General features: G+C 71.3%; 52 protein-coding genes and 1 pseudogene (1 of these 53 only partly in view). 26 read left to right on the top strand and 27 right to left on the bottom strand.

All coding sequences use genetic code 11. The annotated features are described in order from the left end of the window. A protein-coding gene (locus tag VA596_RS28085; protein WP_323331180.1) for an alpha/beta fold hydrolase crosses the window boundary here: on the bottom strand, positions 1-2842 show its 5' portion. Its footprint begins 26 nt before the window's first position; only the first 2842 of its 2868 coding nucleotides appear in the window; the start codon lies at positions 2840-2842; its stop codon lies beyond the left edge, outside the window. A gap of 304 nt (positions 2843-3146) precedes the next feature. Here VA596_RS28085 and VA596_RS28080 point away from each other — a divergent pair, with 304 nt between their 5' ends. The 4 genes from VA596_RS28080 to VA596_RS28065 are packed head-to-tail and all read left to right on the top strand — an operon-like array spanning position 3147 to position 7141. Further along, entirely contained in the window at positions 3147-4109 is a 963-nt protein-coding gene (locus tag VA596_RS28080) for a TerC family protein (RefSeq protein ID WP_323331179.1), read from the top strand. 52 nt (positions 4110-4161) lie between these two features. After that, positions 4162-6117 (top strand): S9 family peptidase, encoded by a 1956-nt coding sequence (locus tag VA596_RS28075; protein ID WP_323331178.1) that lies wholly within the window; start codon positions 4162-4164, stop codon positions 6115-6117. Between the two features lie 48 nt (positions 6118-6165). Next, a complete protein-coding gene (locus tag VA596_RS28070; RefSeq protein WP_323331177.1) occupies positions 6166-6498 on the top strand; it encodes a YciI family protein in 333 nt (110 codons plus the stop codon). After that, complete coding sequence (locus VA596_RS28065) at positions 6491-7141, top strand: HAD family hydrolase (protein ID WP_323331176.1); 651 nt, start codon at positions 6491-6493, stop codon at positions 7139-7141. The genes VA596_RS28070 and VA596_RS28065 overlap by 8 nt, the downstream gene beginning before the upstream one ends. Here VA596_RS28065 and VA596_RS28060 read toward each other — a convergent pair. From VA596_RS28060 to VA596_RS28045, 4 genes are all read right to left on the bottom strand, one after another. Next, the gene (locus tag VA596_RS28060) at positions 7123-7779 is read right to left on the bottom strand and encodes an RES family NAD+ phosphorylase (protein WP_323331175.1); all 657 of its coding nucleotides are present in this window, start codon (positions 7777-7779) and stop codon (positions 7123-7125) included. The genes VA596_RS28065 and VA596_RS28060 overlap by 19 nt on opposite strands. A 51-nt stretch (positions 7780-7830) precedes the next feature. Further along, positions 7831-8412, bottom strand: a complete 582-nt coding sequence (locus VA596_RS28055; RefSeq protein ID WP_323331174.1) for a MerR family transcriptional regulator — start codon at positions 8410-8412, stop codon at positions 7831-7833. Between the two features lie 826 nt (positions 8413-9238). Continuing rightward, positions 9239-10216, bottom strand: coding sequence for a LacI family DNA-binding transcriptional regulator (locus tag VA596_RS28050; protein ID WP_323331173.1), 978 nt, complete (start codon positions 10214-10216; stop codon positions 9239-9241). Between the two features lie 107 nt (positions 10217-10323). Next, positions 10324-11037: a helix-turn-helix domain-containing protein gene (locus VA596_RS28045; RefSeq protein ID WP_323331172.1), complete on the bottom strand. Its 714-nt coding sequence runs from the start codon at positions 11035-11037 to the stop codon at positions 10324-10326. Positions 11038-11046: 9 nt separating this feature from the next. On the opposite strand from VA596_RS28045, the gene VA596_RS28040 reads away from it, so the two are divergent. After that, on the top strand, positions 11047-11469 hold the full coding sequence (locus VA596_RS28040; protein WP_323331171.1) for an NUDIX hydrolase: 423 nt from the start codon (positions 11047-11049) through the stop codon (positions 11467-11469). Between the two features lie 681 nt (positions 11470-12150). Here VA596_RS28040 and VA596_RS28035 read toward each other — a convergent pair. Next, positions 12151-12570, bottom strand: coding sequence for a YybH family protein (locus tag VA596_RS28035; protein ID WP_323331170.1), 420 nt, complete (start codon positions 12568-12570; stop codon positions 12151-12153). 192 nt (positions 12571-12762) lie between these two features. Between VA596_RS28035 and VA596_RS28030 the strand changes: the two genes are divergently transcribed. Together VA596_RS28030 and VA596_RS28025 are read left to right on the top strand one after the other, a co-directional pair. Then, positions 12763-13248: an MmpS family transport accessory protein gene (locus tag VA596_RS28030; RefSeq protein WP_323331169.1), complete on the top strand. Its 486-nt coding sequence runs from the start codon at positions 12763-12765 to the stop codon at positions 13246-13248. A 28-nt stretch (positions 13249-13276) separates the two neighbouring features. After that, positions 13277-14020 carry an ABC transporter permease gene (locus VA596_RS28025; RefSeq protein ID WP_323331624.1) on the top strand — a complete coding sequence of 248 codons (744 nt, stop codon included), beginning with the start codon at positions 13277-13279 and terminating at the stop codon, positions 14018-14020. On the opposite strand, the gene VA596_RS28020 is transcribed toward VA596_RS28025, so the two are convergent. Next, positions 14004-14693, bottom strand: coding sequence for a histidine phosphatase family protein (locus VA596_RS28020; protein ID WP_323331168.1), 690 nt, complete (start codon positions 14691-14693; stop codon positions 14004-14006). The genes VA596_RS28025 and VA596_RS28020 overlap by 17 nt on opposite strands. Before the next feature lie 10 nt (positions 14694-14703). After that, the gene (locus VA596_RS28015) at positions 14704-16587 is read right to left on the bottom strand and encodes a Na+/H+ antiporter (protein ID WP_323331167.1); all 1884 of its coding nucleotides are present in this window, start codon (positions 16585-16587) and stop codon (positions 14704-14706) included. 140 nt (positions 16588-16727) lie between these two features. Here VA596_RS28015 and VA596_RS28010 point away from each other — a divergent pair, with 140 nt between their 5' ends. Further along, entirely contained in the window at positions 16728-18305 is a 1578-nt protein-coding gene (locus tag VA596_RS28010) for a beta-N-acetylhexosaminidase (protein WP_323331166.1), read from the top strand. A 9-nt stretch (positions 18306-18314) separates the two neighbouring features. Then, positions 18315-19706: a carboxylesterase/lipase family protein gene (locus VA596_RS28005; RefSeq protein WP_323331165.1), complete on the top strand. Its 1392-nt coding sequence runs from the start codon at positions 18315-18317 to the stop codon at positions 19704-19706. A gap of 61 nt (positions 19707-19767) precedes the next feature. Here VA596_RS28005 and VA596_RS28000 read toward each other — a convergent pair whose 3' ends face one another. The 5 genes from VA596_RS28000 to rnhA all read right to left on the bottom strand — a co-directional run bounded on the left by VA596_RS28000 (position 19768) and on the right by rnhA (position 25494). Beyond that, on the bottom strand, positions 19768-22848 hold the full coding sequence (locus tag VA596_RS28000; RefSeq protein ID WP_323331164.1) for a glycosyl hydrolase 2 galactose-binding domain-containing protein: 3081 nt from the start codon (positions 22846-22848) through the stop codon (positions 19768-19770). Positions 22849-22971: 123 nt separating this feature from the next. Beyond that, positions 22972-24204: a hypothetical protein gene (locus VA596_RS27995; RefSeq protein ID WP_323331163.1), complete on the bottom strand. Its 1233-nt coding sequence runs from the start codon at positions 24202-24204 to the stop codon at positions 22972-22974. 12 nt (positions 24205-24216) lie between these two features. After that, positions 24217-24411, bottom strand: coding sequence for a hypothetical protein (locus tag VA596_RS27990; RefSeq protein WP_323331162.1), 195 nt, complete (start codon positions 24409-24411; stop codon positions 24217-24219). Between the two features lie 171 nt (positions 24412-24582). Beyond that, positions 24583-24963, bottom strand: a complete 381-nt coding sequence (locus VA596_RS27985) for a YchJ family protein (RefSeq protein ID WP_323331161.1) — start codon at positions 24961-24963, stop codon at positions 24583-24585. A gap of 51 nt (positions 24964-25014) precedes the next feature. Then, entirely contained in the window at positions 25015-25494 is a 480-nt protein-coding gene (gene rnhA / locus VA596_RS27980; protein ID WP_323331160.1) for a ribonuclease HI, read from the bottom strand. Between the two features lie 77 nt (positions 25495-25571). On the opposite strand from rnhA, the gene VA596_RS27975 reads away from it, so the two are divergent. From VA596_RS27975 to VA596_RS27955, 5 genes are all read left to right on the top strand, one after another. After that, positions 25572-26279, top strand: a complete 708-nt coding sequence (locus VA596_RS27975) for a Crp/Fnr family transcriptional regulator (protein WP_323331159.1) — start codon at positions 25572-25574, stop codon at positions 26277-26279. Between the two features lie 112 nt (positions 26280-26391). Beyond that, positions 26392-26538, top strand: coding sequence for a hypothetical protein (locus VA596_RS27970; RefSeq protein WP_323331158.1), 147 nt, complete (start codon positions 26392-26394; stop codon positions 26536-26538). Between the two features lie 222 nt (positions 26539-26760). Next, positions 26761-27738, top strand: coding sequence for a hypothetical protein (locus VA596_RS27965; protein ID WP_323331157.1), 978 nt, complete (start codon positions 26761-26763; stop codon positions 27736-27738). 7 nt (positions 27739-27745) lie between these two features. Further along, positions 27746-28372, top strand: a complete 627-nt coding sequence (locus tag VA596_RS27960; RefSeq protein ID WP_323331156.1) for a hypothetical protein — start codon at positions 27746-27748, stop codon at positions 28370-28372. A 22-nt stretch (positions 28373-28394) separates the two neighbouring features. Beyond that, positions 28395-29174 carry a DUF1684 domain-containing protein gene (locus tag VA596_RS27955; protein WP_323331155.1) on the top strand — a complete coding sequence of 260 codons (780 nt, stop codon included), beginning with the start codon at positions 28395-28397 and terminating at the stop codon, positions 29172-29174. A gap of 30 nt (positions 29175-29204) precedes the next feature. Here VA596_RS27955 and VA596_RS27950 read toward each other — a convergent pair whose 3' ends face one another. Together VA596_RS27950 and VA596_RS27945 are read right to left on the bottom strand one after the other, a co-directional pair. Beyond that, complete coding sequence (locus tag VA596_RS27950) at positions 29205-29696, bottom strand: AMIN-like domain-containing (lipo)protein (RefSeq protein ID WP_323331154.1); 492 nt, start codon at positions 29694-29696, stop codon at positions 29205-29207. A gap of 174 nt (positions 29697-29870) precedes the next feature. Then, positions 29871-30548, bottom strand: coding sequence for an MBL fold metallo-hydrolase (locus tag VA596_RS27945; protein WP_323331153.1), 678 nt, complete (start codon positions 30546-30548; stop codon positions 29871-29873). Between the two features lie 107 nt (positions 30549-30655). On the opposite strand from VA596_RS27945, the gene VA596_RS27940 reads away from it, so the two are divergent. Continuing rightward, positions 30656-31903, top strand: coding sequence for an acyltransferase family protein (locus VA596_RS27940; RefSeq protein WP_323331152.1), 1248 nt, complete (start codon positions 30656-30658; stop codon positions 31901-31903). A gap of 74 nt (positions 31904-31977) precedes the next feature. Continuing rightward, complete coding sequence (gene uvrA, locus VA596_RS27935) at positions 31978-34839, top strand: excinuclease ABC subunit UvrA (protein WP_323331151.1); 2862 nt, start codon at positions 31978-31980, stop codon at positions 34837-34839. Positions 34840-34852: 13 nt separating this feature from the next. On the opposite strand, the gene VA596_RS27930 is transcribed toward uvrA, so the two are convergent. Then, positions 34853-35440, bottom strand: a complete 588-nt coding sequence (locus tag VA596_RS27930) for a fibronectin type III domain-containing protein (RefSeq protein WP_323331150.1) — start codon at positions 35438-35440, stop codon at positions 34853-34855. Between the two features lie 222 nt (positions 35441-35662). Here VA596_RS27930 and VA596_RS27925 point away from each other — a divergent pair, with 222 nt between their 5' ends. The 4 genes from VA596_RS27925 (at position 35663) to VA596_RS27910 (ending at position 38026) form a co-directional block, all read left to right on the top strand. After that, the gene (locus VA596_RS27925) at positions 35663-36157 is read left to right on the top strand and encodes a COG4315 family predicted lipoprotein (protein WP_323331149.1); all 495 of its coding nucleotides are present in this window, start codon (positions 35663-35665) and stop codon (positions 36155-36157) included. Between the two features lie 144 nt (positions 36158-36301). Further along, positions 36302-36856 carry a sigma-70 family RNA polymerase sigma factor gene (locus VA596_RS27920; protein ID WP_323331623.1) on the top strand — a complete coding sequence of 185 codons (555 nt, stop codon included), beginning with the start codon at positions 36302-36304 and terminating at the stop codon, positions 36854-36856. After that, positions 36853-37578: an anti-sigma factor family protein gene (locus VA596_RS27915; protein ID WP_323331148.1), complete on the top strand. Its 726-nt coding sequence runs from the start codon at positions 36853-36855 to the stop codon at positions 37576-37578. Before VA596_RS27920 ends, VA596_RS27915 begins: the two co-directional genes overlap by 4 nt. A 4-nt stretch (positions 37579-37582) precedes the next feature. Further along, positions 37583-38026: an SRPBCC family protein gene (locus tag VA596_RS27910; protein ID WP_323331147.1), complete on the top strand. Its 444-nt coding sequence runs from the start codon at positions 37583-37585 to the stop codon at positions 38024-38026. 185 nt (positions 38027-38211) lie between these two features. Here the strand turns inward: VA596_RS27910 and VA596_RS27905 are convergent, their stop codons facing one another. Next, positions 38212-39630, bottom strand: coding sequence for a DHA2 family efflux MFS transporter permease subunit (locus tag VA596_RS27905; RefSeq protein WP_323331146.1), 1419 nt, complete (start codon positions 39628-39630; stop codon positions 38212-38214). A gap of 105 nt (positions 39631-39735) precedes the next feature. Here VA596_RS27905 and VA596_RS27900 point away from each other — a divergent pair, with 105 nt between their 5' ends. Continuing rightward, positions 39736-40137, top strand: coding sequence for a winged helix-turn-helix transcriptional regulator (locus tag VA596_RS27900; RefSeq protein ID WP_323331145.1), 402 nt, complete (start codon positions 39736-39738; stop codon positions 40135-40137). Positions 40138-40257: 120 nt separating this feature from the next. Here VA596_RS27900 and VA596_RS27895 read toward each other — a convergent pair whose 3' ends face one another. Further along, on the bottom strand, positions 40258-41625 hold the full coding sequence (locus VA596_RS27895) for a cation:dicarboxylate symporter family transporter (protein ID WP_323331144.1): 1368 nt from the start codon (positions 41623-41625) through the stop codon (positions 40258-40260). Positions 41626-41716: 91 nt separating this feature from the next. Here VA596_RS27895 and VA596_RS27890 point away from each other — a divergent pair, with 91 nt between their 5' ends. Both VA596_RS27890 and VA596_RS27885 read left to right on the top strand, forming a co-directional pair. Then, positions 41717-43354, top strand: coding sequence for a sensor histidine kinase (locus tag VA596_RS27890; protein WP_458364019.1), 1638 nt, complete (start codon positions 41717-41719; stop codon positions 43352-43354). Further along, entirely contained in the window at positions 43351-44019 is a 669-nt protein-coding gene (locus VA596_RS27885; RefSeq protein WP_323331142.1) for a response regulator, read from the top strand. Before VA596_RS27890 ends, VA596_RS27885 begins: the two co-directional genes overlap by 4 nt. A gap of 4 nt (positions 44020-44023) precedes the next feature. Here the strand turns inward: VA596_RS27885 and VA596_RS27880 are convergent, their stop codons facing one another. Further along, positions 44024-44518 carry a hypothetical protein gene (locus VA596_RS27880; RefSeq protein WP_323331141.1) on the bottom strand — a complete coding sequence of 165 codons (495 nt, stop codon included), beginning with the start codon at positions 44516-44518 and terminating at the stop codon, positions 44024-44026. Between the two features lie 147 nt (positions 44519-44665). Between VA596_RS27880 and VA596_RS27875 the strand changes: the two genes are divergently transcribed. From VA596_RS27875 to VA596_RS27865, 3 genes and pseudogenes are all read left to right on the top strand, one after another. Then, positions 44666-46414, top strand: a complete 1749-nt coding sequence (locus VA596_RS27875; protein ID WP_323331140.1) for a M64 family metallopeptidase — start codon at positions 44666-44668, stop codon at positions 46412-46414. Positions 46415-46599: 185 nt separating this feature from the next. Further along, a complete protein-coding gene (locus VA596_RS27870) occupies positions 46600-46845 on the top strand; it encodes a hypothetical protein (RefSeq protein WP_323331139.1) in 246 nt (81 codons plus the stop codon). 95 nt (positions 46846-46940) lie between these two features. Next, positions 46941-47060 (top strand): annotated as a pseudogene (locus VA596_RS27865) (IS5/IS1182 family transposase); the annotation flags it as partial. A gap of 17 nt (positions 47061-47077) precedes the next feature. On the opposite strand, the gene VA596_RS27860 reads toward VA596_RS27865, so the two are convergent. From VA596_RS27860 to VA596_RS27825, 8 genes are all read right to left on the bottom strand, one after another. Then, on the bottom strand, positions 47078-48445 hold the full coding sequence (locus VA596_RS27860; RefSeq protein ID WP_323331138.1) for a beta-N-acetylhexosaminidase: 1368 nt from the start codon (positions 48443-48445) through the stop codon (positions 47078-47080). 1 nt (position 48446) lies between these two features. After that, positions 48447-49301, bottom strand: coding sequence for a carbohydrate ABC transporter permease (locus VA596_RS27855; RefSeq protein ID WP_323331137.1), 855 nt, complete (start codon positions 49299-49301; stop codon positions 48447-48449). Further along, on the bottom strand, positions 49292-50239 hold the full coding sequence (locus VA596_RS27850) for a carbohydrate ABC transporter permease (protein ID WP_323331136.1): 948 nt from the start codon (positions 50237-50239) through the stop codon (positions 49292-49294). Before VA596_RS27850 ends, VA596_RS27855 begins: the two co-directional genes overlap by 10 nt. Next, positions 50239-51528 carry an extracellular solute-binding protein gene (locus VA596_RS27845; protein WP_323331135.1) on the bottom strand — a complete coding sequence of 430 codons (1290 nt, stop codon included), beginning with the start codon at positions 51526-51528 and terminating at the stop codon, positions 50239-50241. The genes VA596_RS27850 and VA596_RS27845 overlap by 1 nt, the downstream gene beginning before the upstream one ends. 72 nt (positions 51529-51600) lie before the next feature. Next, entirely contained in the window at positions 51601-52740 is a 1140-nt protein-coding gene (locus VA596_RS27840; RefSeq protein WP_458364018.1) for a lactonase family protein, read from the bottom strand. A 43-nt stretch (positions 52741-52783) separates the two neighbouring features. Continuing rightward, positions 52784-54172, bottom strand: a complete 1389-nt coding sequence (locus tag VA596_RS27835) for a GntP family permease (protein ID WP_323331133.1) — start codon at positions 54170-54172, stop codon at positions 52784-52786. Further along, a complete protein-coding gene (locus VA596_RS27830) occupies positions 54169-55764 on the bottom strand; it encodes an N-acyl-D-amino-acid deacylase family protein (protein ID WP_323331132.1) in 1596 nt (531 codons plus the stop codon). The genes VA596_RS27835 and VA596_RS27830 overlap by 4 nt, the downstream gene beginning before the upstream one ends. Then, entirely contained in the window at positions 55764-57071 is a 1308-nt protein-coding gene (locus VA596_RS27825; RefSeq protein WP_323331131.1) for an amino acid deaminase, read from the bottom strand. Before VA596_RS27825 ends, VA596_RS27830 begins: the two co-directional genes overlap by 1 nt. Positions 57072-57120: the final 49 nt, after the last annotated feature.

Below are 57120 nucleotides of genomic sequence, written 5' to 3'. Positions count from 1 at the left end.
GGAACGCGTCTTCCAGCCGGCGCCGCGGCCCGGCCTGCTCCACGGCGACCCCGGCGCGGACCAGCGCCGCGACGGCTTCGGCGCGCGGCAGCCCGTCGAGGTCGGCGTGCACCAGGTCGCCTTCGACGTCGACCGTGCCGACCCCGGCGATCGCCTTCAGCGCCGCGGCGGCCGCCGCCGTGTCGTCGACCCGGAACGTCGCCTCGCCGCCGGCCGCGGCCAGCTCGCCGACCTCGCCCGCGGCGACCAGCGCGCCGCGGTGCATGACCACGACGTGCGTGCAGGTCTGCTCGACCTCGGCCAGCAGGTGGCTCGACACGACCACGGTGCGCCCGGTCGCGGCGTAGCGCTGCAGCACCTCGCGCATCTGGTGGATCTGGGGCGGGTCGAGCCCGTTGGTCGGCTCGTCGAGCACCATGAGCTCCGGCAGGCCGAGCATCGCCTGGGCGATCGCCAGCCGCTGCCGCATGCCCTGGCTGTAGGTCCGCACCCGGCGGTCGACCGCGCTGCCGAGCCCGGCGATCTCCAGCGCCTCGCCGAAGTGCGCCTTCTCCGCGGGACGCCCGGTGCTCGCCCAGTACAGCTGCAGGTTCTCGCGGCCGGACAGGTGCGGCAGGAAACCGGACCCCTCGACGAACGAGCCGATGCGCGAGAGCACCGGCGCGCCCGGCGCGATCTTGTGCCCGAACACGCGGATGCTGCCCGCGGTCGGCGTGATCAGGCCCATCAGCATCCGCAGCGTGGTGGTCTTGCCCGCGCCGTTCGGCCCGAGCAGGCCCAGCACCTGACCCGGCTCGACGCGGAACGACAGGTCGTTCACGGCGACGAACCCGCCCGGGTACTTCTTGCGCAGCCCCTCGATGACCAGCGGGGTGCCGGCCAGGTCCGGGTCGATGTCGGCGGCCCGGCGGCGGCGCAGCGCCGCGAAGAGCACGGCGGCGAGCGCGATCGCGAGGGTGACGGCGATGCCGACGATCTGCCCGACCGGCGCCGGCGTGCCGACCGACGTCCCGGGCACGACCGGCAACGCCAGCGCGGTGCCACCGCCGGCGAGCGCGATCCGGAACACCGCGGGGGCGGCGGGCGAGGCGAACGCCTGGTCGGTGGTGCCGACGACGAGCCGCAGCGAGTGCCCGCCCTCGATCGGCCGGACGATGCCCGGCAGCGTCACGGTGACCTCGACCGGGTTGCCGTTGGCGGGCAGCCCGCTCACCCGGAACGGGGCGATCGCGTTGGCCGGCAGCACGCGCGAGCCGTCCTGGCCGACGTCGTAGAGCTTCGCGAACAGCACCGCTTCCGGCTGCGGGTGGGCCGGGTCGGCGGCGACCTGCAGCCGCACGGTCGAGGCGCCACTGACGACGACCTGGCCGTCCACCGGCGCGGTGGTGAACTGCGCGGCCTGGCCGGGCGGGTCGTTGCTGAACAGCGCGCCGAGCCGCGACGTGCTGCTCGCGATGCCGTTGAGCCCGGGGATCCCGCTCACCGCCGAGGGGTTCGCCCCGGCCGGGCGCACCACGGGCTGGACCGGGCCGGTCATCGGCAGCAGCCGCCGCTCGGCGGCCGGGCCGGTGAGGCCGGGGTAGGAGGTGGCGTTGACCGTGCGCACCGACGGCGTTCCGTTGGCGCGCAACGTGCCCTGGACGTCGTAGCTGAAGCCGGTGCCGGGGTCGCCGCCGTTGACGGCGTCCCAGAGGAAGTCGCCGATCTTCGCGCGCAGCTGCGGCCCGGGCTTCCCGCCGTCGTGGCCGCCGGTGTACCAGATCGTCTTGACCTTGCCGCCCGCCGCGGTGATCTGCCGGGCGGTCGCGTCGGACTGGTCGAGGCCGAACAGCGTGTCGCTCTCGCCCTGCACCAGCAGCGTCGGCACGGTGATCTTGCTCGTCACGGACACCGGCGACACGCGGCGCAGGAGGTCGAGGCTCGCCTGGCTCGACGCCCCGGTGGTGCCCAGTTCGGTGTAGGCCTGGCAGACGGCGGCGGTGAACCGGCCGCACGGGTCGGCCGAGCCGGCGCGCGGTCCGCCGGCGCCCGAGGGCACGGACGGGACGGCGGCCGCGGCGGCGGTTCCGGCGGCGCCGGTGGATCCGGTGTCGGTCTCCTGCCCGGCCTCCGGAGCCTCGGCCGAGGGCGATCCGCTCGCCGCGGGCCCGGAACCGGCCGAGAAGAAGATGCCGGCCCAGCTCTTCTTGAACACGCCGTCGGTCGCGAACGCCCCGGCTGCCGGGGTGCCCGCCGAGGGCGCCTTGGGTGCGGCCGCGTTCGGGACCAGGGCCTGCGCGAGGTCGTTGTAGGTGATCACCGGGGCGACGGCGTCGACGCGCTTGTCCGTGCCGGCCAGCAGCAGCGACAGCGCGCCGCCGTAGGACGCGCCGGTCACGGCGACCTTCGGGTCACCGCCCGGGTCGGTGCTCACCTGGTGCAGCGCGACCAGCCGGTCGATCAGGCGGCTCGCGTCGGCGACTTCACCGTCCGGATCGTTCAGCCCGATCTTGCCGGTGCTCTTGCCGAACCCGCGCGCGGACCACGTCATCACGACGAAGCCCTTCCTCGCGAGTTCGCGGGCGTCGTCGGCGACGCTGGTCTTGTCCCCGCCGAAGCCGTGCGCGAGCAGCACCGCGGGCGCGGGCACGGTGGCGGGCAGGAAGGTGGTCGTGTCGATCTTGACCTGCTCGGCCGAGCCGGGCGCGGCGGGCATGTCGATCAGCGCGTCCTGGGTGGGCACCGCGGGCGGGGCCGTGTCGCGCGTCGCCCAGAGGACGGTCGCGGCGGCGAGCACCACCACGACGGCGCCGAGCGCGGTGAGGCGGCCGCGGCGGGTGCGCGGGAGCGGGAGTCGGGGCACGAGGTGACCGTATGTGAAGTTTCCTGAGAGTGCTCTCCGCAGCTCACGTCGATCACACGCTTCGGACCGCCTGGTGGACCGAAGTGACCGGAATTACAGGCCCAACCCGGTGACGTGGGCGATTCCGGCTGGCGCTCGGACGGGGAGAACCGGCAAACTGGACGCGCTGTGAGGGGAGTATTCCTTCGCGGCGGTGTCGTCAGCACGGTGGCCTTGCGCCCCCGGCACCGTCGGCCGGTGTTCGCACCGGCGGAAGAGACCTCCGGTTAGTTGCTCATGCGCGCTATCCGGAGGTTGAAGTTCCATGACTGTCCCCCTGTGGCTGTGGATCGCCACGATCGGTGGCCTGCTCGCGCTCATCGCGCTCGACCTGGTCATCGTCGATCACAAGCCGCACGCGGTCACCACGGGGGAAGCCGCTCGCTGGGTGATCTTCTACGTTTCGTGCGCGGTGCTCTTCGGCGCCGGCGTGTGGTTCTTCGCCGGGCACGACCCGGGTGTCGAGTTCTTCACCGGGTACATCACGGAGTACTCGCTGAGCGTCGACAACCTGTTCATCTTCATGATCATCATGGCGTCGTTCAAGGTGCCCGCCATCCACCAGCACCGCGTGCTCCTGGTCGGCATCCTCCTCGCGCTCGCCATGCGCAGCGTGTTCATCGCGGTCGGCGCGGCCTTGATCGAGCAGTTCGTCTGGGTGTTCTTCCTGTTCGGCGCGGTGCTGGTCTGGACGGCCATCAGCATGTTGCGCGGCAAGGGTGAGGACGAGGAGTACCACGAGAACGCCGTCACCCGGCAGGTCCGCAAGATCGCCCCGGTGACCGACGACTACCACGACCACAAGTACACCGTGAAGATCAACGGCAAGCGGATGATCACGCCGATGCTGCTGGTGATCGTGGCCATCGGCTCCGCGGACCTGCTCTTCGCCGTCGACTCGATCCCGGCGATCTTCGGCATCACGCAGGAGGCGTTCCTGGTCTTCACCGCCAACGCGTTCGCGCTGATGGGGCTGCGGCAGCTGTACTTCCTGCTCGGCGGCCTGGTGACGAAGCTGGTCTACCTCACCTACGGCCTCGCGGTGATCCTCGCCTTCATCGGCGCGAAGCTGTTCCTGCACGCGCTGCACGAGTACCACGTGGTGCCGGACTGGCTGGACATCAACAACTGGATCTCCCTCGCCGTCATCGTCGTGGTCCTCACCATCACCACGGTGGCCAGCCTGGCGAAGGCGCGGCGGGACGAGCGCAAGCAGGTGGCCGCGTGACGCCCTACGAAAGTCGTTCGCACAGCTAAGGGATTCGGGTACCGTCAGGGAGGTGCTCCCTGCCGACATCGAAGCCCTCGTCGTCCCCGGCCGTCCCGCCCTGCGCGGAGACCTGCTGCTGACGGCCGTGCAGCACCCCGACCTGAAGACCAACGCCGCCCACAGCGCGCTGAGGCGGGTGTCGCTCGACGGCACCGAATCCGCGTGGACGCACGGCCCGCGCGACTCGGCGCCGTCGATCTCCCCGGACGGGCGCTGGGTGGCGTTCCTCCGCACGGGGGACGGCCAGGACGCGGACGGCCGCCCGCAGCTGCACCTGATGCCGGCCGACGGCGGTGACGCGCAACGCCTGACGTCGCTGCACCTCGGGGCCGGCGAGCCGGTGTGGGCGCCGGACTCCCGGCGCATCGCGTTCGTCGCGCGGGTGCCCGAAGCCGGCCGGTACGGCACGGCGGACGCCGACGACGAGACCCCCGAGCCGGCGGCCGAGGCCCCGCGCCGGATCACGCGCATGGACTACCGGATCGACGACGTCGGCTTCCTCCGCGACCGCATGCAGCGCCTCTTCGCCGTGGACGCCGTCACGGCCTTCGAAGAGGGCGAGCCCCTCGAACCGGAACCCCTGACGTCGGGCGAATTCGACCCGGCCCACCCGGTGTGGACGCCGGACGGCACCCGGATCGTCTTCACCGCGCCGCCGGAGTGGGGCGCCGCCGAAAGCGACGCGCGCGACATCTGCTCGATCGCCGCCGAGGGCGGCGACCCCGAGGTCGTCGTGCACTGCCCGGGCTACTCGGAGCGCCCGGCCTTCGCCGCCGACGGCACGCTGTTCTACTACGGACAGTCCTTTGAGGACCACCGCGAGGCCGCGGCCACCGGGCTTTACGCCGCCACGCCGGAGTTCGGCGTCGGCCCGGTGAAGGCCCGCCGCCTCACCGACATCGAAACCGTCGACTGCGACGGGTCGGCAGGCCCGCCGGTGCCGCGCGAGGCCGACGTGCTCGTCGCCGTCCGCAACCGCGGCGCGGTGGAGCTGCGCGCGGTCGCCTTCGCCGCCGCCGACGCGCCGCTGGCGGACCTGACCGTGGTCTACGCGGACCGTTCCGCGCTCCGGTCGTTCACCGTGGACGGCCCGGTGATCGCCGCGGTCGTCGCCACCCTGGAGACCTCGGGTGAGGTCGTGCTGCTCGCCCCGGCCGCCCCGCGCGTGCTGACCGACTACTCGAAGCCGTTGCGGGACAAGGGACTCCGCCCGGTCCTCGAGCTGGAGACCACCGCCCCGGACGGCTACCCGGTGCACGGCTGGCTGGTGCTGCCCGAAGGCGAGGGCCCGCACCCGGTGCTGCGCGTGGTGCACGGCGGCCCGTTCACCCAGCAGGACTGGGCGGTGTTCGACGAGGCGCAGGTGTACGCGTCCGCGGGGTACGCCGTGGTGCTCGGCAACCCGCGCGGCTCGGCGGGTTACGGCCAGCAGCACGGGCACGCGATCACGCACGCCTTCGGCACGGTCGACGTCGACGACGTCCTGGCCCTGCTCGACAAGGCGCTGGAGCGCCCGGACATGGACGCCTCACGCGTCGGGATCATGGGCGGCTCGTACGGCGGGTTCATGACGAGCTGGCTGGCCGCGCACCACGGCGAGCGCTTCCGCGCCGCGTGGAGCGAGCGCGCGGTCAACGCGTGGGACTCGATGGTCGGCAGCTCCGACATCGGCTACACGTTCGTCGACTCCTACATCGGCGCCGACCCCGAGGTGCAGCGCGACCGCAGCCCGCTGAGCTACGCGGACAGGATCCGCATCCCGTTCGCCGTGGTGCACTCGGAGCAGGACTGGCGCTGCCCGCTGGAGCAGGCGCAGCGGATGTTCGTCGCCCTGCGGCGCGCCGGCGCCGACGCGGAGTTCGTGCTGTTCCCCGGGGAAGGCCACGAACTGTCCCGCTCCGGCCGGCCGCGCCACCGCGTCCAGCGGTTCGACGCGATCCTGGAGTGGTGGGGCCGTCACCTGTAACCGCACCGGTATTGTCCCGGGCCCGGCGGCCTGCGAATCTCGGTACCCATGACGGTGCCCGAGGTGGACTTCGAACTGGAGACCTGGCGGATGGTGCTGTTCCGCAAAGGACCTCGCGCCGACGAGATCTCCGGCGAGATGGCGCTCGAACTGCGGGCGCGTCACCTAGCGGCGGCCCGCGCCCAGCAGGAGGCCGGGACGCTGCGGCTCGCGGGTGCGATCCCGGCGCCGTCGGCCGCGCTGCCGGTGACCGGGGTGGCCTTCTTCCGGACGTCGGAGGAGGAGACGCGCGCGATCCTCGACGCCGACCCGGCCGAGCAGGCCGGGCTGATCGCCTCGGAGATCGTCGGGTTCGTCTGCCCGCGGGGCACGCTTGGCTGAGCGCGGCCTGGTCTGCTTCGACGTCGACGGCACGCTCGTGCCCGGCACGTCCTCGTCGGTCTGGGTGGCCACGCGGCTCGGCGGCGGGGACGCGCTGGTCGCCGCCGAGGTCGCGTACGCCGAAGGCCGGATCACGAACGAGGAAACGGCGACGATCGACGCCCGTGGCTGGGCCGGCCGCACCGAGGCGGAGATCCGGGCGCACCTCGAGACGCTGCCGCTGGTCGACGGGATCGCCGAGACGGTGGCGTGGTGCCGCGAGCAGGACCTGCGCCCGATCCTCACGACCCTCGCGTGGACGCCGGTCGGCCGGCTGCTCGCCGGGCGGTTCGGGTTCGCCGCGTACTGCGGGACGGTGGCCGAGGTCGAGGACGGCCGGTACACCGGCCGCGTCGCCCGGCACCTCGACGAGCACGGCAAACGGGACTTCGCGCTGGGTGTCGCGGCCGGGCTGGGCGTCTCCCCGGAGCGCTGCGCCGCGATCGGGGACAGCCGCTCGGACCTGGAGCTGTTCGCCGCCGTCGGGCTGAGCGTCGCCTTCAACGGGGACGCCGGCGCCCGGGCGGCCGCGACCCACGTCGTTGACGGCGGTGATCTGCGGGCGGTCGTCCCGCTGCTCGAGGCTCAGTTCAGCAGCGTGTAGTTCAGCTCTTCGCAGACGCGGCCGAGCGGGACGTCCAGGCCGGGGTGGTCGAGCGGCAGCAGGACGTCCGGGGCGATCGGCAGGGCGGCGCCCGCGGGCGGGTCCCACAGGCAGATCGCCGGGTCGCCGGAGTCCATGGACGAGCGGTACCAGAGGCCGTCGAGGTCGCTGAAGGCCGCGCGGATCGCGCGGGCCCAGGCCTGCGTCAGCTTCTTCGGGCCGCTGGAGATCTCCTGGGACGCGCCGACCCGCGTCGGCCACAGGCCGGTCAGGTCGAGCAGGCGCAGCGTGCGGGTCGGGCGGACCACGACCAGCCGGGGACCGCGGGTGCGGCGGTCGACCGTCGAGCTGGTCTGGAACACCTCGGCGATCGAGGTGCGCACGGTGAGGCCGAAGTAGAGGACCCCGTTCGCGGGATCGGTGACCGGCGCACCGCCGCGGCCGGGCGACTGCTGGTCGAACCGGCCGTGCGGGAGCGGGCCGGTGTAGCGGAACGAGTTCCACTGCTGGGGGTGGTTGCCGTGCGCGGTGAAGATCCGCACCAGCCTGGTCGCGGGCTGGACCGTCACCACGTCGCTGGCGCGGTTCAGCTGCCGGACCAGGACGGATCGGGCGGGCGGCAGCGGTAGCCGGGCCATGGGTCGGGGGTGGTCCGTCCTTGTCGGTGATCTTGCTCGGGGAGGTCCAGCCTAGAACGGCGAGCCGAGCGTGGCGATGAGGCGCGCGACGTGCTCCGGGTCACCGCCCGAGAGGAGCCACTGGCGCGGGGTCGCCGGGTGGTCGTTGATCACCAGATCGGGTTGGGGCGTGCTCATAAACGCGGCGACGACGAGCGCGGGCTGGTCTTCGGGGAGGGCTTTGAGAACGACCTCCAGGCCGGGCAGCACGCCCGAGCCGGCGAACTGCCACGCCGGGAGCCGCCAGCCGCCGTCCTTCCAGCCGGTCAGCCGGCCTTCCTTGAGGCGGTGCCGGATCCGGCTGTCGTCGACCCCGAGCGCCTTCGCGGCTTCGTTGACGCTGAGAGCGCCTTCGGCGAGCACGGCGTGGGCGGCGACGGTGCGCGCCCGGAAGTCCGGTTCCTCTTCCCGCCGAGGCGAAAGATCCAGGCCGACCTCGGTGAGCGCGGCGCGCTGATCGGCCGAGAAGTAGTGCGAGGGATCGGGATTCGGCGGGGACAGTCTGCGCGCCGCGTCTTCGACGAGCGTGAGGAACTCGTTCGCGTCGACCTTCAGGCCCGCCTTGGCGAGGATGTTCTCCAGCGCTACAGACATGCCGCTCAGGTTAACCCGAAACAGCGCGGCTGTGCGGGTTCGTGCGGGTTCGTGCCCTATCTGTGGGCGAATTCACCAGAGATCGACACTTTACGCACATCACTCAACACGTTGAGTAGGCAACTTCCGGAAAGTGTGCCCGCATCGGACGACGTTGTCCAGGCTTGACACCCCACGGTCCGGCCCTTACGTTCCGTGTGAGTAAACGATTTCCACTCCGTGCTCACAGGATCCGGCGGTTTGCCGTCGGCCATGGGGGACACAGGGGGTGGGGCGTGCCTGGGGGGCCTGGCACGAGCCGGCCCTCCAGGCACGTCTGTCCCTCGGCTTGAGTGCGACTCGATCCTCGGCCCAGCGGCGCTCCAGCCTGGTTGGCGCTCCCGGGAGCGGGATCCGACTTTTAGGCGCGCGAGCTGGCGCCGTGGGCTACGTGTGCCGACTCTCTGAGCACGCGAGTCGACCTTCGTGCCCGGACCCGACTCCGCGGATACGCGAGCCGGCACTGCGGGTTTTTGCGCCGACCCGCCAGGCATGCGAACCGACCGACGAGCAGACCCCGCGGGCATGTGAGCCGAACCCTCTGGTGCGCGAAGTGGCCCTTGTAGGTACGCGAATCTGCCTTGCCGATACGTGAACCGAGCTTCACGTGCGCGAGGTGAGCCACCCGGTGCGCGCGAGCCGATCTGCCGGGTATGCGAGCCGAGGCGTCCGGTGCGTGAATCGGCGGTGTGGGCACGCGAGGCGTCCCCTTGGGTGCGCCGAGCGGCTTCGGGTGCGCTGATGGAGTCGGCGGGTGTGCGGAACTGACCGTCCGTCAAGCGCAAGGTCAGCGGCGGGAACTCTTTCGTTCGATCAAGCGCGCTTCTAGCGTCGTCGTGGTTGCGTCTCGGGTGCTGTCCGCAATGCGGGCCAGCAACAGTTGCGCTGCCACTCGGCCTACCTCGTAGGCCGGCTGGGCGACCACCGTCAGGGGCGGGTCGATCAGTGTTGTCCAGGGGGCGTCGTCGAAGGAGACGATGCCGATGTCGCGGCCCGAGCGCAGGCTGCGCGCCGAGAGGGCCTCCAGGACTCCGATCGCCATCGTGCTGTTCGCGACCAGCAGCGCGTCCGGCGGGGAGGGCTCGTCCAGCAGTTCCAGCGCCGCCAGGCGGGCGCCTTCCGCGCGGTACTCCGCGCGCCGGGACACGACGTTCTCCTCGCCGACGACGTCGGCGTAGCCCGCGAGGCGGTCGTCGGCGGTGCGGACGCCCGCGGGGCCCGTCAGGCAGCCGACGCGGCGGTAGCCGCCCGCCAGCAGGTGCCGCGTCGCTTCGGCTGCCGCGTGCCGCGTGTCGACCAGCACCTGGTCGCCCGCCTCGGCCGGCAGCGGCCGGTCGACCGCCACCAGCGGCGTGCCCTGGCGGCGCAGGCCCTCGACGTTCGTCGACCGGCCGGTGGGGGACAGCACCACCCCGGCGACCCGTTCCTGCAGCGCGACCTCGATGTAGCGCCGCTCCTTGTCCTCGTTCTCGTCGGAGTTGCAGAGCACCACCGAGTACCCGGACCGCTGCGCGAGGTCCTCGACGCCGCGCGCGATCGCCGTGAAGAACGGGTTCTCGACGTCGGAGATGATCAGCGCGAGCACCGCCGTCTCCTGCCGGCGCAGGTTCCGGGCCAGCCCGTTCGGGTGATAGCCGAGCTCGGTGGCGGCCTCCTGGACCCGCGCGGCCAACGTCGGGTCCACAGTGGACTTGCCGTTGAGTGCGCGCGACACGGTCGCCGTGGAGACGCCGGCCCTCGCCGCGACGTCGCTGATGGTGGCCACACGCCCTCCCGACCGAAGCCCTGGTCACACTTCGAGGGGGAGGATAGCGCTCCCGGTAGTCGTCGACCGTCCGCTCACCTTTCCGGGCCAGGGCCGGTGGCCCGCCGTTACGCCGAACGGACCTCGTCCACAGTGGACCTCCCGGGGAAGTAGGCGCGCGGGGTCAGGCCGGTCAGGGCGCGGACGTCCCGGCTGAGGTGGGCCTGGTCGGCGTAACCCGCGGCGGCGGCCAGCGCGGCCAGCCCCGGTGCGCGCGGGGCCAGCGAGACCGCGCGCTGGAAGCGGCTGACCCGCAGGTAGGTGGCCGGTCCGTAGCCGATCGCCTGGACAAAGCGCCGCCGCAGCCGGCGTTCGGCGACCCCGACCTGACCGGCGGCTTCCGCGACCCGGGTGGCCCCGGCGTCCAGCCGGGCGACCAGCGCCGCCACCGCCGGGTCGGGCGGCGGGGCGTCCGGCAGCCGTGAGGCGACCGCGCGCGCCGGGGAGAGGTCGCCCGAGAGCAGCCGCTCGGTCAGCAGCTCGCCCTCGCGCCCCCACAGCTCGGGCAGGGTGACGCGGCGGTCGCGCAGCTCGTCGGCGGCCACGCCGAGCACCGCCGCCGCACGGCCCGGGGCGAACCGCACGCCGCGCAGCACCTCGCCGGGCCTGGTCACGGACGACCAGGCCGTGGTGTCCGGGCCCGCGACGAACACGCCGGTGTCCCCGACGACCAGGTCCAGGCAGCCGTCCGGCACGATCCGCTTCGGCGCCGAGGCGGCCGACCGCCACACGCAGCGGGCGACGCCCCGCAGCGGCGGGGGTGGTGCCACCTCTTCGTACATACTCCGATCATGCACCCGGGGTCCGACAAATTCGCGCCGACCATCGACTCACTGGCCTGGATCCACGTCCGCGACCGGCGGCTCCTTTCGGTCCGCACCACCGGCAAGGCGAAGTTCTACCTGCCCGGTGGCAAGCGCGAGCCGGGCGAAGGCGACGTCGCGGGGTTGTGCCGGGAGATCCGCGAAGAGCTCGGGGTGACGCTCGACCCGCTCAGCTTCCGGTTCTTCGCCGCGCTGGAGGAACGGGCCGACGGTTTCGCCGACGGCCGCCTGGTCCGCATGACCTGCTACACGGCCGACCACGAGGGGGAGCCGGCGCCGTCGGGGGAGATCGCGGAGGCGGCCTTTCTGAGCTCGGCCGAGGCGTCGATGTGCCCGCCGGCTGGGCAGCGGGTGCTGCGGATGCTGGCTGAGGCGGGATTGGTGGACTGAGGTCGGTTGCGCCCGCTCGCTGACGCGGCGATCGGGGTTCTGCTGTGGACGCCGGTCGGGTGGACATGTTTCGGCTCGAGGTCGGATGTTCGCCGATGCGGTGGTCAGGGCCATGCGGCGACGGTGCTGGCCGATTTCGGTGGGCTGACCTCGGCTGCACTTCGGATGCTGGTCGGCGCCGGGGTCACGGCTCTGCGGCGACGGCCCGATGCTGGATTGGTGGATGACCACTGCTCGAGATCGGTTGCGCTGCGTGGTTCGCCGCCGCGGTGACTGTGCGGATACCGCGGTGCTGTGCGGACCGGTGCTGGGTTGGTGGGCTGACTGCGGGTCGAGGTTGGTTGTGCTGCGGATGTTCGCTGACGCGATGAGCGGGCTCTGCGGCGACGGTGCCGGCCGTTGCTGGGTTGGTGGGCTGACCTCGACTCGAGGTCGGTTGCGCGGCGGACGTTCGCCTACGTGGGGCGGGTGGATTACCTCGGGGTGAGGTCGGTCGTGCTGCGGATGTTGGCCGCCGCCGCGGTGGTCAGGGCGGTCCCGCGCTGGCGGGTTGACTACGGCTTCGGGTCGGTTGCACCGCTCGCGGAGCCGGTGCGGTGGTCAGAGTGGTGCCGCGCTGGTGGGATGACCACAGCTTCGGGTCGGTTGCGCCGCGGGGGCGTTGTACTGCCGGGCGGTTGGTCATGGCTCCAGGTCCACCACCCCGCGGCCCGTGGTGATGTCGAACGGCACCGATGCCTGGTCGTGGATGATCAGCCAGTTGTTGTCCGACCGTTGGAAGCAGAACGTGGCCCGGACCCACATTCCGCTGGTCGCCGTTCCGTCGCCGAGGGTGCCGCTCAGACGGCCGAAGCAGTGGCCGAACGCCAGGTCCTCGCCTGCTGTGATGGTCAGGTCGCGGACCTCGTAGCTCACCTCCGCGAACAGCGTGAACGCTCTCGCCCAGTTCTTCAGCTTCGCGTCGACTCCCACGTGCTGCAGTGGGGGCTCGACGTCGAACGAGACGACGTCCGCCGCGTAGATGCGCCTCAGCGCGTCCAGGTCCTTTGCCCTGATCCCCTCGACGAGCTTGTCGATCTGCTGCCGGATCGCCGTGGTCATGACTGTCTCCTTCGGTCTGGGAACCCCTTCATGAGAACGACGACGCAGCACCTGCGAATGTGAGATCCGCGGGCGCACCCGATTGGGTGAAAGTTGGACTTCTTATGGATCGGGGGCTAACGCGGAGTAGGTCACGGCGAGATGTAGTCGACGCACTCGACGGAAGTGCGCTCGGCGAGAGAAGACCTTTCCATGGGTGTTCCCATCGTTACCCCGCCCGCGACGCCTACCGAGCGTGACCGCCAGAGCCGGTGCCGGCCCGCGGGCAACGTCATCGTCGTGCTCGGCGTGATCGCCGCGGCCGTCGCGGTGACCTCGTACGTCGTGCCGCGGTCCACGCGTGGACCGGTCCGGGACGAGCCCGTGGCCGCGCCCGTCGCCCCGGCCGCGGTCAGTACCGTCAGCCACTCCGTCGTCTACGAATTGCTCGGCGCGAACGGCGCTCGTAACGTCACCTACTCGGGCGCGAAGGCGGCGCTGGCCCAGCTGGCCGAGGTCGCCACGCCGTGGTCGGCGGCGTTCACCCGCACCGGCCCGGCTGACCGCACCGAGTTCTACTCGATCGCCGCGCAGAACCCCGGGCCCGGCGAGCTGCGCTGCCGGATCAGTGTCGACGGCGTCGTTCTCGCCGACAAGACCGTGTCCGAGCCGGGCCGCCAGTTCAGCTGCGCCGTTTAACAGCCGTTTGAGAGCCGCGTAAGGCAGGATTCGGGGCGTGATCACCTTCGGGCCCGCCCTGGTGGCCGTCCTGGTCCTGCTGACCGTGGCCGGGGCCGCCATCGTCCGCTGGGGCGAACTCGGCCAAGGCCGCGCCGTCGTGATCGCCGCCGTCCGCGCGGTCGCACAGCTGGCCCTCGTCTCCCTGGTGATCACCGCGATCCTGCGCTCCAACCCGCTGACCGGCCTCTTCGTGCTCTTCATGTTCGGCATCGCCGCGATCACGTCCGCACGCCGCGCCGGCAGCTGGGCAAACCTGCCGTGGACGGCCCTCGCGATCGCGGCCGGCGTCGCCCCCGTGCTGGCCCTGGTGCTGGGCGCCGGCGTGGTCCCACTACGCCCGATCGCGGTCGTGCCGATCGCCGGCATCGTCATCGGCGGCGCCATGACCGCGACCTCGCAAGCCGCCCGCCGCGCCCTGGACGAACTCAAAGCCCGCCACGGCGAATACGAAGCCGCCCTCGCCCTCGGCTTCATGCCCCGCCCGGCCGCGCTGGAGATCTGCCGCCCGTCAGCCGGACACGCCCTCATCCCCGCGCTCGACCAGACCCGCACAGTGGGGCTGGTGACGTTGCCGGGCGCCTACGTCGGTGTCCTGCTCGGCGGAGCAGGCCCGATCCAGGCGGGCACGACCCAGGTGCTCGTCCTGATCGGGCTGCTCGCCGCGGAAGCCGTGTCGATCCTGGTGACCGTGCAGTTCGTCGCGGCCGGGAAGCTCAGCCGAGCGGGTTAGCCAGGTGGGCGGTGTCGTTGAAGCGCCGCACGATCCAGCGGTCGCCGAGCAGCACCAGGTGTGAGATCGAGCCGTTGTCGGCACCGAGGTAGGCGAACCGCTCGACCGACCGGCCGGCCTGGGCGAACACCTCGCCGATCACTCCGCCGTGGGTGAAGACCGCGACGCGCTGGTCGGGGTGGGCGGCGGCGATGCGGGTGAGCGCGTCGCGCAGCCGGGCGCCGAACGCCTCGTCGGACTCCGCGCCCGGGATGACGTCCCAGCGCTGCTCGGCCCACAGCCGGTCGACGATCGGGTGGCCGTCGGTCGTGTACTTGCGGAAGAGGCCGTTCTCCCAGTCGCCCAGGTGGATCTCCCGCAGGTCGCGCTCGACGACGGGGGTGATCCCGAGCTTCTCGGCCAGCGGCGCCGCGGTCTGGACCGTGCGGCGCAGGGTCGTCACGTAGATCGCGTCGATGCGCTCGCCGGCCAGCCGGACGCCGATGCGCTGGGCGTGGTCGCGGCCCTCCGGCGCGAGGTCCGGGTCGGCCTGGCCGTCGACCAGGTCGAACGGTTCGCTGGCCCGGGCCGGCGCGGATTCGCCGTGCCGGACCAGGAAGATCTCGGTCGCGCCCGGGGGCGGGCTGAACCGGTGCTGCCGGTATTCGATCTCCTGCTCGGGCGTGCTCGTCATGGCCCCGACACTAGCCGAGCTGTTTGTCCACGAAGCACCATCGCCAGGTCTCGCCCGGCTCGAAGCTGCGCATCACCGGGTGCCTGCTCTCGTGGAAGTGCCGGGTGGCGTGCCGGCGCGGCGACGAGTCGCAGCACGCGACGTTGCCGCACTTGAGGCACATCCGCAGGTGCACCCAGGTCGTCCCTTCCTCGATGCAGGCCGCGCAGGTGTCCGGCGAGCTGGGGTCCCGCTCGACCCACTCGTGGGCCAGGTGCTTGCACGAACCCGCGGTCGCGGCCGGGGTGCGCAGCTCGCGGCCCTCGACGTCGGGTTCCTCCTCGGCCCGGTCGAGCATGGACTCCTCGATGTCGAGGCGCTCCAGGACCTTCCGCAGGACGTCGTCGTCGGCGCTGCCGGCGGCACGGGCCTTGAGGAACTGGTCGCGTTCGACCTCGAGGAGCTGGATCCGCAGCCGCCGGTAGGCGTCACTGGGCGTCTCGGCCAGCACGCTCTGGCGGCCGAGCTGCTCCCACGCCGAGTCGGACCGGTTCTGCAGCCGGTCGCGGATGCGCTGGATGATCTCGGGCGGGTCGTCGGGCTGCCGGATCTCCTCGAGCTTCAGCAGCGCCGCGGTGGTCATGTCGTGCAGCACGGACGCCTCCTGCAGCGCGTCCTCCGCCGGGTCCGGCCGGGGCAGGCGCAGCCGCCGGATCAGCGGCGGCAGCGTCATGCCCTGCACGGCGAGGGTGCCGGCCACGACGACGAACGCGGCGAGCACCAGCACGGCCCGCTGCGGGGTGTCGGTCGGCAGCACGAACGCGGCGGCGAGCGTCACGACCCCGCGCATCCCGGCCCAGGAGATCACCGCCGAGTAGCGCCACGGCCAGATCTTCGCCTTCTGCCGCTTCGGGATGAGCCGCCGTTCCAGCCGCTTCACGGTGCCGATGCCGAGCATCCACAGCATCCGCGTCAGGATCGTCGCGGCGAGCACGGCGACGCAGATCCAGGTGAGCATGGCCAGCGACAGCTGGGACTGGCCGACCTCGGTGAGGATCCGCCGCAGCTGCAGGCCGATCAGCAGGAAGACCATGTTCTCCAGCAGGAACGCGATGGTCTGCCAGTTCAGCCTGCTGGCCAGCCGCGCCGAGCCGGAGAGGATCTTCGGGGCCTTGTGCCCCAGGATCAGCCCGGCGACGACCACCGCGAGCACCCCGGACCCGTGGATCGCCTCGGCCGGGATGTAGGCGATGAACGGCACCGCGAACGACAGCGCGGTGTCCAGCACCGGCTCGTTCAGCCGGGCGCGGATGAACGCGGCCACGAACCCGACGACCAGCCCGACCACGATCCCGCCGATGGCCGCGCGCAGGAAGTCGGCGCCGACCTGCCAGAGGCTGACCGAGCCGGCCAGCGCGGCGATGGCCGTGCGGAGGGCGACGAGCGCGGCCGCGTCGTTGAACAGGCTCTCGCCCTCCAGCAGCCGGATCAGCTTGCGGGGCATGCCGACGCGGCGCGCGACGACGCTGGCGGCGACCGCGTCCGGCGGGGCGACGATCGCGCCGAGCGCGATCCCGCCGGCCAGCGGCAGGTCGGGGATCACCGCCCAGGCGACCAGCCCGACGCCGAAGGCGGTGAACACGACCAGCCCGACCGACATCAGGCCGATCGCGCCGCGGTTCTTCCGGAAGTCGACCAGGGACGTCTGGATGGCCGCCGAGTACAGCAGCGGCGGGAGCAGGCCGAGCAGCACGACCTCGGGGTCCAGGTGGTACTCGGGGACACCCGGCACGTAGGACGCGCCGACGCCCACGACGATCAGGCACAGGGGCGCCGACCAGTCCAGCCGCCGCGCGAGCGTGCTGACGACGAGGACGGTCACGACCAGGGCCACTATCTCTGCCGCGATGTGCACGGGGTAATCATCACCCGAACCGCCGTGGCGGTGTGCCGCGCGGGTCGGTTCTGGTTCACTCGTCCTCGGCTCGAGGAGCGGACGCCGCCATCTCCTGTGGGCCCTGCCTGATCCGTTTCGTCCGATCATGGAGGGTTTTGATGGCGGTCTCACGGACTCGACGTGTGCTGCGGCTCGGCCTGGTGGCCGCGCTGACGGCTTCGGCGCTGGCGGGAGGCGTTTCGACGGCCTCGGCCGCGCCCGTCCCGTTCAGCAGTGTCGTCCCCGCACCGGCGAGCGCGGTCCCGGCGGGCGGGGTGACGTTCACCCTCGGCTCCGGCGTCGCGATCTCCGCCGACGTCGCCGCGATCGGCGACCAGCTCGCGACGACCTTGCGCCGGTCCACCGGCTACGCGATCCCGGTGCACACCCCGCCCTCGGGCACCGACGGCGTCCGGCTGCTGCTCTCGGGCGCGCCGGATTCGGTGGGTGACCAGGGGTACCAGCTCGACGTCACGGCGTCCGGCGTGGTCGTGCGTGCCCGGCAGGCCGCGGGCCTGTTCGCCGGGGTCCAGACGCTGCTGCAGCTGCTCCCGCCGGCCGCGCAGGGCACCACGGTGACGGCGGGGCCGTGGGTGCTGGCCGGCGGCCGGATCACCGACCAGCCGCGGTTCGGCTACCGCGGCGCGATGCTCGACGTCGCCCGGCACTTCTTCACCGTCGCCCAGGTGGAGCGGTACGTCGACCAGCTGGCCCGCTACAAGGTCAACACGCTGCACCTGCACCTGGCCGACGACCAGGGCTGGCGGATCGTGATCAACGGCTGGGAGCGCCTCGCCACCTACGGCGGCAGCACGCAGGTCGGCGGCGGCCCGGGCGGCTACTACACGCAGGCCGACTACGCGGCGATCGTCGCGTACGCGCAGGCGAGGTACATCACCGTGGTGCCGGAGATCGACCTGCCGGGCCACACGAACGCCGCGCTGGCCTCCTACGCCGAGCTGAACTGCGACGGCAAGGCGCGCCCGCTCTACACCGGCACCGACGTCGGGTTCAGCTCGCTGTGCACGTCGAAGGAGATCACGTACACGTTCCTCGACGCCGTCCTCGGCCAGCTGGCCGCGCTGACGCCGGGCCAGTACCTGCACATCGGCGGCGACGAGGCGCAGTCGACCAAACCGGCCGACTACAAGGCGTTCATGAACCGCGTCCAGCAGATCGCCACCGCGCACGGGAAGAGCGCGCTGGTCTGGCACGAGGTCGTCAACGCGACTCCCGCGGCCGGTACCGTCGCCCAGTTCTGGGACACCACGACGAGCAACAGCGCGGTCGCGGCGGCCGCCAAGAACGGCACGAAGCTCGTGCTGTCGCCGGCCAACCACGCCTACCTCGACATGAAGTACACGTCGAGCTCGCCGATCGGGCAGGACTGGGCCGGGCTCGTCGAGGTCAAGAAGGCCTACGACTGGAACCCGGGCGCCTACCTGTCCGGCGTCGCCGAGTCGGCGGTGAACGGCGTCGAAGCTCCACTGTGGACGGAGACGGTGACGACCAGCGCGGACATCGAGTACCTGGCCTTCCCGCGGCTGGCGGCGATCGCCGAGCTCGGCTGGTCGCCGCAGAGCACCCACGACTGGACGGCGTTCTCGAAGCGGCTCGCCACCCAGGGGCCGCTCTGGAAGCTGCTGGGGATCAAGTACTACAAGTCGCCGCAGGTGACCTGGCCGGCGGGCGCCTAGGCTGGACCCGTGACAACGGCAGAGATCACGGGTGGCGCGGTGCGCGGGTCCGCTGAGGACGGGGTCAGGACGTTCCTCGGGGTGCCGTACGCCGCGCCGCCGGTGGGGGAGCTGCGGTTCCGCGCGCCGCGGCCCGTGGCGCCGTGGACCGGGGTGCGGGATGCGACGAAGTGGGCGCCCCGCGCGCCGCAGCCCCAGCTGACCGGCCGCGGCTTCACCGGCGACGAGGACTGTCTGTACGTCAACGTCTACGCGCCGGACACGCCCGGCCCGTACCCGGTGCTGGTGTGGATCCACGGCGGCGGTGGCGTGATGGGCGCGCCGCACCAGTTCGACGGGTCGGCGTACGCCCGGCGCGGGGTGGTCGTCGTGACCGTCGCGTACCGGCTGGGTGTGCTCGGGATGCTGCACTTGCCCGGTGTCGCCGACTCGAACCTCTCGCTGCGCGACCAGGTCGCCGCGCTGGAATGGGTGCGCGACAACGTCTCCGCGTTCGGCGGCGACCCGGCGCGGGTGACGCTGGCCGGGCAGTCCAACGGCGGCCGCACGGTCGGGACGCTGCTGGCCGTGCCCGCGACGCGCGACCTGGTCCGGCGGGCGATCGTGCAGAGCGGCACCGGCGTCGGCGCGGTGGTGCACACGCCGGACGAAGGCGCGGCGGTCGCGGACGCTGTCCTCAAGGAACTGGACGCCGCGCCTGCAGACCTCGCGACGTTGCCGGTGAAGCGGATCCTCGAGGCGCAGCAACGGGTTTCGGCCGTCTCGGGGACCAAGGTCACCTACCGCGTGGTCGTCGGGGACGAGCTGCTGCCCGAACGCCCGCTCGACGCCGTCCGCGACGTCCCGCTGCTCATCGGGACGACGGCCGACGAGGAGGACCTGTTCAGCTGGCTGCAGTCGGGCGGCGCGAAGCTCCTCGGCGTCGGCTCGACGATGCTGGAGCCCGCCGAGGTCGAAAAGGCCGTCGCGGCGTACACCGAGCTGCTCGACTGGCCCGAGGACCAGGTTCGCAACCGCGTGCTGACGGCGGGGGACTGGTGGATCCCGGCGATCCGGTTCGCCGAGAAGCAGCCGGACGCCTGGATGTACCGCCTCGACTGGCGGATCGCGCCCCGGGGCCGTGGCCTGGGCGCGCCGCACGGGCTCGACCTGCCGCTGGTGTTCGACGACGTCGACAACAAGAACTGGCGGTTCCTCTTCGCCGGCCGAAACCGTCCGACCGAGCGTTTCCAGGCACTGGCGACGGAGATGACCGACGCCTGGACCCGGTTCATCACCACCGGTGACCCAGGCTGGCCGCGCTACACCCCGGCTGACCGCGTCACCCGCCTCTTCGACGACGTCTCCACCACGGTGTCCGACCCGGACCGCGACCAGCGCCTGCTCTGGGACACCCTCTGAAGTCCGTGAAGGCCACATCGAGGGACTCAGAGTCCCTCGATGTGGCCTTCACGGACTTGCGCTAGACGGTGATCTTGTCGACGTTCGGGCCGCCGTTGGCGGTCGTCGCGGTCGTCTTGATCTTGTTCGTCCCGGCGGTCAGCGTCACCGGGATGGTGACCGTCTGCCAGGTGTCCCAGTTCCCGGTGCCGCCGAAGGCCAGCGCGGACGCTACCTTCGTACCGTTCACCGAGACGTCCATCGGGCGGTTCACCGTCGTGCCGTTGGCGTACCGCAGGACGACGTTCGTGGAGCCCGCGGCGGCCGCGTCGACGGAGAACTCCACCGCGCTGCCGGTCGCGTTGTCGTAGTTGACGAACCCGGTGCCGGTGAAGCCGGCGTGGTTCGACTCCGCGACACCGCTGGTGATCGTGGCGTCCTCGGCCTGGTAGTCGGCCGGGGTGCCCGGACCGGGGCCGGCCGTGCCGTCCGCCGGCACCGTCTTCGTGCCGGTGTTCCAGCCCGCGATCCGCACGGACGGCTTGGCGCCCTTGAGGTCCGCGGTCCGGTACGTCGCGGTCAGCGTGGCCGACTCGCCGGGCCAGAGGCTGACCTGGTTGTCGGTCCAGGTCACCGGCAGCACCGGCGCGCCCGCCGCGCCGAGGACGTGCGCGTCGACGAAGAACGCCGGCACCTTGCCGGTGGTGCTGTTCTTCAGCGTCACCTCGGTGGTCGTGGTGCCGTCGGCGTTCGCCGTCGAGTTCGCGGTGGTGTCCACCGTGACCTGGCCCAGGCCGGTCAGCCCGGACAGGTCCGCGTACGACGTCGTCGGCGTGTAGTACCAGTCGCTGTTGTCCCAGTCGAGCGTGTCGGCCTTGGTGGACAGCCAGTAGACGTTGCGGCTGACCTCCTTGCCCGAGGAGTCGGTGAGGACGAGCTTCGCCAGGTACGTCGTCGACAGGCCGCTCACCGAGCCGATGGTCAGCGCGGTCGTCTTCGCGCCGTCACCGCCGACCGACAAGGTCTTGCTCTGGTTGAACTTCTCCGTTCCGTCCAGGTTGTACAGCTTGACCGACGCGGTCAGGTTCGACGCCGCGTCGTGGTTGTGGTTCACCACCACGACCGACTTGTTGTCGTACGAGTACTGGATGTGCAGCGGTTCGTTCGCCTTCTTGGCCCCGAAGTAGGAGCCGTTCTGGTCGAGGTAGGCGTCGAACAGCTGCCAGTGCAGCGACGTCCAGCCGCTGTTGAGCATCCAGTAGATGATCCCGGTCGACGGGTTCGAGCTGTCGCTGAAGTTGCGCGAGTGCGACTCGAACTCGGCGCGGACGTTCTCGTACTGCGCCAGCTGCGCCTTCCGGACGAAGTCGTCGAGGCTGGCCGGCTTGCCGTAGCGGCCGGTGAGGGCGTCGCCGAAGAGCTTCAGGTTGGCGAACGTCGAGGACGACGACCGGTGGTACTGCGCGGTCGACGGGCTCTTCCACAACGTGTCCAGCTCGCTCGGCGACATCATCCGCTTGAGCGTGTCCATCGTCGGGATGTCCGGCCCGGCGCTGGTTTCGGAGTTGAAGCCCCACGCGCCGCCCAGGTCGGTGTGCGCCTTGTCGTACCAGTAGTTCGGCGGGACGTAGTCGTACGGCCCGTTCATCTTCATGCCGGACGAGCCGAGCTGCGGCGACGACTTCGCCGACGCGGCCGGGACCACCGGGGTGGGCCAGTCGGCGGCGGTCAGCGCGTCGAGGTAGTTTTTCTCGATCGTCGCGTCGGGCGCGAAGTCACTGCCGATCAGGAACGAGATGACGCTCGGGTGGTCGCGCAGGCGCTCGGCCTCCGCGGTCATCGACGCCTTCGCGACCGGGTAGTCGGCGGCGGTCCAGGGGTCACCCTTCTCGCTGCCGTTGACCTGGCCCTCCCACTTGTCGCAGCACTCCCAGCCGGGCAGCGTGAGCACGCCCATCCGGTCGGCGAGGTCGAAGAACTCGTCGGGCTCGATGTGCCCCTCCAGGCGCACGGTGTTGAGCCCGAGGTTCTTGACGTACGCAAGCTTGTCCGCCGCGTACTGCTGGTTCCACCGCAGGAACAGGTCCGGCGAGTAGCCGCCGCCCTTGATCAGCAGCGGGCGCCCGTTGATCGTGTACGACCGGCCGCCGCTGGAGTTCTTGTTCGCCGTCACCGTGCGCACGCCGAAGCTCTCGTGCGAGGAGTCGGACGCCGTGCCGCCGACGCTCGCCGTCAGGTCGAGGTCGTAGATCGGCTGCCCGCCCATCCCGGCCGGCCACCACACCTGCGGGTTGTCGATCCCGACCACCGGGAACGTGACGGTCTTCTTCTCCTTGGCCGCCAGGGAAACCGCCTGGCTGATCGTGCGCCCGGCGACCGTGCCGGACACCGTTGCCGAAACCGCGGCCGCCGAGTCGTTGCGGACGTCGGCCTTGACCGTCAGGTCGGCGTGGCTCGTCCCCGTCAGCTTCGTGACGACGTGGCCGCCGCGCAGCGCGACCGGCCCGCTTCGGCGCACGAGGACGTCCCGCACGATGCCCATGTTCTGGTCCGGCGGGGTCTGCGCCCAGTCGATCCAGCCCATCGACAGGTCCTTGTCGGGGTCGTTCGGGTAGACCTTGAACGCGATGCTGTTCGTGCCCGCCTTGACCTGCGCGGTGATGTCCAGGTCCTGGCGGGTGTAGGCGCCGGTGACCTGCGCCTTGTCCGCGATCTTCGTGCCGTTGACCCAGACGTCGGCCTTGGACAGCACGCCGCTGAAGTCGAGGTAGGTGCGCTGGGTGGTGTCGGTGACGGTGAGGTCGGTGCGGTACCACCACGGGACCTTGAAGTCCGCGGTCGGCACGTTCTTCATGTTCGTCGAGTAGAACGGGTCGGCGTACTTGCCGTTGGCCAGCAGGCCGGCGTAGACGGTCGAGCGCGGGCCGACCGGGTACCAGCCGGCGGTGTTGAAGCCCGGCTTCGAGACCGCCGAGTCGTCGCTGACCTGGGCGGAGGTCTGGATCAGGAAACCGGGGACCGCGGTGGCCGGAGCGGCCGCGGCGACTGTGACTTTTGCCGCCTCCTGGCCGCTGGCCGCCGGGACGGATGCCCCGCTCACCGCGACGGCGAGCGTGACCGCCGCCAGCAGCGTCGTCGTGGTTCTTCTTTGCCGATGACTCACTAGCGCGCCTCCTAGGCACCACGGCGGCGAGGGAAGGTGACCATCGTTAGGGAACTTTCCTAACAATTGCGGACGATAGTAGCGGTCCGATCACTCCGGGAACAGGGGCGTTTGCCCGGTTGGTCACCCCTGCCTGGCGTGCCACGCGGCCGCCGCGCGCAGGGCCAGCAGGAGTGGCAGCGAGCCGTCCTCCCAGATCCGCCGCGGGAGTGCCTCGCTCAGCGGGACACCGGTGGCCAGGGCCGCCCCGGCCGCCGCGAGATCGACGTCGAAGAGCGTCAACCCGGCGCTGTAGAGCCGTTCGCCGCTGACCGGACGGCGGCCGGCGACCTCGTCGCTGTCGACGGCCAGCTCGGTCAGCCCGAAGAACTCCGGCTTCGCGCCGCGTTCCATCCAGCGCGCGAAGCCGACCAGCCGGGTCTCGCGGACGTCCTCGGGCTTCAGGCCGCTTTCTTCGCACAGTTCGCGTTCCATGCCCGCGCGGACGGCGTCGTGCAGCAGCCGCCGGGGTTCGCCGTCCGGCGTCCGCAGGTCACGGGGTTCGAGCGAGCCGCTGCCCGACGGTGCCAGCAACAGCCCGCTGGCCGCGTTGAGCGACGACTGCCGGACGGTGACGAGCCGGCCGTCGGTGGTGAAGGCGACCGTGGAGACGCCGACCAGGTCGGTCAGGGCGCTGCTGCTCAACGTCCGCAGGGCCCCCGCCGAGTCGGTGAGCTCGGCCTTGCGCAGGTCGTACTCCTCACCGGTCTCGCTGCGGGTGATGCGCAGCGTGCCGAGCTCGTTCGAGCAGACGGCGTCGAAGAACCGCGCGCGGTGCAGCCGGATCGGCGCGGGCCGGGCGCCGGCGGCGGGCAGCGGATCGCCGTGCATGCCGACGACGGGCCCGTTGAACAGCAGCCGCCCGCGGGCGCGCAGCGGAAGCACGTGCGGCGCGGTCGCCTTGAGGGACGGCGGCAGCCGATAGGGCTCCTCGGCGACGGTGATCGTGTGCTGCCCGCTCCACAGGTCCCGGTCGATCGCGTCGCTGACCAGCGCGGTCCCGCGCGCGGGCACGGCGAGGTACTCGGACGGCGGATAGGCGGCGGGCGGCGGCAGGTCGCCGGCGGGGAAGGGCGCGGCGATCGCGGTGAACTCGAACCCGGCCCACCGGCGGCGCAGCAGCCGGACGTCACGGGTGAAGGTGGTGATGCCGAGCGCGAGCGCGACGACCGACAGCACGATGCCGACGGCGCTGGGCAGGATGGTGACCGCGCCGAGCAGCACACCGAGGCCCGACGCGGCGAGCGGCCACTCCCGGGCGCCGAGGAAGCCGAAGTAATCCGCCTTCGCCCGGGCGCGGCGCGTCAGTTTTCCCATCGCCGCCCTGTTTTAGCACGGCGGCGGCGGTGTGCGGGACGGGTTTCCGGCTTCCGCGATCCCGAGATCGGCTTTGAAGAGCGCGACCACCTCGAGCCGGCGCCGGTCGACCGCGTCCAAGGTCGCCCGCTCGACGCCGGTGCCCTCAGCGAGCTGCGGGTGCACCTCGACGACCGTGCCGGCGAGCTCCCGCGCCGGACCGGACACCTCGCGCGGGGCGAGAACGGCGATTTCGGCCGTGACGGCGTGCAGGCGGGGGCGTCCTCGGTGCGGGTGCGCTCGCCCGCCATCGCCTGGCCGTAGCTCGCGCTGATCGAGCGTGTCTTCTCGCTGCTGCCGATGGTTGCGCGCTGCCTGCGAGTGCCGGACGGCGCCGCCTCAGGCTTCCGCGTCGAGGTAGGTCCACTGGCCGGCTTCGCGGCGGAAGCGGCTGTTCTCCTCCATGAAGGCGTCGCGGCCGCGCTGGCGGTAGTGCGCGCGGAACTCGACCGTGCCTTCGTTGTGCAGCAGGCCGCCGCCGGTGCGGGCGAGGATCTCCAGCCGCGTCCACTCCTGGCCGGGATCGAGCGCCAGCTTGCGCGGCCGGGTGTCCGGGTGCCAGGTGCGCAGCAGGTAGGCCGTGTCGCCGACGGCGAAGGCGCTGAACCGGGACCGCATCAGCAGTTCGGCGGTCGGCGCCGCCAGGCCGCCGTCGTGGAACCGGCCGCAGCAGGCGGCGTAGGACTCGGCGAGGCCGCACGGGCACGGAGCGGGAGGCATCGGCAAAGCATGCCACGGCCGGGGCAGGCGACGTCAGCCGTCCTTTGTGGACTAGCCGCCGTTGACCGGCTTGCCGCTCTCCCGGGCTTCCTGCGCGCCGCGGACGGCGAGACGGTCCGCGCGCTCGTTGCCCGGCAGGCCCGCGTGGCCCTTCACCCAGAGCCACTCGACCTCGTGCTCGCGGACGGCCTCGTCGAGGCGCTGCCACAGGTCCGCGTTCTTGACCGGCTCGCGCGCCGCCGTCTTCCAGCCGTTGCTCTTCCAGCGGGGCAGCCACTGCGTGATGCCGTTGCGCACGTACGTGCTGTCGGTGAACACGCGGACCTGGGACGGGCGCTTCAGGCTCTCCAGCGCCCGGATCGGCGCGGTCAGCTCCATCCGGTTGTTCGTCGTCGGCGTGGCCTCACCGCCGTACAGCTCGCGCTCGTGCTTGCCGTAGGTCAGCACCGCGCCCCAGCCCCCGGGGCCGGGGTTCCCGCTGCACGCGCCGTCGGTGTAGATCTCCACGGCCGGTCCGTCCTCGCTCGCCACGGCGGCGACCCTACCGGTCGTCTTGCCCTCGCTTCGGGCCACCACGCCGGGTTACGGTGGAAATCCGGAGGGGAGCCATGACGGGGCACGACGACCACGCCGAGGGGGCGCTGCTGGCGTACCTCGCCTACGCCGATCGTGAATACCTGCTCGCCCAGGGCGTCCGGCGCCGCTTCCGCGCCGACGACTACGTGCTCATGGAAGGCGACCCGTCCGACCACGTCCACGTGCTGGTCTCGGGCTGGGTGCGGATCTCGAAGATCGTCGAGGACGGCCGCGAGGTGCTCTTCGGCCTGCGCGGCCCCGGCGAGGTGCTGGGCGAACTCGCGGCGATCAACGGCTGGTCGCGCACGGTGACGTGCCGCGCCATGGAACCGTGCCAGGTCGTCCAGCTGACCGGCGCCCAGTTCCTCGCCGTGCTGCGCGCCCGGCCCGAGATCGCCATCGCGACGATCAAGACCGTCGCGGTCCGGCTGCGCGCCGCCGAGAACGCCCGCGTCGCCTCGGCGGCCTACGACGTGAGCCACCGGGTCGCGGTCCACCTGGTGCGGCTGGCAGAGGAGCACGGCCGTACCGTGCCCGAGGGCGTCGTGATCGAGGCCGGGTTCTCGCAGGAGGACATGGCGGGGCAGGTCGGCGCGGCCCGCCGGACCGTCGCACGGGCGCTCGCCGTCCTGCGGGAGCGGGGCATCGTCGAGACCGGCCGCAAACGCGTCCTCATCCGCCGGATGCACGTCCTGCGCGCCCTGGCCCGTTCTGAGCCAAACGGCACACAAGGCCCGTGACAACGGGCATCTGAACCTCGTCGCCAGCCCGCCATTCTGGAATCGGCCGGAAAAGAAAGAGATGCCACCGGCCGGATTCCGTTTTTGAGCGAGGCTCGGGGGAGTGCTTGTCGTGAACGTCTACTGCAAGATCCGGACGCTGGTGAAATCCGTTTCCGCCGCCTTTGTGGCCGGCGTCGTCGCGGGATTGCTGGTGGCCTCCGGGACCGCGGTGGCACCGGCGGCACCGGCTCCCGCCTCGTCCTGGGTGCAGCGATGAGGAGGTGTGTGATGGAGAGCCACTCGATCTGGGCGCTGATCTTCGGCGCGAACTGACGCACCCGCGGTGCGGCCGGCCGGCCGGCTCGTGGGGGGTCGGCCGGCCGGGCTATTCACGCTGAAAGAATGTCCCCCATCTGTCATTCCGGAACGGAACCGTCACTGGTAACGTGATGGGCCGTTCTGCGACTCTCTTTCTGCCGCAGCAAAGGAGGAGGGCCGGGTGACGGCGGAGAACTCCTTCCCGTTCGTGCGCGAGCTGAACGAGCTGCGCCGCGGCCGCGGCCTGGACGCCACCGACCTGCACCAGCGCATCGGGCCGTGCCTGCGGGCGGCGTGCGAGATCGCCGAGACCGACCAGCCCGCCGCCGCGCGGCACAAGCTCGTGCTGCGGCTCACCGAACTGTGCGGACGGCTGCCCGCGGACCTGCGGCTGGCCGCGCTGGCGGCGCTCGGCCTGCACGAGGAGGCGGCCGGGGAGTTCCTGGACCGGCGGATCTTCTGGCTGGCCAGCGTGCTGGACCGGGACCCGCGCACCGCGCGGCGCCGCATCGACCTCGCGTTCCGCCGGCTCGACGAGCTGCTCGGCGCGCCCGTCCAGAACCGCGACCTGCACCCGCTCGCCGGCTGGTACGTCGAGTCGATGAAGGCGATGGTCCGGCTCGACCGCGACCCGCCCGACCTGCAGGAGGAGCGCCGGATCGTCGCGGAGGTCGACGAGCTCGACGAGCTGGTCCTCTCGTTCAGCGTCCCGGCCGTGCCCGGCAGCGACCCGGTGCCCGACATCAGCGCCGACGTGCTCTTCGGCGGCGAGGTCGTCGAGGCGAGGCAGGTTTCGGCGAGCCACGCGCAGTTCATCATGCGGCTGCCCAGCCCGCTGCGGCTGGGCCAGCGCCACGAGTACGGCATCCGGTTCGCGCCGCAGCGGACGTCGTTGCGGCCCTACTACGTCCTCACGCCCCTGCGCCGCTGCGAGAAGTTCTCGGTCCGCGTCCGCTTCGACCGCGCCGACCCGCCGGCGCGGGTGTGGCGGCTCAACGGCGTGCCGGGCCGGGTGATCGACGACGGCGTCGACTCGGGCGACGCCCTGACGATCAACCGGGTCGGCGAGGTGGGCCTCGAGTTCCACGGGCTGCACCAGGGCCTGAGCTACGGCCTGCAGTGGTCCTTCGATCGGTCCCTCGACCCGCGGGAGGACTGAGGAGCCCATGCGCACCGTCCCGGTGTCCGCGACCGTCGTCCGGATCGGGATCGTCGCGCCGAGCCGCGGGCGGACCGCGCGTTCGGTGCACCTCGGCGTCACCCTCGACGCGGTGCTGGACGACGTGTTCGACGGCGTGCCGGTGTCCTACCGGACCCCGACCTGGTTCCGGCGGCCGGAGGGGGACAACACGACGCTGGTCATCCCGCCGACGGTGCCGTCGCGGTGGGTCGCGACCGGGCTGGTCGCCCTGGTCGACGAGGCGCTGGGGAACCGCAACCGCCACCTCGCCCAGTTCGGCCGGCTGCGCCTGCGGCTGGCGATCGACCACGGCGACGTCGTGCTGCGCCCGCCGCACTTCGGCGGCGCCGCGATCGCGTTGTCGTCCTGGCTGTGCGATTCGGCCGAGCTGAAGGCGGCTTCCGCGGCGGCGCCGGAGGAGGACCAGGTGCTGATCGTGTCCGACCGGTTCTACACGGCCGCCATGGGCGAAGGGGAGCACGACCTCGACCCGGCGGTGTTCCGGCAGGTCTTCGTCGCGGCCGGCGGCGGCCTCGAGATCGGCTGGCTGCGGATCCGTCCGGATGCTGGGACGTGGAATAGCGGCGAAGACGACGGGTTGGCACCTGCGTAACCGTTTGGGAAGGGGCCCCGCGATGAGCACGTTCACGAGCGAGTGGCAGGACTGGAAGACCCGGCGCGAATCGGACCTCGCCGAGCCGCACGGCTGGCTGGCGCTGGTGTCGCTGGACTGGCTGACCGACAGCCCGCGCGAGTACCCCGGCATCCCCGGCCGCTGGTGGCAGGACGCCGACGCGGCGTACGTCGACCCGGCCGGCGCCGCGCTGACCCACGAAGGCGAGCCGATCACCGACGTCCGCCGGTTCGAGCTGGTCAACAGCGGCGCGGGCACCCGGGTGCTGTCCGGTGACGTCGAGATCGAGGTGGCCCGGCGCTCGGGGTACCTGATCCGGGTGCACGACCCGAAGGCCGAGGTGCTGCGCGCCTTCCACGGCGTCCCGGCGTACGAGCCGTCGCCGTCGTGGGTGGTCACCGGCCGGTTCGAGCCGTTCGACGAGCCGCGGCCCACCACGGTCGGCGCGGTGGTCGAGGGCCTGAGCCACGTCTACACGGCGCCGGGCCTGGTCCACTTCGAGCACGACGGCGCGTCGCACACGCTGACCGCGTTCAACGGCAAGGAAGGCGGCTTCAGCATCCTGTTCACGGACGGGACGAGCGGCGTGACGACCTACGCCGCCAACCGCTCGCTGCCGGTGGGCGCGCCGGCCGCCGACGGCACGGTGACGCTGGACTTCAACCGCGCGGTCAACCTGCCGTGCGCGTTCACCGACTTCGCGACGTGCCCCCTGCCCCCGGCGGGCAACCACCTGGCCTTCGCGGTGGAGGCGGGGGAGAAGACCCCGTACGAGCGCTGACGGGGTCTTCCCGGTTTCAGTCGGCGGTCTTCAGCTGGCGACGTCGATCACGACGCGGTTGGGCGCGGTGAGCGTGAAGACGTTCACCGTCGTCCGCGACCGCACGCCGAGCCCGACGGTCAGGTGCCCCTCGAAGTCCCCGGTGACGGCGACGGCCATGACGTTGCGCAGGTTCCGCGTCCGGAACTTCTGCGGCCCGGGATAGGTGGGCGCACCGGCGTCGTCGTGCGCGGCGGCGGGCGTCGCGGAGACGTTGATGAAGTACTGCCCGGTGAGCCACACGATTTCGCCGCTCGGGTCGGCGGTGAGCTCGTCCACGAGCTGGTAGCTGACCCCGGGCGCGGTCCCGGCGGTGAGGTCGAGCACCACCCGGTCGAACCCGGGGTTGGCCCCCGTCCGGATGTTGGTCAGGGCGGGCAGCGTGGTGGTGGCACCGGCGGGCGCGGCCGCGGCGGTCGCGGCGGCGGAACCGGCGAGCAACAGGACGACGGCGGCGAGCGCGCGTCGGACGGGTCTGGACATGAAGGGCCTCCTGGCGGGTGTGAACCGGTGGAAGTCCCAGCGCTGGGTAAGCGAGAGACGTCCGGTTCGTCCGCCGAGTTGCCCTCCGTCCGGAACCGTTACCCGGCTGCTCCAAACGTGTCGTGAGTGAGAAACCGTGTTAGAACACTGTTTCTCACTCACGACCCGGGCACGTCACCAACCGCGTTCGCGCCATTCGGCAAGCTTCGGGCGCTCCGCTCCCAGCGTCGAGTCGTCGCCGTGGCCCGGGTAGAACCACGTCTCGTCCGGCAGCTCGTCGAAGATCCGGGACGACACGTCGTCCACCAAGGACGTGAAGTCCTCCGGGGACGTGGTCCGTCCCACTCCGCCAGGGAACAGCGCGTCGCCGGTGAACAGGTGCGGGTGGCCCGACGGATCCCGATACAAGAGCGCGATCGACCCTGGTGTGTGACCCCGCAGGTGGATCACCGAAAGGGTGACCTGGCCCACCGCGAGGGTGTCGCCGTGCTCCACCAGGAAGTCCGGCGGTACCGGCAGCGGGGACGCGTCCAGGGGGTGGGCCGCCGTGTTCGAGCCGTTCGCCCCGGCCACCGCGCCCAGGGCCTGCCAGTGGTCCTGGTGCTGGTGGGTCGTCACGACCGTGCGCAGGGCCGGCCGGTCGGGGCCGTGGCCGATCAGGTCCGAGATGCGCTCGGGGTCGTTCGCCGCGTCGATGAGGAGGGCTTCGTTCTCCTGGCGGCACACCAGCAGGTACGTGTTGTTGTCCATCGGGCCGACGGACAGCTTGGTGATGGTCAGCGCGTCCAGGGTCCGCCGGGTGGCGTCGCCGCCCGGGTCGACGTGCCCGGTGTAGGTCTCCACGATGTTCACCGTGCACACGGTAGTCGGGGCCCTGCAAGCGGTTCCACCCGCACAAGCGCCCGCTCACCCCGCCACGTAGGCTCACCGGAGCCCCGCAAGCCGACCCCGGGAAGACCGTGCCGACGACTCCGACGCCGATCCCGGGGCGAGCCGTACGCCGGATCAGCTGGGACCTCCTGCGGGTCGTCGCGGTCCTCGCCGTCATTCTCGGGCATGTCACCCACCAGGGTGCACTTCTGCACCCGGAGCTCACGGGGTACCCCTTCCGGGTGACCGCGCAGTTCGGGGCGGCGATCCTCCTGGTGATCTCCGCGTTCTTCGTTTGCGCGAGCCTCCGCAAGGGCAATCCGCGCCGGTGGCTGTGGAACCGGATCGCGCGGCTCGTGCCCGCCTACCTGGTCGCGGTGCTCGTCACCTACCTGGTGACGCGGTACGCGGCCATCCGCTTCAGCGGGCTGCCGTTCCCGCCGGGCGTCACCGGCTTCCTCTTCGGCGCGCCGCAGGGCCTGCCGACGGACCCGTCGCCCTGGTACATCCCCACCTGGGCCGATCTGCTCGCCAACCTGGGCATGGTCCCCGAATGGGGTTACCGGTTCGAGTGGTTCTACTACCTCGACGGCTCCTACTGGACACTCCCCGTGCAGCTCGCGGCCTTCGCCTGCGCGGCGCTGCTGTGGCCGCGGGCCTGGCGGACGCACCGGGTGACCGTCGCGCTGCTGTGGGCGCTGATCCTGGTGCCGCTGGTCGTCCGGTTCGCGGTCGTCCCGCCGTCGCTGGAGCCCAGCACGCACCAGAAGGTCGTCGACTCCGTCTTCTACGGCCTGGGCCTGCACCGCGCGCACGTCTTCGCGATCGGCGCGGCCCTCTGGCTGTGGTCGAAGAAGCGGCTCGCGCATTGGCACATCGCGCTGTTCGTGGTCGCCGCGTGCGTGGCGCAGGACCTGCAGGTCTTCCCGTTCCACCGGGCCCTGCCGCAGGACGCCCAGCGCTGGCCGTCCACGATCGGGTTCGCCGTGCTGCTCCTGCTGGTCTGCCTGGCCGCCCGGGGCCCCGACTGGCGCTTCCCCGGCCTGCACCGGATCGCCCCGGCCGTCACCTGGCTCGCGGGCATCTCGTATGGTCTTTATCTGGTGCACCAGGAACTGGGCTACATCCTGGCGCGCGCCCTGATCACCATCGGCGTCCCCGGCTGGCTGCGGCTCCCCGCGGTCGTGACCGCCGCCGTGCTGGCGGGCTGGGCGGTCACCGCGGGCGTCGAACGGCCGGTCCACCGGTGGCTCACCGCTCGCCGGGATCGCCGTCGCAAGCCCGAAGAACCGCAGGTCACGGACTCGGAGCCGGTTTTTGTCGGTGGTGGCTCGTAGCATGGAAGCCGCCGCTCGTGCAGTCTCCGACCGAGCCGGCAACCAGCTCAGAATGACAGTGAAGGGACCCTGGCGTGGCTGATCGCCTCGTTGTTCGCGGTGCCCGCGAGCACAACCTCCGCGGTGTGGATCTCGACCTGCCCCGCGACAGCCTCATCGTGTTCACCGGCCTGTCCGGGTCCGGCAAGTCGAGCCTCGCCTTCGACACCATCTTCGCCGAAGGGCAGCGCCGCTACGTCGAGTCGCTGTCCGCGTATGCCCGCCAGTTCCTCGGGCAGATGGACAAGCCGGACGTCGACTTCATCGAGGGCCTCTCGCCCGCGGTGTCGATCGACCAGAAGTCCACCTCGCGCAACCCGCGCTCGACCGTGGGCACGATCACCGAGGTCTACGACTACCTCCGGCTGCTCTACGCCCGGGCCGGCAAGGCGCACTGCCCCAAGTGCGGCGAGCCGATCAGCAAGCAGACCCCGCAGCAGATCGTCGACCAGGTGCTCGAGATGGACGAGGGCATCCGCTTCCAGGTGCTCGCGCCGGTCGTGCGCGGCCGCAAGGGCGAGTACGTCGACCTGTTCGAGAACCTGCAGCAGCAGGGGTACGCGCGCGTGGTCGTCGACGGCACGGTGCACGCGCTCACCGACCCGCCGAAGCTGAAGAAGCAGGAGAAGCACCAGATCGGCGTGGTCGTCGACCGGCTCAGCGTGAAGTCGGCGTCGCGGCAGCGGCTCACCGACTCGGTCGAGACGGCGTTGCGCCTGGCCGACGGCCTGGTCGAGCTCGAGTTCGTCGACCTGCCGGACAACGACCCGCACCGCGTGCGCGGCTTCTCCGAGAACCTGGCCTGCCCCAACGGCCACCCGCTGGCCATCGAGGACCTCGAGCCCCGCTCGTTCTCCTTCAACTCGCCCTACGGCGCGTGCCCGGTGTGCACCGGCATCGGCGTCCGCAAGGAGGTCGACCCGGAGCTGGTGGTCCCGGACGACGAGCTGACGCTGGCCGAGGGCGCGATCGCGCCGTGGGCCGGCGGGCAGAGCGCCGACTACTTCGTCCGGCTGCTCGAGTCGCTGTCGGAGACCATCGGCTTCCGGATGGACACGCCGTGGCGCAAGCTGCCCGCGCGTGCCCAGAAGGCTGTGCTCCACGGCGTCGACGAGCAGGTGCACGTCCGCTACAAGAACCGCTACGGCCGCCAGCGCTCCTACTACGCGAACTTCGAGGGCGTCATCCCGTTCCTCGAGCGGCGCCAGGAGCAGACCGAGTCCGAGTACATGCGCGAGCGGTACGAGGGCTACATGCGCGAGGTGCCGTGCCCGACGTGCCAGGGCACCCGGCTCAAGCCGGAGATCCTCGCCGTCACGCTGCAGCACAGGACCCGCGGTGACATGTCGATCGCCGAGGTCTGCGGGCTGTCCATCGCCGAGGCGTCGCAGTTCCTCGACGAGCTGGAGCTCGGGCAGCGCGAGTCGATGATCGCCGGCGCGGTGCTCAAGGAGATCCAGGCCCGGCTGCGCTTCCTGCTGGACGTCGGCCTGACCTACCTCTCGCTCGACCGCGCGTCGGGGACGCTCTCGGGTGGCGAGGCGCAGCGCATCCGGCTGGCCACGCAGATCGGCTCCGGCCTGGTCGGCGTGCTGTACGTGCTGGACGAGCCGTCGATCGGCCTGCACCAGCGCGACAACCACCGGCTGATCGAGACGCTGACCCGGCTGCGGAACCTGGGCAACACGCTGATCGTCGTCGAGCACGACGAGGACACCATCCGCTCCAGCGACTGGGTGGTCGACATCGGCCCGGGCGCCGGCGAGCACGGTGGCCACATCGTCCACAGTGGACCGTACAAGAAGATCCTGAAGAACAAGGACTCGATCACCGGGGCGTACCTCTCGGGCCGCCGCAAGATCGACGTCCCGGCGATCCGGCGGCCGATCGACAAGAAGCGGCAGCTGACCGTCGTCGGCGCGCGCGAGCACAACCTGCGCGCGCTGGACGTCTCGTTCCCGCTCGGCTGCCTCGTCTCGGTCACCGGCGTCTCCGGCTCGGGCAAGTCGACGCTGGTCAACGACATCCTCGCGACGGTGCTGGCGAACAAGCTCAACGGCGCCCGCCAGGTGCCGGGCCGGCACACCCGGGTCAACGGCCTGGCCCAGGTCGACAAGCTGGTGCGGGTCGACCAGTCGCCGATCGGGCGGACCCCGCGGTCCAACCCGGCCACCTACACCGGCGTCTGGGACCACGTCCGCAAGCTGTTCGCGGCGACCACCGAGGCGAAGGTCCGCGGCTACCAGCAGGGCCGGTTCTCGTTCAACGTCAAGGGCGGCCGCTGCGAGGCGTGCGCCGGCGACGGCACGATCAAGATCGAGATGAACTTCCTGCCGGACGTCTACGTCCCGTGCGAGGTCTGCAAGGGCGCGCGGTACAACCGCGAGACCCTCGAGGTGCACTACAAGGGCAAGACCGTCTCGGACGTGCTGGACATGCCGATCGAGGAGGCGGCCGAGTTCTTCGAGCCGATCAAGGCGATCCACCGGCACCTGGCGACGCTCGTCGACGTCGGCCTCGGTTACGTCCGCCTCGGGCAGCCCGCGCCGACCCTGTCGGGCGGTGAGGCGCAGCGCGTGAAGCTGGCCAGCGAGCTGCAGAAGCGCTCCACCGGCAAGACGGTCTACATCCTCGACGAGCCGACCACCGGCCTGCACTTCGAGGACATCAGCAAGCTGATCGGCGTGATCAACGGGCTGGTGGACAAGGGCAACACGGTGATCGTGATCGAGCACAACCTCGACGTGATCAAGACGTCCGACTGGATCATCGACATGGGCCCGGAGGGTGGCAACGGCGGTGGCACGGTGATCGCCGAGGGCACGCCCGAGCACGTGGCCGGGGTCGAGACGAGCTACACGGGCGAGTTCCTGCGCCACGTCCTCGCGGCCGAGTAAGCCGGGTAGCGCGTCACCGCTCCTTGCCCGTGGTCTCGCGGACCACGGGCGAGAGCGGCCCGTAGGAGAGCGTCCGGAGCCGGTAGGTCGAGCCCTGTTCACCCGGGAGGGTGGACAGGGCGCACGTCGTCGTGTCCGGGTCCGTCACCTCGACCGGGTCGAAGTCCGGCGCGCCGGGGCGGCGGATCTCCAGGAGGAACCCGGCTTCCCCCGCCGAGTGGTCGGCCCAGGTGAACGTCACCGTGTCGCCGCCGGCCACCGCGTGCAGCGCCGTCGCGTCCGTGGCCGCCGGCGCGCCCGCGGTCGTCGGCGCCGACACCGGGCCCGTGAACGGCTGCTCCCGGTAGTAGAACGGCGTCTCCGGGATCAGGTCCGGGTGGTGGTAGCTCGTCGTGTGCGGCGGCAGGAACCGCAGGGTCGTCCACGGCCCGGCGGGGTCGTTCGCGTACTCGACCCGGTGGCCCGCGTCGTCGTCCGGCCAGTGGAGCACCACGTCGGTGGGGGACGTCAGGGACGCCGTGAAGGCGGGCGCCGGGGCCGCCGGGCCGGCGGCACAGCCCGCGGCCAGGAGCGCCACGCAGAGGAGCGGTTTCACGGACACGGCGGCCTCCCGTGGACATCCGGGCGGCGGCGGGACGGTGATCAGCCTAGGAACCCGCCCGCACGGCGACAAGACCGTGCCGATCACCGGGACACACCAATCCACCCGCGAACCGGTACCGAACCGCGCGAATCCCGCTGAACCGTTTCGGCCGGGCGTCCGTGTCTGGGATGTCGAGGTCCGCTGGACGGCGGTGCCGCCCTCACCGAGGAGAAGAACGTGATGAACCGTATCCGGACGGCCGTCGTCTGCGCTGCCGCATTCGCTGTCGTGGCCCCGCTGTCGGCCTGTGGCGACATGGCATCGGGAGCGGTGGGGCCGGAACACGGCCAGCCCGGGCACGTGATGCTGGCCGCCGCCACGGTGGCGGGAGTCGGCGCGGTCGTCACGGACGCCTCCGACAAGACGCTGTACCGGTTCGACAAGGACATGTCGCAGCCGCCGACGTCCACCTGCGACGGTCAGTGCGCGGCCACCTGGCCGCCGGTGCTCGCCGGGGAGGCCCCGCCGATGCTCAAGGGCATCCAGGACACCCAGGTCGGCACGCTGACCCGCAAGGACGGCAGCAAGCAGCTCACGCTGAACGGCTGGCCGCTCTACGAGTTCTCGGGCGACAAGGCCCCGGGGCAGGCGAACGGCCAGGGCGTCAACGGCACCTGGTTCGCCGTCGCGCCGGACGGCAGCAAGATCACCGCGCCGGCCGCCGCCGGCTCCTGAACCCTGACGGTTTCCGGGCAATCGAGGAAGGACGGGCAGCCGATGAACACCATGGTCGCGCTGCGCTCGACCCACGCACCGCCGGTGGCGCTGCGGGTTGCAGTACTGTCCTCGCCGACTCAGAACACCGTCGGGAGGACGAGGGTGGCGATCGGAGGCAGGCGGCCGAAGAAGGCCAAAGGCGAAGACCTGATTCGGCAGTTGTACGCCGAACACGGGCGGAGCCTGCTGGCCTACGCGACGAGGCTGACCGGTGATCGGGCGGCAGCCGAGGACGTGGTCCAGGAGACGCTGGTACGAGCGTGGAAACACGCAGACGACCTGCAGAACGACGGGAAGGGCTCGGTGCGCGGCTGGTTGCTGACCGTCGCGCGCAACCTGGTCACCGACCGGGCACGAGCCCGGGCGGCACGGCCACAGGAAGTGGCCGAACCGGCCGAAGGCGTGCCGACGCCGGCCGTCGAGCGCGACCACGCCCAGGGCGTGGTCGACTCGATGACGGTGCTCGGCGCGATGGACGGTCTGTCCAACGAACATCGAGAGGTCCTGGTGGAGATCTACTACCGGGGACGGACGGTGGCCGAAGCGGCGAGAACACTGGGCGTCGCACCGGGTACCGTGAAATCAAGGTCGTACTACGCACTCAGGGCTCTCAGAGCCTCGATGATCTCGGGAAGCGGAACGGAGGTGGCGCGGTGAACGCCGTGGACGAAACGCACACGCAGCTCGGCGCGTACGCCCTCGGGGCGCTCGACCCGGCGGAGGCGGCCGACTTCGAACGAAGGCACCTGCAGACCTGCGCCCAGTGCCGGTTCGACCTGAACGAGCTGGTGGCGCTGCGCGAGTCGCTCGACGAGGTACCGCCCGAGGCGTTCCTCGACGGGCCTCCGGAAGGCGGGGACCTGCTGCTGCAGAAGACCCTCCGCCGGATGCGCGAAGAGGAGACGGCGGCACCGGCGCGGACCGCGTCCCGGCCGGCGTCACGCCGGGGCCTGGCCCTGGTCGCGGCGGCGGTGCTGGTGGTGGCCGCGCTCGGCGGCGGGGTGCTCGTGGGACGGCAGACCGGCTCGGAAAGCGGCCCGATCGCGATCCCCGCACCGGCGACGGACGTGCCCGGCACGAAGAACGCCGAAGGGCGGGATCCGACGACCGGCGTGCAGCTGGCCGCGTCGGTGAGCCCCTTCGCGGGCTGGGTCCGGGTCAACGTCGCGGTCAAGGGCGTGAAGGCCGGGGAGCAGTGCCTGCTGCAGGTCGTGACCAAGGAAGGTCAAGCGGTCACGGCGGGCAGCTGGAAGGTGTCCGAGAAGTGGGAGAGCCAGGGTTTCTCGCTCGACGGGTCCGCGCTGGTCGCGCCCGACGACGTGAAGTCGGTCGACATCGTCACGGTGGACGGCCGGAAGCTGGTCTCGGCCCCGGTGTGAGGCCGTGACGGGCGCGCGCTACCGGTTCCGCAGCTCCTGGCTGCTGCCCGGTACCGCGCCCGAGCGGGTGTTCGGCGCGGTCACCGACCTCGCCGGCTACCCGCGGTGGTGGTCGGACGTCCGCACGGTGCGCCGCGTGGACGACGACACCGCCGAACTGGTCTGCCGCTCGCGGCTCCCGTTCCGGCTGGTCGTCCGGATGCACCGCGACCACCAGGACGAGCGGGCGGGCCTGATGCGGGTCAGGCTCAGCGGAGACCTCGAAGGGGTGCTGGCGGGCACCGTCCGCGCGACGGGCGCGGGGACGCTGCTGGAGATCACCCAGGACGTCCACGCCCGCAAGGCGCTGCTGCGGCGGCTGGACACGGTGGCCCGGCCACTCTTCCGCGTGAACCACGCGCTGATGATGCGCCGGGGCCACCGGGGTTTGAGCACCTACCTCGCGTGATCGGGACGGCGGCACGGCCGGGAGAACCCGTGTCGTCGCCCCGATCACGCGTGTCGACCCCGCAATCACGAGTGTCGGCTTCCCCATCACACGGAACCGGCGCCGGTCCCCGCGCCGGGGTTCATCCCGCGTGATCGAGAAGCCGACACGCGTGATCAGAGCGACGACACGCCGGTGACTCTCGATCACGCGGAGCCGGCGACGCAGACCTCCGGCTCGGTGGCACTCCGGCGGGGACGGCGGGCCAGCACCGCCGCGCCGAGCGCGATGGCCGCGATCAGGAAGCCCGCGCTCGTGCCGTAGGCCAGCCGGAAGCCGGACGCCAGGGCATCGCGGTGGTCTGCGGAACCCAGGCTCGCCGTGCGGGACGCGGCCACCGTCGCCAGCACCGCCGTCCCGATCGCCGCACCCACCTGCTGCGTGGTGTTGATCAGGCCGGACGTGACGCCCGCGTCCTCCGGTGCGACGTCGCTCATCGCCAGGCCCATCAATGCGGGGATCGCCACGCCGGCGCCGAGGCCCATCACCAGCAACGGCGGCAGCACGTCGGTGAAGTAGCTGCCGTGCACCGAAACCCGGGTGAGCAGCAGCAGGCCGGCGATCACCAGGCCGAGGCCGGACAGCAGGACCGCCCGCGGCCCGAACCGCTCCGCGAGCCGGCCCGCGAAACCGAGCGAGGCCACCGCGATCACCACCGGCACCGGCAGGAACGCGACGCCGGTGCGCAGCGCGTCGAGGCCCAGCACCTGCTGCAGGTACAACGCGGTGACGAACTGGAAACCGAGCATCCCGGCGACCATCAGGACCATCACCAGGTTGGCGCCGGTGACCGCGCGGATCCGGAACAGCCGCAGCGGCAGCAGCGGCGTGCGCGCCTTCGCCTGCCGCACCACGAACGCGGCCAGCAGGACGGCGGCCGCGGCCAGCGCGCCCCAGACGCCGGACGTGATCCCGTAGACCCCCAGCATCACCGCGGCGGTCACCAGCACCGCGCCGAGCGCGTCCAGGCCCGCCCGCAGGCCCGTGCCGCGGTCGGCGTCGACCACCCGGACGGCCAGCACCAGCGCGGCCACCCCGATCGGCAGGTTGACGTAGAACGTCCAGTGCCAGCTCAGCGCCTGGGTCAGCGCGCCGCCGGCGATGAGCCCGATGGACGCGCCCGCGGCCTGCGTGAAGCTGTAAACGCCGATCGCCTTCGCCCGGGCCCGCGGCTCCGGGTACATCGTGACGATCATCCCGAGCACCACGGCCGACGCGAGTGCCCCGCCGACACCCTGCACGAACCGCGAGACGACCAGGACCGCCGCGTTGCCGGCCAGGCCGGCGGCCAGCGACGCCGCCGTGAACAGGCCCAGGCCGCCGAGGAACACCCGGCGGCGGCCGAGCAGGTCGCCGAGCCGGCCCGACAGCAGGAGCAGGCCGCCGAAGGCGACCAGGTAGGCGGTGACGACCCAGGCGAGCCCGGCGGGCGTGAAGCCGAGGTCGGCCTGGATCGCGGGCAGCGCCACCGCCACGATGCTGCTGTCGAGCACGACCATCAGCGACGCGGCGCACAGCACCGCCAAGGCGAGGCCGCGGGATCGGGTCGGGTGGTTCTCGGGCATGTCAGGCCCCTCCAGTCGAGCATTTCCCCTGGTCGTCTCCAGGGCACTTCTTGTAACAGTGCCCATCATGTGTGACCATGGGTGCGCCGTGAAGGAGGCACTTCCATGTCCCAGGGGAACATCGATGTACCTGTCCAGGTCGCCGAGGTGGACCCGGAGAAACTCGAGGCCTGCACGCTGCTCGAGGTCATCAACCGGGTCAGCGGGAAGTGGCCGATCGGCATCCTGCTGGAGGCCATGCGCGGGCCGGTGCGGTTCACCGAGCTGGAGCGCGCGGTCGAGGGCATCAGCCGCCGGATGCTGACGCTGACCCTGCGCAACCTCGAGCGTGACGGCCTGCTGGTGCGCACGGTCTACCCGACGGTCCCGCCGCGCGTGGAGTACGAGGCCACGCCGATGGCGAAGGAGCTGTACCAGTCGCTGACCGGCCTGCTCGGCTGGGCGGAGCGGCACCGCGAGTCGATCGCCGCGGCCCGCGTCGTCTACGACGGCCACTCCGCTTGTTGAAGACCGGCCTGCTGATCTGCCGGAGACATGGAAACGGGCCGCGATGCGAAGTCGGGGAACTCGCACCGCGGCCCGCGTGGCTCGTGCTCAGCGGGGGCATGAGCACGAACGGTGTGGGGGTTACCTCGCGGGTTCCTTGACGGCGTCGTCCAGGTCGTCGGTGCCGGCCGCGTGGCTGTGCTCGTCGAGCATGGTCGACTCGTCGAACGGTTCCTGCCCGGCGAAGACCCGCTCGGCCTTCTCCCGGTCGAACTCCTTCGTCCAGTTTCCGATGAGGACGGTCGCGACGGCGTTGCCGGCGAAGTTCGTCAGCGCGCGGGCCTCCGACATGAACCGGTCGATGCCGAGGATGAAGCCGACGCCGTTGACCAGTTCCGGCCGGTGCGAAGCCAGACCGGAAGCCAGCGTCGCGATGCCCGAGCCGCTGACGCCCGCCGCGCCCTTCGACGCGATGATCATGAACGCCAGCAGGCCGATCTGCGAACCGATCGAGAGCGGCTCGTCCTGCGCGGCGGCGATGAACAGCGTCGCCATGGTCAGGTAGATCGCCGTGCCGTCCAGGTTGAACGAGTAGCCGGTCGGCACCGTGATGCCGACGACGGACTTGCTCACGCCGACGTGCTCCATCTTCGCGATCAGCCGCGGCAGCGCCGACTCCGACGAGGACGTCGACAGGATCAGCAGGAACTCGCGGCCGAGGTAGCGCAGCAGGTTCCAGATGAACACCCGCGCCCCGAGCCACAGCACGATCCCGAGGATCACGAACACGAACACCAGGCAGGTGGCGTAGAACCCGATCATGATCACCGCGAGGCTCTTCAGCGCGGCCCAGCCGGTCGCGCCGACCACCGCGGCGATGGCGCCGAACGCGCCGATCGGGGCGGCCCACATGATCATCGAGAGCACGCGGAAGACCAGGCGCTGGAGGTGCTCGATGCCGCGCAGGATCGGGGCGCCCTTCGGGCCCAGCTTCTGCAGCGCGAACCCGACGAGCAGCGCGACCAGCAGGGCCTGCAGGACCTCGCCCTCGGTGAAAGCGGAGACGAACGTCTTCGGGATGATGCCGAGCAGGAAGTCGACCGGGCCTTCGGCGCCGGTGGCGGACTTCTGGACGCTCTTCACGTCGGCCGGGTTCAGGTGCAGGCCGCTGCCCGGGTGCAGGATGTTGCCGACGACCAGGCCGATCGCCAGGGCGAAGGTCGACATGATGATGAAGTAGAACAGGGCCATCAGGCCGACCTTGCCGACCTTGGCCGCCTTCGCGACCGAGCCGACGCCGATCACGATGGTGCAGAAGATGATCGGCGTGATCATCATCTTGATCAGGTTGACGAAGCCGTCACCGAGGGGCTTGAGGCCCTTGGCGAAGCCGGGGAAGAGGAAGCCCACCAGGATCCCGAGCGCCACCGCGACGATCACGGCCAGGTACAGGTAGTGGGTCTTGTCCCGCTTGCGCGGGGTCTCCTCGGTTGTCGGTGGGGTCGGCACCGTTGCCTCCAGCTCAGGGGTGTTCCAGGTTGCGGCACACTGTAGGCCCAGTTTCGTGACCCGGCTCACTTGTGTTCATTGAGTTCGCGCGATGATGTCACCGTCCCCTTCGGACACCAGGGCGCACGTGTGCTGGTATGAGGAGGTGTCCCCGACGTCGTCCCGCTGGAGCCTGGCGCGCCAGCTGCTCGTGCTGCAGCTGGTGGTCCTCTGCGTGCTCGCCGGCGCCGGGATCACGTTCGCCTACCTCGACGCGTCGCGGGCGACCGACCAGAACGCCAAGGACCAGGTGCGGGCGGTCGCTTCGACGGTGGCTGACGCGCCGTCCGTCGTCGCCGCGGTGGCCACCGCGAACCCGAGCGTGACGCTGCAGCCGTTCGCGCTGGAGGTGCAGGCCGACACCGGCGTCGACTTCATCACGATCATGAGCCCGGCCGGGATCCGCTACACCCACCCGAACCCGGCCCTGATCGGCCAGCACTACATCGGGACCATCGCGCAGGCCCAGCGCGGGCAGGAGCTCACCGAGACCTACACCGGATCCCTCGGCCCGTCGATCCGGACGGTCGTGCCGGTGTTCGGCCCGGGCCAGCGGGTGGTCGCGCTCGTCGCCGTCGGGATCACGGTCGCGGCGATCTCGGCGGAGCTGCGCGAGCGGCTGTGGCCGCTGTTCGGCGTCGCCGGGGCCGTGCTGCTCGTCGGCGCGCTCGGCGGCTGGCTGATCAGCGCCCGGCTGCGCCGCCAGACGCGCGGGATCGCGCCCGGCGAGCTGAGCAACCTGTTCGAATACCACGAAGCCGTGCTGCATTCGGTCCGCGAAGGCGTGCTGCTCGTCGGCCGCGACGGCCGGATCGGGCTGTGCAACGACGGTGCGCGCGCCCTGCTCGGCCTCGAAGCCGACCCGGTCGGCCGGGAGCTGACCGCGCTGGGCCTGCCGGCCGAGCTGGTGACGGCGTTCGGGTCGGCCGAGAACCGCGCCGAGGAGCTGCACCTGACGGACGCGCGGGTGCTGCTGGTCAGCACGACCGCCGTCCGCGCGGGCGGCCGGGCGCAGGGCACCGTCGTCGTCCTGCGCGACCACACGGAACTGCAGACGCTGACCGGGGAACTGACCACCGCGCGCGGCCTCGCGGAGGCGTTGCGGTCGCAGGCGCACGAGGCGGCGAACCGGCTCCACACCGTCGTTTCCCTCGTGGAGATCGGAAAACCCGAGCAGGCCGTGGAGTTCGCGACGGCCGAACTCGCCCTCGCCCAGGAGCTGACCGACCGGGTCGTCGGCGCCGTCGCCGAACCGGTGCTCGCCGCGCTGCTGCTGGGCAAGGCGGCCGAGGCGAGCGAACGCGGGGTGGAGCTGACCATCACGCCGGACACGATGATCGACGACGCGACCCACGGCGTCGCCGCCCGCGACCTCGTCACCATCCTCGGCAACCTGATCGACAACGGCATCGACGCCGCGGTCCACGGCGGCGGCCACCCGGCCGTCGTCGTCACCGCCCGGTCCGACGTGGACGAACTGCTGCTGCGCGTCGCCGACACCGGCCCCGGCGTCCCCGAGGGCGCCGACGTCTTCCGCCGCGGCTGGTCGACGAAGGCGGGGGAGGGCCACGGACTCGGGCTCGCGCTGGTCGGGCAAGCCGTGCGCCGCTACGGCGGTACGGTCGGCATCGGGCGGGACGGGGGCGCGGTGTTCACCGTGCGACTGCCGCGGCGGGAGGCGGACCGGTGATCCGGGTGCTGGTGGTGGAGGACGAACCGGTGGCCGCCGAGGCGCACCGCGTCTACGTCGAGAGGCTCGCGGGGTTTTCGGTGGCGGGCGTGGTCCATTCCGGCGGCGAGGCGCTGCGGTTCTGCGAACGCGAGCCGGTCGACCTGGTGCTGCTGGACTTCTACCTGCCGGACACGCACGGCCTGGCGGTCTGCCGGTCCCTGCGCGCGGCCGGGCTGCCGATCGACGTCATCGCCGTGACGTCGGCGCGCGACCTCGGCCTGGTGAAGGCCGCGGTGTCGGTCGGCGTCGTGCAGTACCTGCTCAAGCCGTTCACCTTCGCCACCCTGCGCGAAAAACTGGAGCGCTACGCCGAGTTCCGCGACGCCTCCGGCGAGGTCTCCGGCCAGGCCGAGATCGACCGCGCCCTGGGCACGCTGCGCACGACGGAGCAACCACCGCTGCCGAAGGGCATGAGCGTCCAGACCCTGGAAGCGATCACCGACGCCCTGAGCGGCGCGGCGGAAGGCCTTTCGGCAGGTGCGGCGGCCGCGGCGATCGGCGCGTCCCGTGTCACCGCGCGCCGGTATCTGGAGTACCTGGCCGACAACGGAATGGCCCACCGCGAACCGCACTACGGCCAGGTCGGACGGCCCGAGGTCTGGTACCGGCCGACTCGCGTATAACGCCTTACAGCAGGTCGGTTAGGAGCTGGGCGATCTTCGCGACCAGCAGGACGACGCCTTCCTTCCCGGGAGTGGTCGGGGAGCAGGTGCGGGCGGTCCCGGTGACCCCCGCGATCGGCTTCGGGACGTCGGCGCACTCTTGGGACCACTCCCTCAGCACCGCGTCGAACCGCCCGGTGCCCGGCACGGCGGTGACGTACAGCTGCTGCAGTTGCCTGCCGCCCACCCGGGACGGGTAGTCGCAGCGGAAGACGGGGGCCCGCCAGGTCCGGTCGGGTTCCGCTTCCTCGGCCCACGCGTCGAGCGCGGCCCCCATCGCCGCGCTGACCTCGGTCACCCCGAGGAACGGGCACGCCGAGACGACCTTGTCCGGAGACTGCGGCGGCGGTGGCTGCGGCGTGGTCGGCGGCTGTGAGCCCGGCCCGTTGCCCAGCGCCGGAGCGTCGGACGACGAAACCGTCTTCGGCGTCGGCGAAATCGTCGAACTGGTGGTGCTCACGACCGGTTCCGGCGTCGGTGTCGAACAAGCCGTCAGCAGCGCCAGCGCACCGGCCGATACCAGAATTCCCCCTCGAATCCCCATTTCGGCAGGATAGCCCGACTTCCGGCGGTTCCGGCGGCGAAAGCACTGCGATAGACCGGGACCATGTCGAAATGGGCCGGGTTCGCCGCAGCGCTGCTGATCGCCGCCGGGATCGCCACACCCGCGTACGCCGACGAGCCCGCGACGGCCGTCACCGAGGTCCAGGTGACCGGGCCGGTCGCGCAGCGGTTCAACCTCGTCGTCCTCGGCGACGGGTACACCGCGGCCGAGCAGCCGAAGTTCTTCGCCGACGTCGAGCGGCACATGGAGACGCTCTGGTCGCTCGAGCCGTTCAAGTCCTACCGCAGCTACTTCAACGTCTACGCCGTCTCGATCGCCTCACCCGAGTCCGGTGTGGACTGTGACCCCGGCCTGGACGCGCCGCAGCGGAACACCCCGCTGAACATGGGGTTCTGGGGTGGCTGCAACGCCCAAAGCGTCCAGCGGCTGCTGACCGTCGACGACGACGCCGCCCAGCGGTACGCCGATCTCGTGCCCGGCACCACCCGCGCGAACCGCCAGATCCTCGCGCTGGGCAACAGCGAAACCTACGGCGGCGCGGGCGGCACGTACGCGACGGCGTCCGGCGGCAACGCCCTGTCCGCGCTGATCTCGCCGCACGAGCTGGGCCATTCGCTCGGCGGTCTCGACGACGAGTACGACTACTACGCCCGCAACGTCCCGGGCGGCGCCTACGAAGGCGGCGAGCCCGATTCGATCCACCACACCCTGCTCACCGAGCGGCAGATGCGTGACCAGCACGCGAAGTGGTACCGCTGGCTCGGCGAGCCCAGCGAGTCCGGCGGCACGATCGGGCGCTACGAAGGCGGGCTGTACACCCAGACCGGCGTCTGGCGGCCCAGCGCGCACTCGATGATGAAGACCCTCGGTTACGCCTACGACCAGGTCGGCCGTGAACGCATGACCCAGCGGATCTCCGCGAAGGTCCCGCTCCTGGGCGACGGCACCCCGGCCGGCACGATCGGCGCCGACCGCGTCGTGTGGATCCGCACGATGCACCCGGTCGACCACCGCCTCGACGTCGCCTGGACCCTGGACGGCCGGCCCCTGCGCGGCACTGACGCGCTCGACCTGCGGCAGGCCCACGTGAAGCCGGGGAAGCACACGCTGGCGGTGAAGGTGACCGACCCGACGCCGTTCGTCCGCGACCCGGCGGCCCGGCCGACGGCGACCCGCACGTGGACCGTCGACACGTCGGTGACCACGCCGCGTTCAAGCGCCCCCGCGGTCGTGGGCTCGACCCCGACCGCGCAGCCGGTCGGCGGCCACGACGTCGTCTACGTCGAAACGGGCGAGCCGACCGGCTCGATCCCGGCGGTGTCGTGGCGGCTGGACGGCCGCCCGGCCGGGAGCGGCCCGGACTTCGCGCTGCACGCGGCATCCGGCGCCCACACCCTGACGGCGACGACCGGTGGCACGACCCTGACCTGGACGGTGGACGCGTCCGGCCCGACGACGACGGCCGAGCTGCCGCCCGGGCACGTGTACCACGGTTCGTTCACGATGCGCCTGACGCCGTCCGACGGACTGCCGGAGTTCCGCGTGGACGGCGACGGCTGGCACAAGTACTACGGCTGGCCGACGGACCCGAACGCGCCGTACCTGTTCACCCCGACCGGCACGGAGATCGACGGCCTGGCGTACGGCAACCTCGGTTCGGGCGGCCTGACGGTGTCGCCGTTCGCCCAGCGCACCCCGGGCTACGGCCGCCACCGCATCGAATACCGCTCCATCGACGCGGCGGGCAACGTCGGCCCGACCCGTTCGGTGACGGTGACGCTGCTGCCGTGAGCCGGTCTGTCCACAGGCGTTGCCGATTGTGGACAGCTCGGCTCGTTGGCTGCCTGCCGGCCGGTTTTGCCGGCACCCACCGATAGACTGGACTGGGGACGCCCCCCGGAGAGGGTGGGGGCTGGTCTGCGTGGCCGGTGGTGGGCAGTGGCCCCGAGAGTCCCGAGTGGAGGGGCAACAACCGCATGAAGGACGACGGCGCATTCCGCGCCAAGCTGCTGGCTTCCGTGGAAGCCGGGCTGGGCGTGCTCGAGATCAGGCCGCTCCTCGTCGAGCAGCTCGAGCAAGGCGTGCACCGCGAGGACCTCTACCAGGAGCTGCTCGACACGATCCACGCCTTGCGCGCCGAGGGCCGGGAGGCCGACGAGGACGCCGTGGCGGATGTGGCCGATCTGTTCTCGGAGTGGGTGCCGGCGGAATACCGCCTCTAGGGCAGGCATGAGCTGATCGATGAGCAGTGGCAGGTGTTGAGCCGTTGCTGCCGACATCGGGAACAAAGGGCTATTCCAGCCGGGCCATCCGCTCCTACCTGCGCCGCACCATCGTCGAACGCTGCTTCAACCGCCTCAAGCAGTTCCGCGCCACTCGGTTCGACAAGACCGCTCTCTCCTACCGAGGGATGACCACGCCGCTCATCTGGCTTTGACGACAGGCCCTAGGCCGTCAGCGCGGCCGGCCCGGCACCCCCGGCCGCGTCTGCCACGGGTGCGGTCCGTCGAGCGGCCGGTACTCCACACCGAGCGCGTCCAGCCGCGGCAGGTGGTGGTCCCGCAGCCGCGGCAGGAACTCCTCGTAGTCGCGCGATCCGCTGCTCCACGCCACCTCCGCGAACGCCGACAGCCGCGGGAAGGCCATGTAGTCCACCCGCCGGACGCTGTCCAGGTGCTCGCTCCACACCTGCGCCTGCACACCCCGCAGCCGGGGGCCGCTCAGCGCCGGCTCGTACGCATAGACGTCCTCCAGCGTGTGGACCATGCCGACCGGGATCGGCTCGTCCGGGTGCGCGGACTGGCGGTGGTCCAGGTACACGTGCTGTTCCGGGCACATCACGACGTCGTGGCCCGCCGAAGCCGCCTGCTGGCCGGCGGTCTCGTTCTGCCAGGAGCCGATCACCATCGGGGGGAGGCCGCCGATGTCGAGGACCTCGTCCCAGCCCATCGGCGTGCGGCCGCGGGACACCAGGTGCTCGGCCAGCTGCCGGACGAACTTGCGGTGCTCGTCGGTCGCGCCCGGCGTCTCGTCGCCGCCCAGCGCGATCACCTGCGACGGGAAGATCTCCAGCAGGTGGTCGAACACCGTGCGGAAGAAGTCCAAAGTGGACTCCGAAGGGTCCAAAAGGGACGTGCTGATGCCCCAGGCGGTCCAGATCTCGTACGAATCAGCGGTCCCCAGCGACGGGTAGGCCGCCAGCGCCGCGCGCGCGTGACCCGGGATGTCGATCTCCGGCACCACCGTGATGGCCCGGGACGCCGCGTAGGCGACGATCTCCCGCAGGTCGTCGCCGGTGTAGAAACCGCCGTGCGGCCGGCCATCCTGCTCACCCCCGCTGCCGACCATCGACGACGGCCGCCAGCCACCGACGGACGTCAGTCGTGGATACGAAGGGACCTCGAAGCGCCAGCCCTGGTCGTCGGTCAGGTGCAGGTTCAGCACGTTCAGCTTGTGCGCGGCCAGCAGGTCGATGAACCGCAGCACCTCGGCCTTGGTCCGGAAGTGCCGGGCGACGTCGAGCAGGCAGCCGCGCCAGCCGAACCGCGGGTGGTCCTCGACCACGCCGCACGGCAGGGAAAGCTCACCGAGGACCACCGAGCGGAACGCGGAAGGACCGGCCAGCTGCCGCAACGTCTGCCGCCCGTAGAACTCCCCGGCCGCGTCACCACAGGACAGCACCACACCGGACGGCGAGATCTCCAGCCGGTAGCCCTCTGCCGGCAGCGAACCGGCTCGAACGTCCACAGTGGACGGCCACGGGCACGAACCCTCAGCGGGGGTAACCGAAACCGGGCGGGGGAGCAGTGTGTCGAAAGACATGTCAGCCCTTCACGGCGCCGGCCATGCCGGACACCAGCCGTCGTTGGACGAGGACGAAGAACACCAGCACCGGGATGGTCATCAGGGTGGACGACGCCATCACCGCGCCCCAGTCGGTGTCCTCCGGCTTGAAGAACACCAGGATCGCCTGCGGCAGCGTCTGGTTCTCGGTCTTGGAGATGATGAACGTCTTGGCGAACAGGAAGTCGTTCCAGGCGTGGATGAACGCCAGCACGCTCACCGCCACGAGACCGGGCGCGACCAGCGGGAACAGGATCTGCCAGGTGAACCGCATCCGGGACGCGCCGTCGATCTTCGCCGCCTCTTCGAGCTCCACCGGCACCGCGGCGACGAACCCGCGCAGCATCCAGATCGCGAACGGCAGGCTGAACACCAGGTGCACCAGCACCAGCGAACCCAGCTCGTTGAGCCCGAACGCCGGTGCCACGCCGCCGATCTGGCGCATCAGGAAGAACAACGGGATGGTCAGCGCCTCCACCGGCACCATCTGCGCCACCAGGATCATCACCAGCAGCACGGTCCGGCCCTTGAACGAGAAGCGCGTCAGCGCGACCGCCGAGAGGAACGACAGCAGCAGCGACAACACCACGACGACCAGCGCCACCACCAGGCTGTTCACGAAGAACCGCCCGAAGCCGGACACCGTGAGCACGCGGGTGAAGCTGTCGAACGACGGGCTGAACGTCCACGGTTTCGGGTTCGCCGACTGGATCTCGCCCGGCGGCTTGAACGCCGAGAGCAGCATCCAGTACAGCGGGAACGCGACCAGCCCGGCGATCACCACCGTGACGACCTCGGCGATCAGCCGTCCGGGACGGCGGACGGTCAAAGCCATGCGGCGCTCCGGCGCTGCGAACGGACGTAGAGCCCGGTGACGGACAGCAGCAACAGCGTCATGACGACTCCGATCGCCGAGCCGAGGCCGTATTCCTGCCCGGCGAAAGCCTGTTGGTAGGCGTAGACGTTGAGGACCAGGTTGCGCCCGGCCACCCCGCCGCCGTTGGTCATCACGTAGATCTGGGTGAACACCTTGAAGTCCCAGATGATCGACTGGACGGTCGCGATCATCAGCAGGGGCCGCACCATCGGCAGCACGATCGTCCACGTCGAACGCCAGGCCGACGCGCCGTCGAGCGACGCGGCTTCGAGCACCTCCTCCGGGATGCCCTTGATCCCCGCGTACATCGTCACCAGGACGAACGGGAACGAGCACCAGATCACCTCGGCGGCGACCAGTCCGAACGCGCCGATCGTGCCGAAGGTCCACGAATGGTGCTCGAACGGCAGCCCGACGCCCGAGAGCACCTCGTTGACCAGGCCGAAGTCGGTGTCGAAGAGGAACAGCCAGACGTAGGAGCCGGCGATCGCCGGAGTCGACCAGGCGCCGAGCGCGGCGAGGAACAGCAACGTCCGGGGGAGCGAGCGGACCCGGCTGGCCAGGACCGCGAGACCGGTGCCGACCAGCAGGCTGCCGACGACGCAGGCCGCGGCGAACCCGACCGTCTTGCCGAGCACGGTCCAGAACTCCGCCTGCGCGAGCAGATCGGCGTAGTTCGCGAAGCCGAGGAACACCAGCGGCGCGTTGCCCGCGGCCTGCGGCTGGCCGTAGTCGTAGAACGAGATCAGGACGAGCTCGTAGATCGGGTACACGAGCAGCGCGGCGAGCAGGACGCCCGCGGGCAGCAGGTAGAGCACCGCGGCCCGGCCGTCCCGCCGCCTCCGTCTCGGCGCTTTCGCGGGCGCCGAGACGGGACGGACTTGCTGGGCCACCACTACCCGAAGGCCTTGTCCATCGCGGCGGCGGCGTCGGTCAGCGCGGCGGCCGGGTCCTTGCCGCCGGTGGCGATCTGCTGGACGGCGGTCGGCAGCACGTTCTGGCTGTCGATCTTGGACCACGCGGGCGTCGCCGGGACGAACTTCGTGCCCGCCTTGAGGGTGTCGACGAACGGCTTGAGGAACGGGTCGTTCGCGGCGAGCTTCTGCTGGACGGAACCGAGCGTCGGCAGGTTGCCCATCGCCGTGTACATCTTCTCCTGGTACTTCGCGCCGCCGAGCAGCTCGATGAACTCCAGCGCCAGGCCGCGGCGCTTGCTCGCGTTGAACACGCCGAGCAGGTTGCCGCCCGCAAACGCCGGGGCGACGCTGCCCGCCGTGGTGCCCGGGATCGGCACGACGGCGTACTTGCCCTTCACCGCGCCCTGGTCGACGGCCTTGCGGTTGAAGTCGCCGCCGATGGTCATCCCGGCCTTGCCGCCCGCGAACGCCGTGACGCTCTGCGTGCCGGTCAGGTTCGCGCACTGCGCGGGCGGGCAGACGTCGTCCTTGATCAGGTTCGCGTACTGGGTGACGCCGGCCTTGGCCTGCTCACCGGTCACCGCCGACTTCCACTTGCCGTCGCTCTCCTGCGCCAGCTCGCCGCCGTTGGCCCAGAGGAACGGCAGCATCGCATAGGTGTACTTGCCGCCGACGGAGATGCCGTAGAGGTCCGGCTTGGCCGCGCGGATCTTGCGGGCGTCGTCGGTCAGCTCGGCGAGCGTCGTCGGCGGCTTCAGGCCCAGCTCGGTGAAGACGTCGGTGCGGTAGTACAACGCGCGGATGCCGGTGTACCAGGGCAGGCCGTAGGTCTTGCCGCCGGCCTTCGCCGTGTCGACGACGGTCGGGATGAGGTCCTTGCCCTCGCTCCACGACGCGAGGTCGCCGGTCAGGTCGGCGAGCGCGCCGGTGGCGGCGTAGCTGGAGACGTCGGTGTTGCCGAACTCGGCGGCGTCCGGTGCGCTGGCCGGGTCGGTGAAGGCCCCGGAGAACTTGTCGGCGCGGCCCTCGACCGGCACCCACTGGACGTCGACCTCGACGCCCTGGTGCGCCGCCTTGAACTCGGCGATCGCGTCCTTGACCGCGGCCTCCTTCGGCGCGCGGTTGGCCTCGTCGAACAGCCAGACGCGGACGGTGCCGGTCTTCTCGTCCCCGCCGTTGCCCGCGGGCGCGGACTGCGTGGGCGCGCAACCGGCCAGCAGGGCCAGTCCCGCGACGAGGGGGAGGGGGAGGGTGCGGCGCAGTCTCATGGGAGTCCTCCAGTAGGGAGGTCGTGAGTGCGTAACAGTGTTAGAACACTGTTACGCACTCACGACCGGTGCTCAGGCGAAGTAGACGGAGTTGACGCTGCCGACGGTCAGGCTCGAGGCGACCGCGCCGGGCAGGCCGGTCGCCGGGTCGCGGGGCAGCGAGGTTACGGTGCCGGAACGCTGGTTCGAGACGTAGAACCAGCCCTCCGCCGGGTCGAGGGCCACGTGCCGCGGCCAGTTCCCGCCGGTGGCCACGCTGGACACCAGCTTGAGCGTCGAGCCACCGTTCGAAATGGCGAACGTGGCCAGCGTGTTCGGCCCGCGGACGGTGGCGTAGGCGAACTTCCCGTCCTTCGACAGCGCGATCTCCCCGGGGAACAGGTCGCCGGTGCTGCCGCTCGGCACCGCCGGGACGACGGAAAGCGCCTTCAGCGTGCCGGTGGCCGCGTCCCAGCTCGCCACCGTCAGCTCCGGGCGCAGCTCCTGCAGGATGTAGGCGAACTTCCCGGTCCGGTCGAACGCGAGGTGCCGCGGCCCGGCACCCGTGGGCAGCTTCAGCTGCTGGTGCAGCGCGAGCTTCCCGGTGGCGACGTCGAGCGTGTAGACGTACACCGAGTCGGCGCCGAGGTCGACCGAGAGCACCCAGCGTCCGGTCGGGTCGTTGACGACCTGGTGCGCGTTGGGCGCGCGGTCGGTTCCCTGGTGCTGCGCGAGATCCGTGGCCGCGCCGAGCTTCCCGCCGGCCAGGATCGGCAGCACGACGACGCTGCCGGTGCCGTAGTTGGCCGCCAGCACGTACTTCCCGCTCGAGTGCACGCTCAGGTGCGTCGGCGCGCTGCCCTTCGACGAGATCTTGTTGAGCAGCTTGGGGTTCGTGACATCGGAGATGTCCAGCGCCGAGACGAACCCGTTCGGGTCGCCTTCGTTGGTGACGTACAGGGTCCTGCCGTCGGCACTGCGGTCGAACCACGACGTGTCGCTGATCCCCGGCACCGTGCGCACCGGGGTCAGCTTGGCGCCGGAGCGGCTCGTGACGTCGAGGCCGTGGCCGTTGGCCCCGGTGGTGTAACTGCCGACGTACACGGTCGCTCCCGCGGTGCAGGCCTTCGCAGTGGTTGCCGCCGAGGCGAACTGCGCACCCAGAACGGTGGCGGCGCTCGCGCCCGCAGCGGCACCGAGGAACGAGCGACGGGAAAGTCCGGTCATCGTCATTGTCTCCCAACGGGTTCGGGCGGCGGCTTCCCTCCAGTATGGTCTAGACCACGGCCATGAGCAATGCCGAAACCGCGAAACCCGAGACGGAGAGCACGGTTTCCAGCGCCGTCCAGGACTTGATGGTCTGCGGGACGGTGATGTTGAAGTACCGCTGGACGATCCAGAACCCGCCGTCGTTGACGTGCGAGGCGATGATCGACCCGGCCGAGATGGCCATCACGAGCAGCGCCAGCTGGATCTGCGAATACCCGAGCTGGGCCACGGCCGGGCCGAGGATGGTCGACGTCGTCACGATCGCCACGGTCGCCGAGCCCTGCGCGATCCGCATGCCGCAGCTGATGACGTACGCCGCGATGATCACCGGCAGCCCGGCGTCGTGCAGCGAGTCGGCCACGGCCTTGCCGATCCCGGTCGCCGAGAGCACCCCGCCGAAGAACGCGCCCGCGCCGACGACCAGCAGGATCATCGCGACCGGCCGCAGCGACTTCGCGGCCAGCTCGTTGAGGTCCTTGCCGGTGAACCCGCGCCGCAGCCCGAGCAGCCAGGACGCGAGCAGCACGGCGACGGTCAGCGCCACGGCCGGCGTGCCGATGAACGCGGCGACCCCGGCGAGCGCGGACCCCTTCGGCAGCCAGATGCTGCCGAACGTGCCGGCCAGGATCAGCACCAGCGGCACCGCGATGATCGAGCCGACCAGCGCCAGCGACGGCGGGTTCGCGTCGTTTTCGGCCTCTTCCTCGGCGAAGATCATGTCCTCGGGCACGCCGACGTCGATGCGCTTGCCGATCCAGGTCGCGTAGAGCACACCGCCGACGAGGAACGCCGGGATGCCGCAGGCGAGGCCCATCAGGATGATCCAGCCCAGCTCGACGTGCAGCAGGCCGGCCGCGGCCACCGGGCCGGGGTGCGGCGGCAGGAACGCGTGCGTGATCGAAAGCCCGGCCAGCAGCGGCATCGCGTAGAGCACGAGCGACCGGCCGCCCTGGCGCGCGGCGACGTAGACGAGCGGCGCGAGCACGAAGATGCCGATGTCGAAGAACACCGGGATGCCGAAGATGAACCCGGCGAGGCCCATCGCCAGCGGCGCGCGCTTCTCACCGAACGAGCGCAGCAGCGCCCCGGTGAGCACCTTGGCGCCACCGGAGCGTTCCAGGATCGAACCGAGGATCGTGCCCAGCCCGATGATCGCCGTGATGTGCCCGAGGATGCTGCCGAACCCCTTTTCCAGCAAGGAGTCCGCCGACTTCTGGGCGCTGCCGACGATCGCGCCGACGGGCAGGCCGGCGGCGAGCGCGGTCAGCAGCCCGACGACGATCAGGGCGATGAACGGTTCCAGCTTGAGCTTGATGATCAGGACCAGCAGGACGGCGATCGAGACGGCGGCGAGCGTCAGCAGCCCGCCGGTGGTGTGCTGCAGCCAGTGGATCATCGGGTTCTCCCGGGATTGCGCAGGGATCGGCCGGCGAGGGCGCCGGTGGGACGGCCGTCGTCGAGGGCGGCGACGCCGTTGACGAACACGTGCGTGATGCCCGCGGCGGGCTGCCGCGGGTCGTCGAAGGTGGCGGTGTCGGTGACCGCTTCCGGGTCGAACAGCACCAGGTCCGCGGCGTACCCGGCGCGGACGAGCCCGCGGTCGGTCAGCCGCAGCCGCCGCGCGGCCCGCCCGGTGAGGTGGGCGACGCACTCGGCGAGGTCCAGGACGCCCAGTTCACGGACGTACCGGGCCAGGTAGCGGGGGAACGTGCCCCAGGCACGCGGGTGCGGGCGGGCGCCGACGAGGAGCCCGTCGCTGCCGCCGGTGTGCGTCCGGTGGCGCATGATCGCCTGGACGTTCTCCTCGTGCCCGACGTGCATCAGGCAGGACGTGCCGAGGCGTTCGTCCAGCAGGGTGTCGAAGTACAGTGCCGCCGGTTCGCTGCCCGCGGCGCGCGCCGAACCGGCGACACTGTGGCCCACCAGGTGGTTGTTGCGGTCGTTGCGGACACCGTTGATCTCGATGGCGTCCCAGTCGATCGGCACGCCGTGCGCACCGTCCGAACCGGACTCCTCGATCTCCACGCGGATCCGTTCCCGGGTGTCCACATCGGACAGCCGGGCGAGGGTGGCGTCGAGCCCGCCTTCGGTGGCCCAGCTGGGAAGCAGCGCCGAGAGGTAGGTCGCGCCCGGCAGGTACGGGTAGGTGTCGAGGGTGACGTCGCAGCCGTCGTCGAGCGCCTCGTCCAGGAGCTGGAGCAGGTCGGGCGCTTTTCCTTTGTTCACCGAGAAGTTCATCGTCGCGTGCGCCAGGTGCAGCGGGCAGCCGGAGCGCCGGGAGACGTCGATCATCTCGGCGAACGCCTCGAGCGCGCCCTTGCCGTAGCTGCGGTGGTGCGGGCTGTAGAACCCGCCGCCCTCGCCGACCACGCGGCACAGCTCGACCAGCTCGGCGGTGTCCGCGTACATCCCCGGGGTGTAGGTGAGGCCCGACGACATCCCCATCGCGCCCTCGGCCAGGCCGGTCGCGACGAGTTCCTTCATCCGCGTCAGCTCGGCGTCGGTGGCCGGGCGGTCGTCGAAGCCGACGGCGAGCATCCGGACCGTGCCCTGCGGCACCAGGTACGCAGCGTTGACGGCGATGCCCTGGTCCAGGCGGTCGAGGTACTCGCCGACCGAGCGCCAGTTCCAGTCGAAGCCCGCCGGGTCGTCGTTCCAGCCCGCGAGCTGCTGGCGCAGCGCGTCGAGGACGGCGTCGTCGACCGGGGCGTAGGACAGCCCGTCCTGGCCGAGCACCTCGGTGGTGACGCCCTGGGTGATCTTGGCCGGGTGGTCCGGGTTGGCCAGCAGCTGCAGGTCGGAGTGCGAGTGCATGTCGATGAACCCGGGCGCGAGCACCAGGCCGTCGGCGTCGATGTTCCGGTTCCCGGCCAGCGAGCCGGCTTCGGCGACGCTGGCGATCCGCTCGCCGGTGATGCCGACGTCGTGCCTGGTCAGGGCGTCGCCGGTGCCGTCGGCGACCAGCGCGCCGCGGAGGACGACGTCCATCAGAACCACGTCCGGACGAGGTCGACGACGGTTTCGCCGTCGGCGGCCGTCACCGGCAGCAGCGGCCACTTGTCGAACACCGTGCACGGGTGCGAGAGGCCGAGCCCGATCCAGTCGCCGACCTCCACCGGCGAGCCCGCCGGCAGCGTGAGGAAGGCGTGCTGGTCGTTCATCTTCGCGATGACGTGGTTTTCGAGCGGTTCGGCGGGGCCGCGCGGGGTGCGGCGCAGCTGCGGTTCCGGCATGCCTTCGTCGAAGGACGCGTCGCGCTTGCCGATGGTCAGGAGCGCGAGGGTGTCCGACGGCTTCGACGTCACCTGTGCCCAGGCGTGCAGGGCCGGGCGGAACGACTCGACGCCGTCGATGCGCGGGTGCTCGCCGAGCGGGGAGATTTCGCGGTAGAAGCCGTCGTCGTGGGTGATGTAGGCGCCGCTGCGGAGCACCGGGAGCACGTCCAGGCCGTCCGGCCACGGCTTGGTGAGCTCGTTGGCGACCTGGTCGAAGTAGGCGCTGCCACCCGCGGTGACGATGATCTGCCCTTCGAGGAGTCCCTTGTCCGCGAAGGTGATCGCGAGGTCGCGGAGACCGTCCACATAGGAGCTGATCTTCGCGAGCGCGGCGTCGTCGGTGTCGTGGGAGAGCGCGCCCTCGTAACCGCCGGTGCCGCGCAGCCGCAGCGCCGGGCTGGCGTGGACCGCCTCCGCGACGGCCAGCGCGGTCGCCGTGTCGCGGACGCCGGTGCGGCCGCCGTTGGCCCCCAGCTCGAGGAGGACGTCCACCGGCCGGCTCGTGCCTTCGAGCGCTTCGGTCATCAGCTCGACACCGCGGACGGAGTCGACCCAGCAGACGAACTCGAACGCGGGGTCGGCCTCGAGTTCTTCCGCCAGCCAGCGCAGGCCGCTCGGGTCGAGGAGCTGGTTGGCCAGCAGGATCCGCGAGACGCCGAACGCCCGGTAGATCCGCAGGTGACCGGCGTTGGCGCAGGTGATGCCCCAGGCGCCGTGCTCGATCTGGCGGGCGAACAGCTGCGGGGCCATCGTCGTCTTGCCGTGCGGGGCGAGCACGACACCGCGGGCGGCGCACCAGGCGGCCATCGTCCGCAGGTTGTGCTCGAGAGCCTCTTCGTCCAGCACGACGAAGGGCGCGAAGAACCCGTCGGTGAACAGGTTGAGCCGCCGCTGCGCGGCCTCGCCCAGGGTGAGCCCGGTCAGGGCGGGCGCGGCCGAGCGGAACCGCCAGTCGATCCGCTCCTGGCGGAGGGTGTCGAGTGCGGCGGTGTCGATCGAGCAAGGGGCGGGGGTGTTCATCGGCGGCGACCCCGGGTGCGGATTTTTCCACGACTGTTGCGCCTTTTGA

Source organism: Amycolatopsis heterodermiae (assembly GCF_034929455.1).
GTDB classification, from domain to species: Bacteria; Actinomycetota; Actinomycetes; order Mycobacteriales; family Pseudonocardiaceae; genus Amycolatopsis; species Amycolatopsis heterodermiae.
This window is presented reverse-complemented; position numbering and strand designations above follow the sequence as displayed.

What these genes read in the sequence shown, in the direction of transcription:
- VA596_RS28055 (WP_323331174.1), bottom strand. Translation starts at nt 8,412, where the DNA reads ATGTCTGTAGCGCTGGAGAACATCCTCGCCAAGGCGGGCCTGAAGGTC.
- VA596_RS27975 (WP_323331159.1), top strand. Translation starts at nt 25,572, where the DNA reads ATGACGGGGCACGACGACCACGCCGAGGGGGCGCTGCTGGCGTACCTC.
- VA596_RS27825 (WP_323331131.1), bottom strand. Translation starts at nt 57,071, where the DNA reads ATGAACACCCCCGCCCCTTGCTCGATCGACACCGCCGCACTCGACACC.
- VA596_RS28045 (WP_323331172.1), bottom strand. Translation starts at nt 11,037, where the DNA reads ATGTACGAAGAGGTGGCACCACCCCCGCCGCTGCGGGGCGTCGCCCGC.
- VA596_RS28030 (WP_323331169.1), top strand. Translation starts at nt 12,763, where the DNA reads ATGGGTGTTCCCATCGTTACCCCGCCCGCGACGCCTACCGAGCGTGAC.
- VA596_RS28020 (WP_323331168.1), bottom strand. Translation starts at nt 14,693, where the DNA reads ATGACGAGCACGCCCGAGCAGGAGATCGAATACCGGCAGCACCGGTTC.
- VA596_RS28010 (WP_323331166.1), top strand. Translation starts at nt 16,728, where the DNA reads ATGGCGGTCTCACGGACTCGACGTGTGCTGCGGCTCGGCCTGGTGGCC.
- VA596_RS27905 (WP_323331146.1), bottom strand. Translation starts at nt 39,630, where the DNA reads ATGCCCGAGAACCACCCGACCCGATCCCGCGGCCTCGCCTTGGCGGTG.
- VA596_RS27830 (WP_323331132.1), bottom strand. Translation starts at nt 55,764, where the DNA reads ATGGACGTCGTCCTCCGCGGCGCGCTGGTCGCCGACGGCACCGGCGAC.
- VA596_RS27840 (WP_458364018.1), bottom strand. Translation starts at nt 52,740, where the DNA reads ATGACGATGACCGGACTTTCCCGTCGCTCGTTCCTCGGTGCCGCTGCG.
- VA596_RS27960 (WP_323331156.1), top strand. Translation starts at nt 27,746, where the DNA reads ATGCGCACCGTCCCGGTGTCCGCGACCGTCGTCCGGATCGGGATCGTC.
- VA596_RS27845 (WP_323331135.1), bottom strand. Translation starts at nt 51,528, where the DNA reads ATGAGACTGCGCCGCACCCTCCCCCTCCCCCTCGTCGCGGGACTGGCC.
- VA596_RS27835 (WP_323331133.1), bottom strand. Translation starts at nt 54,172, where the DNA reads ATGATCCACTGGCTGCAGCACACCACCGGCGGGCTGCTGACGCTCGCC.
- VA596_RS27890 (WP_458364019.1), top strand. Translation starts at nt 41,717, where the DNA reads ATGATGTCACCGTCCCCTTCGGACACCAGGGCGCACGTGTGCTGGTAT.
- VA596_RS28070 (WP_323331177.1), top strand. Translation starts at nt 6,166, where the DNA reads ATGACGGTGCCCGAGGTGGACTTCGAACTGGAGACCTGGCGGATGGTG.
- VA596_RS28080 (WP_323331179.1), top strand. Translation starts at nt 3,147, where the DNA reads ATGACTGTCCCCCTGTGGCTGTGGATCGCCACGATCGGTGGCCTGCTC.
- VA596_RS27955 (WP_323331155.1), top strand. Translation starts at nt 28,395, where the DNA reads ATGAGCACGTTCACGAGCGAGTGGCAGGACTGGAAGACCCGGCGCGAA.
- VA596_RS27925 (WP_323331149.1), top strand. Translation starts at nt 35,663, where the DNA reads ATGAACCGTATCCGGACGGCCGTCGTCTGCGCTGCCGCATTCGCTGTC.
- VA596_RS27870 (WP_323331139.1), top strand. Translation starts at nt 46,600, where the DNA reads ATGAAGGACGACGGCGCATTCCGCGCCAAGCTGCTGGCTTCCGTGGAA.
- VA596_RS28035 (WP_323331170.1), bottom strand. Translation starts at nt 12,570, where the DNA reads ATGACCACGGCGATCCGGCAGCAGATCGACAAGCTCGTCGAGGGGATC.
- VA596_RS27860 (WP_323331138.1), bottom strand. Translation starts at nt 48,445, where the DNA reads ATGTCTTTCGACACACTGCTCCCCCGCCCGGTTTCGGTTACCCCCGCT.
- VA596_RS27900 (WP_323331145.1), top strand. Translation starts at nt 39,736, where the DNA reads ATGTCCCAGGGGAACATCGATGTACCTGTCCAGGTCGCCGAGGTGGAC.
- VA596_RS27855 (WP_323331137.1), bottom strand. Translation starts at nt 49,301, where the DNA reads ATGGCTTTGACCGTCCGCCGTCCCGGACGGCTGATCGCCGAGGTCGTC.
- VA596_RS27985 (WP_323331161.1), bottom strand. Translation starts at nt 24,963, where the DNA reads ATGCCTCCCGCTCCGTGCCCGTGCGGCCTCGCCGAGTCCTACGCCGCC.
- VA596_RS27995 (WP_323331163.1), bottom strand. Translation starts at nt 24,204, where the DNA reads ATGGGAAAACTGACGCGCCGCGCCCGGGCGAAGGCGGATTACTTCGGC.
- VA596_RS27950 (WP_323331154.1), bottom strand. Translation starts at nt 29,696, where the DNA reads ATGTCCAGACCCGTCCGACGCGCGCTCGCCGCCGTCGTCCTGTTGCTC.
- VA596_RS27875 (WP_323331140.1), top strand. Translation starts at nt 44,666, where the DNA reads ATGTCGAAATGGGCCGGGTTCGCCGCAGCGCTGCTGATCGCCGCCGGG.
- VA596_RS28060 (WP_323331175.1), bottom strand. Translation starts at nt 7,779, where the DNA reads ATGGCCCGGCTACCGCTGCCGCCCGCCCGATCCGTCCTGGTCCGGCAG.
- VA596_RS28040 (WP_323331171.1), top strand. Translation starts at nt 11,047, where the DNA reads ATGCACCCGGGGTCCGACAAATTCGCGCCGACCATCGACTCACTGGCC.